We start from the raw sequence: 54,907 nt of genomic DNA on the forward strand, positions 1-54,907 counted from the left end.
AGAATTTGGACTGGCTCTGGCGAGCGTGGCACTCGGAGCGGCTGCGATGGGGGCTTCGCTATTTGCACGCAAAACTGTTGCTAGAGATTCCAGCGACGCAAAACAGATGAGGGGGCGCCTGCTGCAGAAGGCAGCATAGCCGTCGCGCTCGAGCTGTTTCCTCGTGGGTTACATAATCACTACTTTTGCTGTATTAGCGAATTGCTAGAGATATTGGGTCTCAGAGTAACATGCATTCTACACCACCCGCGAAATACAGGCATAAATTCGAGAAGCGATAACTTTATCTTCGACTACTGCTGCTACTCAGTAATGGCCGACGCGTCGATGACGTATTACATCACCGCAGGAATCTTCGCCTTCTTGACAGCGATCCTATTCGGAACGCGCGCCAAAAGATATAGCTCTGGATTTACTTCAGGTGCTGAAGGCGGTCACAAAGAATCGACATAGTCTAAACGTAACTTCGTTCATTTTTTAGCTCCCTGTTCTTGTATCGAATTAAGCGAGTCATCATAGTACCATAGACTAGTCCATATAACGCGTGAAATAGCAAGGATCCAGCAATAACTATTACCAGCATTCCTGTGGCTTGACTGGCAATAGTGTAGAGCTCAGAATTCTCTGCAAGTGGTACTAATATCCTATCCAATCTGGGAATAACTGCCAAAACGGTTAGCGGTAGGAACAAAACCGCCCATGCCACAATTCCTATTGAAACGCCCACTGCCAGACTCTTCGTTAACCTATGGATCGCTAAGACTGGACATACGGCTATCGTGAAGCCTCCCACCGCTCCTATTAGGGTTCCCGCAAGGATGTGTAGGAGAATACCTACGAGGGCTGAATCTACCGGACTCCCAGTTACACCGAGCGTGATTCCAATTACAGAATAGAACATTCCGCTCTGGACTCCAAAAGCGAACTCTACGACTAACAAGATTGAGGAAACTGTCCACGCTGCAATGAATCCTGACCACGCACCATTTTCAGCCGCCTTGAATGCGGGGAAGGCAAGATGCTTCATATAGATACCAATACTATTTGAAATATTTAAGCATTAGACGAGAGATTCAGTGATTTTTGTAATTGATTCACGAGCGAAGTTATCGATTTTCATTTTGTTTTTTGCATTTGATGCAAATCTTTCTAATACTTAAATAGAAGAACTACTGAGTGGTATTATGACCTTAGAAAAAGGTCAGATTCCGCGTGAGATTAACATCCACTTTCAGATTTTCGGAAAGGAATCTTGGGAAGTTGAATACGATAAATTCGGATACTGCGATATATGCAATTCAAGGATAGACGAATTCGGATATTGTGCCTGTGGTGGCGCTGCAGACTAGTTCTGAAATCTTCGCGCGATTGGCCTGTGATATCCGTTACCTGACTCCCCTACAAAATCACTACTTTTGTCGGCTGTCATCTCATGGACATACAACCGCTTTTTATCGCCTCTCACGATTTCATATGTGTGATTGATTACCGGAGTGATCGTGGCTGTCACATTGGCAGCACTATCAGTCATAGCCTATATGCTATTGAGCCCAGTCAACGTAAATTCCATGAAGCTTTCCTCCATTCGTTCAGAAATTCAAAAAGTCACTGAAGGATTTAGAGAGGACCTAAGGGAAGCAGCCGACATGTTCGTTTAGCCTATTTAGATACCTAGATTTAGTAGCAGGACTCCTAATGGCATACAACAAGGCCTCCAACGGTTCGGTCTCTGATACTGACACTTTCTCACCTATTATTACTTTGGAAACCAATTTAAGAACCACTAAAGGAGCGGGCCCGTCGGGATTCGAACCCGAGACAACCGGATTTCTTTCTTGTGTGAAAGTTAAAAGTCCGGTACTCTACCTGGCTGAGCTACGGGCCCACAGCGCACTTACGCTCACACTCGGCATAATTTAATGGTATTTGGCAGCGATGACAAGCAAGCTGCTACGGTGCGCGCTCGCTCGCTCTAGCGCCGGCGGTAACAGCATGAGCACCTAGAAATCACATACAAAAACTAACGAAACCAGTATGTTCCACTGGAAGCGCGTCCACTCCCTCGGACATAACCACCACCTTTAATTGTGCCAGTTGCGTTGGAAGCTTATGGTAGATGTAATTTACGGCCGGGGCTTTACCGACCTTGCCCGCGAAATGCCGTATTACATTAGCATCTTCAAGAAGATGATTGCTTATCGACTTTTCAAGAGCAAGCAGCCGATGTACGCTTCTGTCGACGTCAACAACATTTGCAACCTGCACTGCACCCATTGCTACTGGTGGCTCAACCGCAAGGAAGGAGAAGATATGTCGGCAGAGGACTGGAGAAAGATAATTAGGGAAAAGATAACCAAGAACCACCTATTCGTTGTGACCCTTGTAGGCGGCGAGCCCACGATGCGCCCAGATGTCATCCAGACTTTTTGCGAGGAGATGCCGCACAGGGTGTGCATAGTCACAAACGGCACGTTCCCGCTAAAGAGGTTTGATGATCTCTATTTCTACTGGGTCTCAATGGACGGTACCGAGGAGATACACGACAAGATCCGAGGTCAGGGCTCGTATGCAAAGACGAAAAAGAACATCCTCGACTACATCGCCGGCCCTCCAAGGCGGGGCAAGCCTGCCTACAAGGACATCTGGATAACGATGACGATAAACTCGCAGAACTATCACACTGTTGAAGCACTCGCAGAGGAGTGGCGAGGCAAGGCGAACAAGGTAGGTTTCCAGTTCCACACTCCGTTTGCCAAGGGTGACCCGCTTTTCATGCCCTTTGGCGACAAGAGGAGCGAGGTGGTGGACAAGATAATAGCCCTGAAGCAAAAATACCCCGACTATGTCATAAACAGCGTCAAGCAGGTATCGCTTATGAAGGGCAACTGGGGCGGAGTGGGGACGACGCCGGTGGACTGCCCGTCTTGGGCGATACTGTCGTTTGACCACATGGGCCGGCTAAAGCAGCCCTGCTGCATAGGGAGCGCAGACCCCAAGGCGCAAAAGCCCCTGTGCGAGGAGTGCGGCCTCGGCTGCTACTCCATCCTTGTGGCGCAGGGCATCGTCGGGAACTAGACCAGCGCAAGCGCCCTGACGGGCGAGCCCGTCGCGCCGGCAAGACTGAGCGGCGCGACTATGAGTGTGAACCTCTTTTTCCTGATCTTGTAAAGGTTGCAGAGATTCTCTACGGCAAGCACGCCGGCAGGCAAGAGTATGTTGTGCGCGCTGAACTTTGCATCGCGGCCAGGGTCGATGCTTGGGCCATCTATTGCTACCAAGTTGACGTTCTTTCTGACTAGATATCTAGCAGCGGCTTTAGAGAGACCGGGGTTAGCCGTCATGTAGTCCTTGCCTGTGTAATGCTTTTCCCAGCCAGTCTCAAACACGACCGCGTCGCCCGCGCGGATGTCCTCGCCTTCGATGTCAGCAACGCCGATGGTCTGCCCCGCCTTCTTGAAAACCCTCACCATTACTGCGTTGCACACGAGCCTCGACGCGGGTATGGTGTCTATCGCCTTCTTGCCCTGTGCAAAGTGCGACGGCGCGTCCATATGTGTGCCCGTATGGGTGCTCATGAACATTATTTCCGAGTCGTAGCCGTGCACGTCAAAGCTCGACCAGGGTATGAAGAAGGGCTGAGGTGAGCCGGGGAAAACCTTGATCTCAGGCGACACCTTCATCGTGAGGTCCAGTACTTTCATGGACCAGATCCGGATTAGTGATTAATAAGCAAACTACGATTTGTTTAATAACTTAGCAGACGATATACAGCCATGCCAACAGCGTACGTCCTTATCAACTGCGACCTCGGCTCGGAGGATGACATCATCCGCGAGCTGAAAAAACTGCCGGAGGCCGTGGAAGTGAGCGGCGTGTACGGCGTGTATGACATCATCGCCAAGATACGCTCCGACACTATGGACAAGCTGAGAGAGACCATCACCTGGCACGTCAGAAAGGTCAACAAGGTGCGCTCGACGCTCACGATGATTGTCATCGAGGGCCAGGGCGAAAAGGGCACTAAAGCAGGCGCCTGATCTCCGATGCCACACTTGCCGACTCTTCTTCAGTGTTGAAAAAGTGGGGCGATGCCCTTATTGCTTTCTTGCCCCCGCCGATGTCGCGCTCTGCAAGCACGATGTTGCTTTCGCTCAACTTCCTTACGATAAAGCCTGGGTCCTTTGGAACCGTGAACGTGACTATGGACGTGCGCAGTTTGTCGTCGTCGGGCCCGATCAGAGTTGCGCCGGGCACCCTTGACATTTCCTGCCTGAGCACACCTGCCACTTTCATGTTCATGTCGCGGATACTGTCGATTCCAAGGCGAAGTACGTAGCGCAATGCCGCTTCGATGCCGGCGGCGCCGGGGTAGTTGCGAAAGCCCGCCTGCAGCCTGTTTGGCATCTCGGAGTAGGCAAGTGTGCCTCCGGCAAGAGTCGCCGACTCGCCTCCGATGGAAGGCGGCCTCAACTTCTCAGATGCTTCCTTGCTGCAGTATAAGACGCCGATGCCGTTTGGCCCGCACAGCCACTTGAATCCCGGAAAGGCCATGAAGTGGCAGCCAATCTTCCTCACGTCGACGCTGACGGTGCCGGCAGACTGGGCCGCGTCGATGCAGAAAAGTGCGTTGTTCTCTCTTGCAATCCTGCCTACTTCTTCGACCGGTATGATTGCGCCAGTGTTGTACAGCGCGTGGCTCATTGCTATCAGTTTGCTGCCCCTGGCCTGTTCTTCAAGGTTGGAGATATCAAAAAAGCCATCTGCGTCGATTGCAAGCTCGCGCAGCAAAACTCCTCTTTCTTTTGCCAGCCTGAGCCACTGGAAGTAATTCGCATAGTGCTCGTGGCTCCCGCCCCTGACTACAATTGCGTCGCCCCTATTCCACTCAAGGCCGTTTGCGACCATGTTAATGCCGTCAGTCGTGCTCTGCGTCAGCACCACCTCGTCCCGGTCGCAGTTTATGAGGTGCGCGACGCGCGTTCGCACTTCGTTGAGGAGCGAGGTGGTGTATTCCGATACGCCCTGCGAGTCGGGCCCCTCTTCTGCACACTTTAACAAGTAGTTCGTGGTTGCCTTGATGACTGCCATCGGCGTCGGGGCTATTGCGCCGCTGTTCATGTAGACCATTTTTTTCGTGAGCGGAAAGTCCTGCCGGACATCAAAATCAAGGATTGTCATCGTTATATTGTACCTCCTCATCTTGATTGCAGTTGGAGCCATATAACCATGCCAGCGTGCTGAGCGCAAGGGGGCTCAACACGCTGCTCTTCAGCGACCCGTACGCCAAGCTCTGCTTCACGTCGTCGCTTGTGTCGTCGCTCAGGACCGTATACATAGACCTTGACACGGCTTTTTCGGCGTACCTTGCGGCTGGCATTGTCAACGCGAAAAGCGTCGACGTCTACCTTCCGTCAGAAGGGCGCTTTATGGCGATGTTCCAGGAAGTGGTGGCGCATATGCCCCGCTACTCTCTTGTCATACTGGACTCGATAAACAGCTTCTACGCCGTGTACTACAGCCACTACAGGAGGCATGAGAAGCGCGCCGGGGGTAGCATCAACCACCTCCTCTCGGTCCTGCTGATGCTGCTGGTCCGGCAGGGCGTGACCCACGGCATCCCGGTGCTTGCGACTAGCATGCTGCGCTTCCGCAAGGAGGGCGGGTGGAAACAGTCGCCGGCAAGCCGCCGGCTCTTGCAGAAAAAGAGTGCCTGCAGAATGGAGGTAGAGCGCGCAGGCAACGAAATAGTGCTAAAGGTGTTGGAACACGACGCTATCCAGGCCGGGGCGTCCTACACGGTCACACCTTTATGTTGACAAGGATGTAACCTATCAGCATCGCTATGCCTATGATGCCAAAGCCGCCTGCAAGAAATGCGTTCTGGGTCGTCGTCGCAAACACCTTGCCGGCCCTGTGCAGAAGGAGCGTGCCTGCAAAGCCTATGAACAGTATCATGGTTATCGCCACGGTCTCGCCAAGGGTCTGGACGTTCCTGGCCGGCAGTATGAAAGCCCTCGCGCCGGCACCCTCTATAGCGGCGTTGACCGCGCCGGAGGCAAGCACGAAGAAGGTGATGAGGTATGCCCCTTCAACGATAAACACGACCTTGGAGCTGCTGGAAAGCATCATTATTGCAAAGCTTAAACCCCAGTCTCTAAATAAACTTTGCAATGGGATGTTTAGCCTGCGGCCGGCAAGCACAAGACAGGTACTGCCCTTATCACGCAAAGGCGCTGCAGAACCTGCAGGCGCACTACCAAGCGTGGGTGCGCGCCTACGGTGACATTCCGTGGGAGAAATTTCTGGAAAGACTTTTAGAAATGCAGCAAACGGGGCAATGGGTCAAAGAAGTGATAAAGACGGAATTGAAAAAGTAGTGGGCAGGACAATCACATGTCCATTCCACCCATTCCACCCATGCCGCCAGCACCGCCGCCCGGCGGCATCGGCGGGCCGCCGCCTCCAGACTTGCTCGAGGCGATGACGTCGTCGATTCTCAGGATCATACACGCGACTTCAGTCGCAGACTTGATTATCTGCTCCTTGACCGCAAGCGGCTCTACCACGTTGAGCTTGGACATGTCGGCCACCCTTGCGTTGCGCGCGTCCACACCCGTCCACTTTGCCCCCTTGGTCTGCTTTGAGCGCAATTCGGTCAGAGTGTCTATCGGGTCCATTCCTGCATTCTCGGCAAGCGCAAGCGGTATGACTTCAAGCGCCTCCGCGAACTTTTCGGCCGCCAGCTGCTCCCTGCCTGAGAGCGTGTTCGCCCACTCCCTCAACTTGCTTGCTGCGTAGGCCTCCGGCGCGCCACCGCCTGCCACTATGGCCGGCTTTTCAAGCACGTCCTTTGACACCATGAGCGCATCGTGGACCGACCTGTCGGCCTCGTCGACCACCCTCTGCGAGCCTCCGCGGATGAGAATCGTCACTGACTTGGGGTGCTTGCACCCTTCGACAAATACCCACTTGTCGGTTTCTACCTTTCTTTCTTCAACAAGCTCTGCAAAGCCGAGGTCCTTTTCGCTCAGGTCATCCAGGCTGTTCACAATTCTGGCGCCTGTGGCGCGGGCCATCTTGCCCATGTCGCTCTCCTTCACCCTGCGAACGGCAAGCACGCCTGCCTTGGCCAGATAGTGCTGCGAAATGTCGTCCATGCCCTTCTGGCACACCACGACGTTCGCGCCCGCATCCACTATCTTGTCAACCATCGACTTTAGCATCTTGTTCTCCTCTTCGAGGAACATCTTCATCTGGTCGGGCGAGCTGATGTTTATCTTGGCATCAAACTCGGTCTTTTCAATTTCAAGCGCAGAGTTTATCAGCGCAATCTTGGCCTTCTCTATCTTCTTTGGCATGCCACTGTGCACGACTTCCTTGTCAAGCACTATACCCTTGATGAGCTTTGTGTCCTTGATGGAGCCGCCCGCTTTCTTTTCGACCTTGACGTCGTCGACATCCATCTTGTAGCCAGAGTCTGTCTTGTCGGCGACTGCAAGCGCCGCGCTTACAACAAGCTTGGCAAGATCCTCGGACTCGCGTGACACCATCTTGGTCTGCATAGCTGTCATGGCGACCCTCACGAGCTCGTCCTTCTCGCTGCCCTCTATCCTTTGCGCTATGCTGTTCAGAACTTCGATGGTCTTGGCCGCGCTCTTGCGGTAGCCGTCCACTATGATGGTCGGGTGGACATCCTTGTTTATCAGCTCCTCTGCCTTCTCTATGAGCGCGCCGGCCAAGACAACGACCGAAGTCGTGCCGTCACCAACCTCGTTGTCAGTCGCCTTACTTATCTCGACCATCATCTTGGCCGCGGGGTGCTGCACGTCTATCTCCTTCAGAATGGTGGCACCGTCGTTTGTAATCGTCACATCGCCAAGAGTATCCACGAGCATCTTGTCCATGCCCCTTGGTCCAAGCGATGTCCTCACTATCTCGGCTATCAGCTTTGCAGCTGAGAAGTTATTCTTTTGGGCGTCTCGGCCCTTCGTCTGCGACGCTCCTTCCCTCAGTATCAGGACCGGCATTCCGCCGGCGCTTCCTTGCTGTATTGACATTTCTCATATTCCTCCTAAAAGCGGTGAAATACTTTGGCCCTTCCGGGATATTTTAAACTTGCCCCGTTTCTTTGGCCAGCCTTATTCGGGCTATGCCGTTAAGGTAATTAATATACTCTACTTTGGGGTTTTTTGCGCCTTCCGGGAGCCTTGCTGACATCTCGTAGCGGTTTGTCCCCCTCGCCTCTATCCTGACCGAGTTCGTGGCAGAGTCGTATTGGACGGATATCTCAGACGCGTCCCGCACGCCCCTTATCTCGGCTATTATCTCGTAGTACCCCGGGCCTTCAATGACTTCTGGTGGAACCTCGCTTACTAGGTCCTCTATCTTAGGCCTCATCTTTCTTCCCGGAGGCACGTACGTCTTGCCGGTGCCGGCAAGTTTTGCAAGGCCCGGCATTACAAAGCTCCGTGCAACAAGACCCGTAGCGGCGCCGGCCACAAAGCCCCCGATGTGCGCCATGTACGCGACGCCGCCTGACTGTCCGATTAACGCAAAGAGCAGCTGCAGTATGAACCAGAACGGTATGTAGGCGATGACGGGTATGCGTATCGTGTAGATGAAAAACGCGGCGATTATCGTGAACACTTTTGCGCGGGGGAACATCACCAGATAAGCGCCGAGTATCCCGGAAATCGCGCCTGACGCGCCGACAGCGGGTACCGAGCTGTCGCCGGTGGACATGGCGTAAAAGCTGTGCGCAAATGCCGCAGCGGCGCCCCAGCCGAGATATATGAGGATGTATTTGACGCGGCCGAACTTGTCTTCGATGTTGTCGCCAAACACCCACAGGAACACCATGTTGCCTATAATGTGGGCAATGCCTGCGTGCATGAATATCGATGTTATTATGTTAAAGCCGCTTGCCGGCCAGTTTGCAAACAGCGCGTCCGGGACAGTGCCGTACGTAAAGAACAGCTCTGCAACTGCGCGCTCGTTTGTGAAAAAGCTGGTCACGATTGCTTCCCAGATGAACACGGCCACGTTGATAGCTATCAACGTGTAGTTCAGGTAGGGCCTACCGTGGACCCGCTCCGTGTCATCGTGTATTGGAAACATGCCGCCGGCTAGCTCTACAGCAATTCTACTGGAAATAAGTCTTTAGCTGAAGCCGAAAGGGTTCGTGTTGGGCATGTCCCCGCCCTTCTCGCTGTGGGCCTTTCTCACGTGTCGCTTCATGCGTTCCTTGTCGTCAAACTTCATGTTGCAGTATTCGCACTTGAATGAGCCGTCCTCGCTCTTTTTCTTGCCGAAAAGTCCCACGCAGGAACAATGGACCTGCTCTCAAATTAAAGTTGCGCTTATTCCATGACTATCATGGTCAGCGTCGACTTTACTCCGTTGAGCTTGCGCAGTTTCCACGTGACTGCCTCCTTCACCTTCTCCATCGTTTCAGCCTCGACCATCGCCACGATGTCGTACACGCCGTACACCTGGTACACTTCTTTTACGCCGTCCATCTTTTTCAGCTCGCCAACAAGCGAGTCTTCGCTTCCAAGCTCGGCGTTCATCAATACGAAGGCTTTAGGCATGTCGGTTAATCCTCTCCGGCGTATAAAAACTTGGTGTACTTTTCCCTGGCTATACTTCGTGCTTCAGCTTGCCCTCGTCAAACGGGTCGGCCATCTTCCACCGGTGGTCGAAAAAGTCGGAGCACCACTCCAAGAATTCCGAGGTCTCGCCGTAGAACATGACGTTCAGATCCGGCTCGCCCTTCTGGTTCGGGAACATGACGCACCCCTGCTTCTCGTTGAAAATAGCCATCACCTTGACCTCTGCAAGCATCCTGCGCTCCACGAGGCCCTTGCTGATGAGGTTGCGCCACCCGACCTTTTGCAGGAGCTGCGTCCTGCCCTTTGGCACGACCGCGTTTGCAGAAAATATGTAGGAAAATCTTACGCCTTTTTCCACCCTGCCAAATATCGTCTCGATGAGGTCCAGGGGCACCTGTGCCATTATCTCCCTGATGAACTCACCCGAGTTGCTGTAGAGGCTCTTCCAGCGCTGAAGTATGGCCATAACGCCGTGCACAGTCTCACAGCCACCGAGTGCGCCGAGCCTCTGCACGAATTTCAAGGGCAGGTCGCCCAGACTGTGGTCGGCAAAGAACTCTTTGTTCTTGTACAGGAAATCGTAACTTGGAACCAGCGACACAACGGTCCTGCCGTACGACGTGAGCACCAGCTCGCCTTCCCTGCCCTTGTAGACGAGCCCCGACTCTATCAGGCGGGTCATGTTCCTGTGCGCCTCTTGCATCGTTGCGTCAAGTTCAGACGCAAGCTGTGACAAGCGGCAGTCCTTTTCGCCGAGCCTTGCCAGCATCGAGAGGCGGAGGTCTCCTGCGAGCTCGAAGAATAGCGACCCAACGCCTTCTGCCGGCTGCTCTGACATGACCAACTAACTGACTCTACAAGCCACATCTTTAAAAATCTGTCAAGGACAGGAACGATTATAATTTGGATAAACTCACACGCTGGGCGTAATGGGCGATAAAAAGTATATATCCGCGCTCGTCACGGGCGGCGAGGCAAACGCAGGTCCACCGCTCGGGCCGGCTCTGGGCCCGATGGGCGTGAACGTGCTCCAAGTAGTTAATACAATTAATGAGAAGACCAAGGATTTCCCCGGCATGAAGGTGCCGGTAAAGGTGGAGGTCGACACCGAGACCAAAAAGTTCACTATCGAAGTCGGCATCCCCCCCACTGCGGCGTTGGTGGCCAAGGAGGCAGGCATCGCCAAGGGCTCCGGGACTGCCGGAAAGGACTTTGCAGGTGACCTCACGATGTCATCTGCCGCCAAGATAGCCCGGATGAAGATGGAAGGATCGTACGCCAAAGACGTCAAGGGCGCGACGAAGGAAGTCATCGGCTCGTGCGTCAGCATGGGAGTCAAGGTAGAAGGCAAGCCCGCAAAGGAAGCGTACGCCGACGTCAACTCGGGCAAGCACGACGAGCTGTTCAAGTGATTTTCTAGCCTCTGCGGGTCGAAATCATAATAACCAAGAATGGCACTCCGGTACCTTGTAATATTTGATTCGTATACTGCCGGTTATCCTCGCCGCGGTGCTAGCAGTCTCGCTCGCCGCGCCGGCTTATTCCCTCCCAGTGAACCCCGGCGCCGTGTCCTCAGGCGCCGCAGAGTCTAGGCCACTGACTTCGCTTCCCCCAACGCAGCTCCCCGCGCTTGACACGGTCGATATCTTTGGCCACATGGTGCCAAGGAGCGCCATACGCTCTGACTTTGGGCACGTCAACCTTGGCAACGATCTCTTGCGCTACAACGGCAGCCCCGGCAGAACGCTGGTGTTTGGAAAAGGCAATCTGGCGTCCGTTGCGGGCAGCGCCCACGTTGTCGGTCTCGGGCAGAGTGGCGGCTCCTTCCTTGGTGTTGCACATTCTCAAAACCCACTCCCTTCAGGCACGGGGTTTACGTATGCGCCGGACCTAAGGCTCGGCTTTGACTCGACCATAATGGACATACTTGACAACTACACCGGGCCGGTCGACCCCGGCAGGTTCTCCGGCTCGTCCATAATCGGGGCCGACATGGCAGCGGCAGACTATGGCGCGACTGGCAAAGGCGTGGTAGTGGCACTAGTCGACACGGGGACCGACTTTTCAAACGAGGATATGCGGCACGCGGTAGCTAGGGACGCAAACGGCATACCGATCATGCTCGACGCCGACGGCCAAGGTCTTGTGCTCACAAAGGCCAAGTACATCGCCAAGATAGACGAGCGGAGGGGCAGGATAGCGAACTACACCACGACCTCCAACCCGCAGCTACCTGAAAACGTCACGTCCTATGCCTACGTCAACGGGGACGGCGTCTACCTGAAAACGAGCCAGGGAACGATACCTGTCTTCAACTCTCTCTACCCCCTATTCGGGCCCCCAGTGCTTGAGGGGATCGCAAACGTCGATTGGAAGATAGGCAACAGCCCGACTGACTACATCAGGTCCAAAAGCGGCTTGTACAGAATGGGGGTCGCGTACCAGGTCAGCTTCCAGTTTGGCGCGATAACCCAGGTGTTAGTGCCTGTGCTCCTGGTAGACGCAAACGAGCCGGGGGTCTATGACACTATAGTCCCGGATATGTCCTACGCCTGGTACACATTTACACGCACAATAGCCGGGGCCTACTCGCAAACAAACTACCTGATACCTGAACCCTCGTTCGACTTTACCGACGAGACGCCCATCAAGCTGGGCGACGGGAATGAGCACCTCGTATACGACTACAACAAAGATGGCTCGCCCGACTTTTCTGCCGGCACAGCAGGGGCCCGGGTGCTTGACATTTGGCGCGTGACTGACAACAAGACCCAGCTGCAGCTCGCAGACAGGGACGGCTACGGTGGCGTCGCTCTGGCCAAGCTGCTGGAGCCGATTGACCCTGCAGGCGGCTATTTCGGGCTGATGTACGATTTCGCCGGCCATGGCACGAGCACGGCCGCGACGATCGCGTCGATGGGCAAAGGGCAGTATGCAATCTACAACAACTCGACCAGGTACGCGCTTGCGGGCATGGCGCCTGACGCCAAGATACTACCCATAAAGGCGTTGTGGGCCGGCGACGCCATTTTCGGCTGGTTGTACGCCTCGGGCTTTGACCTAGTAGACGGCAAGTGGCGCTACACAGCCGAGCACAAGGCGGACATCATCAGCAACAGCTGGGGCGTGTCAAACTTTCCGCTGCTAAAGTACGGTCCCGGCTACGACGTGCTGAGCATGTTCTCGTCGCTCCTAGCAGTTCCACGCTTCCTGGCTGCAGACTATCCGGGCACAATTATGATAAACAGCGCCGGCAACAACGGGCTGGGTTACGGGAGCGTGGGAACGCCCAACGTCTCTCCTTTCAACATAGCCGTCGGCGCAACCAGCAACAACGTGCATCTACAATACGGCGCCTTTGCCAACATAACGCGCTTTGGCTCGTCCGCGGCGTCGTTTGACGAAATAGCCGAGTTTTCAAGCAGGGGGCCGGGCCTCTTCGGCGATCCCAAGCCCGAGCTCGTGGCGGTGGGCTCGTACGGGTTCACGCCCACTTCTGTAACAGTCAAGGTATTTGAAGCCCAGCCCGACGACCCCAACAACGAGGGCGCGTTCACGTTGTTTGGCGGGACCAGCATGGCCGCCCCGATGGCCGCGGGGGCCGCGGCGCTTGTAATTTCAGACCTCCGTGAGAGGGGCGAGGCTGCAGATCCGTTCAGGGTCAAGAGCATACTGATGTCGTCTGCAAAGGATCTGAAGAACGACCCGTTCGTGCAGGGCGCCGGCAGGGTGGATGCGCTTGCTGCAATCCAGCTTGCCAGAGGAAGCCCCGGCAAGTTCTTGGCCTACACAGACAGCACGCCCAAAAACATACTTGCTGCGCTGGCACCGGCCATCCAGTCTTACAATAGCACCCTTGGCATCATAGACTCGGGCTACGCGCAGCAAGCGGGCGCGCTGGATGCTCTTGCGCCCGGGCTTGCCGAGTCGCGTTGGTTTGCCGGGCAGATAGTGCAGGGCCAGTCTGCCTCGGCCGACATTATCGTCGAGAACCCCTCGAAGAATGAGATCCAGGTCCAGGTTTCAAGCACGGTTGAAAAGCTGGTGGCCAGATACCAGGTCCACAACGCGACAAGGCTCTTTGAGGTCGACCCGACGCACAAAGAAAAGCAGTACGGGTTTGCCCCGAACTACCACAACCTGACAGAGATAATGGGAGGCAATATTCCTGATTCCGACTTGATGGTTGCCAGGGTGAACTTTCCGTTCACAAGCTTTTTGAACTCGACAGAGCTGTTCGGTGACCACCTGCGCATCGCGTCGCTTTACAGCTATGACTGGCGCGACGCGGACGGCAATAACCAAGTTGCGTTCGGCGAGGTATCCATGATAACCCGTGGCGGCTCGTGGGGGACCACACAGGAGCTCAGGGTGGGCGACCCGGCGTCCAAGTTCAAGGGCACGCCGGTGCTCGGCGTCTACCCTGTCCCGACCGTTTTCTCGTTCTGGCGGGGCGATAGGCTAATGAACTCCACTTCGATGGACTACACTCTCACGGTCGAGTTTTACAAGCGCCAAACAAATCCTGCCATCCAGCTTGACACTATACTCGGGGACCAAGCGTTTCTGACAGTGCCGGCGCAGGGGAAGGCCAAGGTGGGCGCCACAATCAGGACAAGCGACGACACGCTGACTGGCAACTATTACGGCGAGATATCAGTGTCAAGCAGCGGCTTTAAGCACAAAGTTCTGATGCCAGTCAGCTATATCGTGACGACAAAGCCGGTGTCAAAGGACACGCAGGTAGTGATTGTACCCGGCGGCGGACAGGGAGGGCCGGAAATTGAACGCGACTTGGGCCTTAGACCAAACGGCTACGTCGGCGGGCTCTCGGACATGACTTCCCGGTATTCTGCAGGAGACTGGCGCTCATACTACTTTAACGTGCAGGACCCAACGATAACCTCAATGAACCTGAAGGTGTCGTGGCCGCACAACTCGACAAGCGTCAACGCGATGGCGTTTGGGCCCGACGGCAGGATGGTCGCCTCAAGCGTGCCCTCAGGCGTGTTCCAGGAGTTCGCCGGCTGGCCGAGCAACGACTGGCTCGGGACATCGCCGGTGAGCGAGGGTGGGTTCTTTTTCTTTAGCCAGAACGCGGGCAACAAAACTACCGTGCTTTCAGTCCCGGTAAACGGCACAGGCACCTATGCGGTGCTGATGCACAACACTCTGTTCCACGGCGAGAGCCTCTACGAGCCGCTGGTGGTCGAAGCGAAATTCTCGACGCTGCTCCCTGATGACAGGCCGCCCAAGATAAGTGCGGACCTGCCCCGGTTTTCGACGGGCAAGCTGAAGGTGCCGGTGCAAATCGATGACCAGAACCCTGCAGGCCTGTCGTATTCAATCGACGGCTCGGCGCCGGTGGGCGTGGGCACCCGGTCGGCCACGAAGAAGGCATTTGTGATAAACGCCGACACCTCGGGGCTTGCCGAGGGGCCGCACAGCATAACGATAGAGTCTGCCGACACAGTGGGCCACTCGTCGGCGCTTTTGCGCCAGTTCATAGTCGACAAGTCGCCCCCCACTGCAGACATTGCAGTGCGCCTTGAAAACGGAACCGAAACGACTGTCAAGCAAATCGCAATGGTGTCCGGAAACGCAACCCTGCTGTGGAACGTGACTGACGCAAACGGCGTCAAAGAGCCTGTTACGGTGACCCTGCCGGACTCGAGGCCCGCCAAGCACGCGGCGTCCTCGCTTGTGCAGTTTGACTCGTCCGCGCTTGCGGACGGCGAGTACGTGTTCGTGTTAGCGTCAGGCGACTTGCCGGGTAACAGGATGGCAAGGACCGTACAGCTCGTGGTGGACAACACGCCACCGGATACAGCAGTAAGGGTGGGAGGAGGCGACCAGAGGGGCACAGTCACAATAGCACTTGCCGTGTCAGACGAGCACCCCACGAGCGCGATGCTTGAGGTGGGCAACATGGCCGTGGATGTGACCGGCATTAAGGAATACCTGCTTGACACCACTTTCCTGCCGGACGGCCGGCACGAAGTCAGACTGACGGCAGTTGACGCGGTGGGAAACACATCGGTAGCCAGCACGACTCTTGCGGTGGCAAACGTCACGCCTGTGATACAGACCGCGGCGGTACTCGGCACTGCAGGCGGCATTGCGGCCGGCGCAGCCGTGGCATGGTTTGTCTTGAAGCGCAGGAACTAGGCAAAGAAATCTTAAATAGCGAGGCGGTTAAATTTCCATTTGCATGAGTGAGAAACAGGCCTCAAACCCGAACCTTGTAGAGCTTGCCGAAAAGAACTTTGATGAGGTGGTAAACGGCGCCAAGCCCACCCTCGTGGACTTTTGGGCCACCTGGTGCGGCCCGTGCCAGTTCATGCTGCCCATATTCGACAAGCTGGCCAAGAAGTACGGGGACAAGGTCACCTTTGGCAGGCTCAACGTTGACGACAACCAGAGCGTTGCCATGCGGTACGACGTCTACGCGATCCCCACGTTTGTAATCTTCATGAACGGCAAGGCGGTAGACAGGGCGGTCGGAGCAGTCGGGGAAAAGGGCCTCGAAGGGCTGCTGCAAAAATACCAGTGATCAGAGGTACCCGAACGCCGGGTCCTCTTTCCTCTTTAGCCCCAACACGAAATTTAGCGTGTCTTTTTCGTCTTCGTTCAGCCGGTGGATGAACTTCTCCACAATCTGCTTGGCCTGCCTGCTGTTGAGGTCGGTGTAAAACACGTCGCCCTCGTTTATCTGCCGTCCAATAGTGGGTTCCTTGATCGATACGGCGACCTGCATGCCCGCCTTGGCCTCTTCCATAGACTTGCCGCTGTCCTGTATCTGGTGCACAGTCCCGACCTTCTTGCCCTCCTCGTTTATCACCTGCACCTTCTGCCGGAGCCTGCCCACCTGGATCTCGGCCCCAAACACGGCAGGGTCGTTGTGCCTAAACACAAAGCCTTTCATAAACTGGAACTTGCACACGGGCGGCAGCTCGTTGAACAGTATTGACTCTTCGTGCTCTTTTTGATACGCGACCCAGTCAACGTATCCGCGCACCAGGTTGTAGATGATCCGCTCGTTAAAGATCTTGACGCCCCTGTTCTGCGCCTCGTCCTCGGCGTCGTCGAGCACCTTGACGTTAAAGCCGAGCACGACGCCGTGGTACCTGTCAGACTCTTTGACTGCGGCAGCTTCTACCACGTCGCGCCTTGTGATGCTGCCGATATCTGCCGTCCTTATCGGGACGTTGTCTTTTTTTAGGAGGTCGATTACGGCTTCAAGCGAGCCTATAGTGTCGCACTTTAGCACGACGCCGGTGGTCTCCATGTTGCTGATGATGGCGTTTTTCACCTCACCTTCGACAAGCGATTTCAGGTGCTCGACTTCTTCCTTGTTGTCCTTTCTTACGACATAGAGTGGGCTACCTGCAAGAACACCTTCAAGGTCGGGAGACGTTATCTTCAAGCCGGCGGCGGCTTTAACCTCGCTTACGGGCTTGAACTTGTCCCGGGGATCGCGCATCTCGTCAAGCGGCTTTGGCAGGAGTAGTGCCTTTATCCTTGTCACCACCGCGCTGTCCCTCTTTGCCACAACTATGCTGTCGCCCTGCCTGAGCGTCCCGTCGAGCAGTATGATGTTTGCAGAGGGGCCGAGCCCCGGCTCCTCTTTTATCTCGAGCACTATGCCCCTCGTGCCCTCTGTGTGCCTCTCCAGCCTCTTTGCCATGTACTGCTGCGTTAGGCCCACTAGCACGGCAAGGAGCTCCGGTATTCCTACGCCGGTCTTGGCGCTGACCGGCACTATTGCAACTTCTTTTGTAAAGTCTTTGACGCGCCAGAACGCTTCGGACGGGAATCCAAGGCGGGAAAGCGAGCCCACGACGGTGTACAGTTTTTCGTCAAGCATTGTCTGGATGCCTGCCTCCTGCTTCTTCACCTCTTCAGAGATAAAGCGCGAATGCGCGCGCCAGCCTGATACCCTGTCCACCTTGTTCAGCGCGACCACAAACGGCACTTTCCGCTTCTTCAGTATCTCGATGCTCTCCAGCGTCTGCGCCTCGACGCCCTTGTTGACGTCCGTGACGAGTATTGCAATGTCTGCCGCCGATCCGCCCCTTGCACGCAGGTTTGCAAAAACCTCATGGCCCGGGGTGTCGATGACAAGCAAGCCGGGGATTGGCGTCTCGGCGCTGGCAAGTTTGGCAAACAGAGGGCCGGTGACCTCCTTTATAGTTTCAATCGGGAAAAAGCTGGCGCCTATGTGCTGCGTGATTCCGCCCACCTCGCGGGCCTGGACGGCAGTTCCGCGTATCCTGTCCAGTAGGGACGTCTTGCCCGAGTCTACGTGGCCTAGAACAACTACTACCGGCTGCCTGAGTTCCAAGGGTCGCTAGCTAGCTGAAAATGACCCGCGACTCTTTTATGAAGCTTTCAGAGGAGTCCGACGCGTGTATGATGTTGTCGGTAAATCCGAGGCCAAAGTCCCCCCGTATCGTTCCCGGGGCAGCCTCGAACGACTTGGTAGAGCCTATCATTATCCTGGTCGTCGCCACAGCGTTGTTGCCTTCAAGTATGCACGCGACGACGGGCCCAGAGCTTATGAACGATACGAGCTCGCCAAAGAACGGCTTGTCCTTGTGGACGGAGTAGAACTCCCGTGCCTTCTCTTTCGTGAAATTGTAGTATTTCAGATTCTTTATCACAAATCCCTTTTCCTCAAAGCGCGCAAGGACCTTGCCCGTCTGGCCGCGCCTAAATCCGTCTGGCTTGACAACAATCAGCGTTTGCTCGACTGCCATTCCGCAATCACTTCTTTGTGCGCAGGCCGCCCTTGGCGTACTTTGTCGTCCACTTTAGCTTTCTTGGGTCGCGCTTTAGCACGCGCAGGTTCTTCTTGCATTTGCTCGAGCATGTCCACTGCACCTGGCCGTCATTTTTGACAAGCATGACGCCGTGTCCCGCTGTTATGTGTGTGCCGCAGAAAAAGCAGTTTCTAAGAGATGATGCGGTCTTGCTCATCTAGATCACCTAATCTTGCGGGCCTCTCGCTCCGTCTCTCTCAGCATCAGGACGTCCTTCATCCTGACCGCGCCCTTGACGTTGCGCGTGAGAATGCGGCCCCTATCCTTGCCCTCAAGGACCTTTACCCTTACCTGAATGACCTCGCCGGCAATCCCTGTCCTGCCTACTATCTGAATAACTTCGGCGGGAACGACCTTTTCTTCAGCTGCCTTGCTCATCTGGAACCAGCCTCAACTATTCCTTCTTGCCCCTCAGGCCAGCTATCGAGGTGACTACCTGCTCGACGATGTGCTGGGCCTCTCCTGCCTCCACAATCGTGGCCGCGGCCGAGCCGACGTCTATTCCAAGCGACATTCCTAATTGCTGCTTGCTTGGCACAAAAATGTAAGGCGCGTTCCTCTCTTCGCAGAGTATTGGAAGGTGCGCAACGACCTCCGGCGGCTCGACGTCCTCTGCAATGACCACAAGCTTGGCAATGCCCCGCTCGATGGCCTTTGTAGTCTCGTTTGTACCCTTGCGTACTTTGCCGCTCTGCTTTGCAACGCGAACTGCCTCGTAGGCCGCGTTAGCGAGGTCCTTTGAAACTTCAAATTTGACGAAATATGGTTTACTCATTTTCTCACCCTATGGGATCATCCGATTGAATTTCTAGTGATTAGGAAGCGTATTAAAAACGTTTCAAATCACTCATGCTGGCCCTGACTATCCTGCTATACTCGTCCACCTTGGAGTCAAGGAGCGACTTGTCAGTCGATTCTGCATACATGCGTATCAAAGGCTCCGTCCCTGACGGCCTGACCATCAGCCACGTCTCGTCGTCTATCCATATTTTCGCGCCGTCCATCGTTTCAATCTTCTTGGGGCTGCCGTGCTCGACGCAAGCTTTCATAACCTTGCTGACCACTTCGCGGGAGCTCAGTGAAAACTTGGTCTTTATCTTGAACGTCCTCGGTAGCATTTCCACCAGATTTGAAAATGACTCGCCGGCTGACGCAAGCATGTTAAGAACGAGTGCGGTCGTCATCGAGCCATCCCTGACTTCGTTCAGAGGGCCATACATGAATCCGCCGTTTTCTTCGAGCCCGAGCGGGGCCTTTCTGTTTACCATTTCCCTTGACACCTCGACGCTTCCCACTTTTGTGTACGCCACCTTCAGACCTACTTCCTCGGCCACTTTGGAGAGTACCATCGAGGTGTTGACTGGGCACACAATCTCTGCGCAGGGGTGCCTTTGCGCAAGCAGGTTTTTTATCAAAAGAGCGCCGGTCACGTCGCCCCAGTAGATGCTGCCGTTATTGTCGCAGAATATGCTCCTGTCACCGTCGCCGTCAAAAGCGACGCCAAAGTCAGCCTTGCCCGAGCGCACAGCTTCGGAAAGGACGCCAAGGTTGTCCGGCGTGGGCTCTGACTCGCGGCCGGGAAAGTCGCTATCGATGTTGCCGTTTATCGCGATGACCCTGCACCCTAGCTTTTGTGCTATCGCGGGAGCGCACAGTGCCTGCACGCCATTGCCCAAGTCCATCGCCAACGTGAATCGCTTTGACTGTATCTTTTCGGCGTCAACAAGCGACAGAACCTTCTCAGTGTAAGAAGGAATGACGTTTTCATCCGCGTATTCTCTGCCGTGCCCGTCAGTCGTCGCAAAACGTTTTTCGTAGTAAATGTCCTCAACCTTCAGCTCGTCCTCCCTTGAAATCTCGACGCCGTCAGGCGCCGTCAGCTTGAGTCCGTTGTACTCTGGCGGGTTGTGCGACGCGGTTATCATGATGCCGCCGTTATAACGGCCGCTTTTTGCGGCAAGCTGCAGGCAAGGCGTCGGCATCAGGCCGGCATAGCCGACATCAAGGCCGGCAGAGTTGAGCGTCGAGCGTACCAGCACTGACACAGCGGGGCTTGACCTGCGCCCGTCGTAGCCCACAACTAATGGCCCCTTGCCATAGTACGTGGCCATAGCGTAGGTGAGATCGATAACCAGATCGTTTGTGAGGTCCTTGCCGTAGACCCCCCTGACCCCGTTTGTGCCAAAAAGCCTCTGTCTTTGCATTTCAAAACTGTTACAATGTAACAATAGATAAATTTGGCTGCTGACCGGTGCTGTTGATGCGGGGGTCGCCAAGCCCGGTCAACGGCGCAGGGCTTAGAAATGGCAACTAACTGCCACTGCAACCCTGTTCCTTAGGGATTCGTGGGTTCAAATCCCACCCCCCGCACTATTTCTCAATGGCCAGACGAGACTGCAGAGAGAGAAATCCCTGTGCTTGATGGTTGTAACCGCGTCGTCATTTGCAGTGGCGGTGACCTTGTCAAAGTCAAATTTGTCCCCGTCAGGTGATGCCTGCCTTTATCACGAAATCGGCTATGTTTGTTAGCATAGTTGCGCTTCCTGCCGGCACCGCCTACCTGATGCCATCCTGATCCTCTTAGCGGCCCACAGACTACCGGGCGCGCCCATCAAAGAAAAACAAACGTTGCTCACCTTGCCACCTGCGTGAGCAGAGTTGCCACTACGAGCAGGGGCAGGGCGACCCTTGCGACGGATACTAGGCCGGCAGGAACCCTAACGCGGCTGTACAGGTTCACCTGCTCTGTTAGGATTTTCTTGTCCAAGAACCACGTCGCGGCTATGGCAAATATCGCGCTAGTCACCGGCAGGCCGTAAGTGGTTACCGCAGCATCGACGACGTCAAGCACTACCGCGCCCGCTACGTTGAGATCCATCGCGCTGTAGCTTAGCGCCGACGGCAGGCCGGCTGCAAACGACGCGATTCCAATTATGGCCGACGCCTTGCGCCTGCCAAGTCCTAGCGTATCCTCGAGCGCCGAGACAGGCAGCTGGAACATCGAGACCGAGGATGCTATACCTGCTAGGAACAACATGACAAAGAATAGGGGCGCTATGACGGTCCCGAACTCTATTGCCGAGAACACTTGCGGCATCACCTTGAATACCAGTGTGGTTCCCTCGACTGGGTTTGCCCCCTGCGAAAACACGAACGAGAAGACCATCAGGCCGGACACAAGCGCGACTGCAGTGTCCGCGCCGATGATTACAAGCGACGACGACAGAACCGAGCGCCTGTGATCGATATAACTGCCGTAGGTCAGGAGCACGCCCATGCCTATTGAAAGCGAAAAGAACGCTTGGCCAAACGCTGCTGACCACACTTGGGGGTCTGAAAACGAGGTCGCGTCCGGAGTGAGGTAGAACGCGACGCCTCTGTCGGCACCGGGCAGAGTCAAGCCTATCGTGGTGAGGGGCGCCATTATGGCAACAAAGAGCAGTATGCCGTACTTACTCACCCTCTCTATCCCCCTGCTGACGCCGGTCCTGATTACCAAGTAGTTGATGGCGGCAACTGCTGCAAACGATAGGAGCGGGTACCCCGACTGCGAGTACTCTTCAAACGATACGGCCGTGCCCGTCACATACATTACAAAATATGACAGTATCCAACCAAGGATCGCCATGTAGTAGCTCAGTATGCTAAAGGTGACTGCGACCATCAACGCGCCGACCCATGCAAAGCGCTTCCTGATGTTTCTCAGGGCCGAGATGATCGAAGTCTGGTAGTAACTTCCGAGCACAAGCTCGAGTACCATGAACGAGAGGCCAAACGTAAAGACAACGACGAGGTATATTGCTAGAAAGGCCCCGCCGCCGTTCTCCCCGGTTACGGAGGGAAACCGCCAAATGTTGCCGATGCCGACGGCCGAGCCTATTGCGGCAAAGATAAATCCGCCATACGAGCCCCACCTCTCGCGGCCGGAGACCTGCACGGAAGCGCTATGCGGACACTGCTATTAAGTAAGTGGTATGCGTTCAACGCAATCTACTTACTTGGTGCGTCTGTAGTCCAGCGCCATCTTGACGAACTGTTTGTGCATTCTGACGTCGCCGGCAAGTTCGGGGTGGAATGACGTGCCGATGATGTTCTTCTGCTTCACGGCCACTATCTTGCTGGCATGAGTGGCAATGACCTCGACGTCCTTGCCTGCCTCGCTCACGGCCGGCGCCCTAATAAATACGCCCTTGAACGCGCCTTTGCCCAGCATGTCTATCTTCAAGTCAGCCTCAAACGAGTCGTTCTGCCTTCCAAACGCGTTGCGCTCTATCACGATGTCCAAGTTGCCTGTGGTCTTTTGCTTGGTCTCTCCAACCGCGTGGTCGTATACCTTCTTTGAAAGCATTATCATGCCAGCGCAAGTGCCGAGCACGGGCATCCCGTCGGCTATGCGCTTTTTCAAGATAGGAAGCGAGCGCTGTATTGCGGCAAGCGCAGTCTGGACCGTGCTTTCGCCGCCGGGCAATATCAGGCCGTCAACCTTCTCCATTTCTTCGGGGTAGCGCACGAGCTCCACCTTGCCGTTTATCTTCATTTCCTCAACCGCCTGCTCTGCCGCGGCGACGTTCTCTTCAATGTCTCCCTGAAAACCCAGGACTCCTATCGTCAGCTGATGCTTCTTCTTCTTCAAGCCGACTGTCCCCTTTCCTGCATCTTCAGCTCTAGGTTCTTGGTGTCGAGTCCCAGGAGCGACTTTTTCTCGTCGACCATCTTTTGAGCTTCCCTCACTATCTTGGCGTCGTCGTAAAACGTGGTCGCAAGCACCACTGCGCGTGCGCGCTGCGCCGGGTCCTCTGACTTGAATATTCCAGAGCCCACGAAAACGCCGTCGCACCCAAGCCTCATAAGAAAAGCTGCGTCAGCCGGAGTAGTTATGCCTCCTGCCGCGAAATTGACAACAGGCAACCTGCCAAGGCGCGCGGTTTCCTCTGCTATTGCAAAAGAGACCTTTAACTCGCGGGCCGCCTTCATCAGCTCTTGCCTGTCGTTATCTTGATAATGCGATCTAATCCTCCTGATGTCGTTGTTGACCATGCGGATGTGCGTCACGGCTTCAGCGACGTTGCCGGTCCCCGGCTCGCCCTTTGTGCGTATCATCGCGGCGCCTTCCTCTATCCTCCTGAGTGCCTCTCCAAGGTTCTTGGCGCCGTTGACAAAAGGCGTGGTGAAATCCCACTTCCAGATGTGGCGCTCCTCATCTGCCGGCGTTAGCACCTCGCTCTCGTCTATCATGTCGGCGCCGGTTATCTCTAGCACGCGCGCCTCGTCAGTGTGGCCTATCCTGCATTTGGCCATAATCGGAATAGTCACGGCGTCCATTATCTCTTCAATGACCTTGATGCTTGCAGTCCTGGCGACGCCTCCTGCCTTGCGCACGTCATAGGGAAGCTTGTCCAGAACCATGACCGCTACCGCTCCAGCTTCTTCGGCTATGTGGGCCTGCTCGACGTTTGTCACGTCCATGACAACGCCGTGTTTTTGCATGTGGGCAAAGCCCCGCTTGAGAAGCGTGGTCCCGCGAACCGTCTTTACCTGCTCGTCCACCTTGACGCCCTTTGCGCGCGGCTCGCTGGAAACAAGAGATATAGTCATTTACAGCCAGTCTGCGCCGAAACGCTCTATATAGATATTGTCTCAGGGCCTGTCCATGACGGCGTCAAGCTGAGAGCCGATGTTTGTGATTATGGGCGGTATGACACCCTCATGCACATCCGGGTCGACCCAGTTGAACGTTTTCTGGCCCTCGTCGTTGCGTACGCGGAGCGTATATTTCGTGAACTCGGTCGCGTCGTCTGATTGCGGATAGTTTGTCACAGGTATCTGCATGAATCCCGTTTCGAGTATGTACGCCCTGATCCTGCTCAATTCTTCGCTTGAAAGAGAGAGCCGCCTTTCCTGGCCACCTATCTGCGTGTAGGTGGCAGAGCCGTCTTCTGCGATGCTCAGCAGTTCAGCGCTCTGCGTCGCAAGACCGGCATCAGTGCTTGCAAGATGCTGCCGGCTGTACTCAATGCTCAGGTCAGACTGCGGCCCCCGGTTCAGGTTTGGGAGCGCAATAAGCGCCGCCATCACGGCGACGACTGCTACAAGGACCAGGACAAACTTTCTAGCCAACCGCCTCTCTGCGGCGGCCGGTCGTTATTAAAGGATAAGGAAAAAGAGATATTGGACAAAACCGCCGGTTCTCGTGCAGATGGTAGCGATAGAGACAACGCCTGCGCTCGCCAAGAAGGTGTACGATAAGCTTGGAGCAAACATTGCCGAGTACAGAAAGCTGGTAAAGAGACCACTGACGCTTTCTGAAAAAATCCTGGTCGGTCACCTTGATGGCCAGGTTCACGAGCCTGAAAGGGGCAAGAGTTACGTTTTCCTGAACCCGGACAGGGTCGCGCTCCAGGACGTGACGGGGCAGATGACAATCCTGCAGTTCATGCAGGCGGGATTGAAGCGGGTGAAGCTGCCGACCACGGTGCACTGCGACCACCTGATACAGGCCAAGGTGGACAGCGCGACTGACACGCGCTTTGCACTCGTGCAGAACAATGAAGTTTATCAATTTCTAGAGTCTGCGTGCCGCAAGTACAGCATCGGGTTCTGGAAGCCGGGCGCCGGCATCATCCACCAGGTCGTTCTTGAGAACTATGCTTTCCCCGGAGGCCTCATGATAGGCACCGACTCGCACACCCCGAACGCCGGCGGACTTGGCATGGTCGCAATCGGCGTTGGGGGCCTCGACGCGGCGGAGGTGATGGCCGGCATGCCCTGGGAACTGTTGTATGCGAAAAGGATAGGCGTCTACCTGAAGGGCGAGCTGAGCGGCTGGGCCGCGCCAAAGGACATTATACTGTACGTTGCTGCCAAGCTGACTGTGTCCGGCGGCACGAATGCCATCATCGAATATTTCGGCCCCGGCGCAAGGTCTATAAGCTGTACCGGCAAGGCCACGATAACAAACATGGGCGCAGAAATCGGTGCCACCTGCTCGGTGTTTGCCTACGACGAGCGAATGGACGCCTACCTGCGTGCGACCGGCAGGCCAGAGCTTGCGGACCTTGCAAACATGCACAAAGAACTGTTGACGGAAGACCCCGAGGTGGAAAAGGACGCCGCCAGATACTTTGACCAGCTCATTGAGATTAACCTCTCGTCGTTGGAGCCTCACATAGTCGGCCCTCACACGCCCGACCTCGCAAGGCCGGTATCGAAAATGGCCGAGGACGTGGGCAAGAACAATTACCTTGACATCATTTCAGTGGCGCTCATCGGAAGCTGCACCAACTCTTCGTACGAGGACATGTCACGCGCGGCCGACATCGCAGAGCAAGCCAAAAAGCACGGCATAAAGACAAAAGTGCCGCTCCAAGTTACACCCGGCTCGGAAATGATCCGCGCTACCATAGAGCGGGACGGGCAGATGCAAATACTGAAGGAAATCGGTGCAAACGTGCTAGCAAACGCCTGCGGCCCGTGCATCGGCCAGTGGAGCAGGCCAGAGCTGAAAAAGGGCGAGCCCAACACTATTGTCACTTCATACAACCGCAACTTCCCAGGCAGGAACGACGGGAGGCGGGAGACCATGAACTTTATCGGCAGCCCCGAGCTTGTTATCGCGCTTGCGCTTGGCGGCAGGCTCTCATTCAACCCTTTGAAAGATGAATTGACGGCGCCTGACGGCAAAAAGTTCAGACTGCAGCCTCCAAAGCCCGCGCCTGAAGTGCCAAAGGCCGGCTTTGCAGAGGCAAGGGACGTGTACGTGCCGCCCGCTGAAAACCCTGACAGCATTGAAGTGGTTATAGACCCTGCAAGCGACCGGCTCCAAAAGCTTGCGCCTTTTGCAAAGTGGAACGGCAAGGACGTTGAACAATTACCTGTGCTTGCAAAGACAAAGGGCAAGACGACGACAGACCATATCTCGCCGGCAGGAGCCTGGTTGATGTACCGCGGTCATCTAGACAGAATAAGCGACAACTTGCTTCTTGGCGCGGTGAACGCGTTCCGCGACGGCCAGGTTGGAAACGGCAAGAACCAGCTTACGGGACAGGTCGAGCCTTACCCGCACGTGGCTCGCGACTACAAGACAAAGGGCCTACGCTGGGTCATAGTGGGCGACAGCAACTACGGGGAAGGGTCAAGCCGCGAGCACGCGGCCATGACTCCGCGCTACCTAGGCTGCGCGGCGGTAATAGCAAGGTCGTTTGCAAGGATACACGAGACGAACCTGAAAAAGCAGGGCGTCCTCGCGCTCACATTTGAAAACCCGGCCGACTATGACAAGATAAAAGAAGAGGACGACCGGCTGAGCATCGCCGGCCTTGCAGAGATGCAGCAGGGCAAGCCCCTGAAATGCGTCATACAGCACGCCGACGGCACCTCCGATGAAATATCGTTGACACACTCGTACAATCAGGCGCAGATCGGCTGGTTCAAGGCAGGATCCGCGCTAAACCTGATGCGCTCTCAGTAAAAAGTATAAAAACTTTGGATGCGGTGAGCTAGCAGATGGCAAGCGACGAGGTCGTCCTGTGCGACTACTGCGGCAACAGTATCGAGTCGTGCATGTGTGTCTGCCCCTATTGCGGGCAGAAGGACTCGTGCGAGTGCTGCATACTGGACGCCGCGACTGGCGGCGGTTGACTGTTTTCCTTTTTCAATTTGTAAACTATTAAAAGCAAGAAATGGGGACCAGAAATAATAGTCATGATCACAAACTCTCTATCCTGGGTCATCGGCGGCGGGCAGGGGTCCGGGGTGGATTCTGCCGCAAACATATTCTCCAGGGCGTGCGCGGTTGGCGGCCTGCACGTGTTTGGCAAACGCGAATACTATTCAAACATCAAGGGCGAGCATAGCTACTTTACCGTACGAATCGCAGAGAAGCCGATAAGGTCATCCGTAGACGAGATCAACGTGCTTGTGTCGTTTGACGCCGAGACCGTGTTCAGGCACTTTAACAAGGTGACGAAAGGGGGCGCGATATTCTACGACGCCAATGCTTCCGAGACCAAGGTCGACGAAGTGCCGACCCTCGACGACCCGGCTGCAAGGCGGATAAAAACAATGCTTGAAAAGGGCGGGCTTGGCACGACGGTCAACGATGCGCTCGAGTTTGCGAAAAAGAACGGTGCCGTCCTGTACTCAATGCCCTACTTCAAGCTGCTCGAGGAGTTTGCGTCCAATATGAACAACCCGTCGCTCAGCAAGCTCACCCGCATGACAAACGTTATGGCGCTTTCCGCGTCGATGGCGCTCCTTGATTTTGACACCGACTCGCTTGCAAAGGCCATACGCTACATCTTCAAGGCAAAGGAGAGCGTGGCTGAGATGAACGTCAAGGCCGCGTCGCACATCTACGGATATGCCAAGCAAAAACTGGACCCTGCGGGGTTCGAGTACCGCTTGAAGATTCGTCCTGCAGACAGCAACATGATGATAGTGCTTGGCAACCAGTCGTCGGCGATGGGCAAGATGGTCGCAGGCTGCAGATTCCAGACATACTACCCCATCACCCCCGCGTCAGACGACAGCGAGTACCTGGAATCACATGAGATACTCGACATTTACGACTCGGGCAAAAAGGGCTCGACTGTTGTCATGCAGACAGAAGACGAGATAGCCGCGATAACGATGGCAATTGGCGGAGCGCTCTCGGGGGCGAGGTCCGCGACCGCGACTTCGGGCCCAGGCTTTTCGCTCATGGCAGAGGCGCTCGGCTGGGCCGGCATTAACGAGGTCCCGGTCGTAGTATCACTGTACCAGCGCGCAGGGCCGTCGACGGGTCTGCCGACGAGGCACGAGCAGGGCGACTTGCAGTTTGCGATAAATGCTGGCCATGGCGAATTCCCGAGGATCGTGTTTGCGTCAGGCGACATCGAGGAGAGCTTTTACGACAGCATCAAGGTGTTCAACTTTGCCGACAAGTACCAGATGCCTGTCATTCACCTGCTGGACAAGGCCATTGCAAACAGCGTGATGACCTGCAAGGTTTTCGATCCAGCAAGAGTCAAGATAGAGCGGGGCGCGCTTGCCACGAAGATAACGGAGAAAGACAAGGGGGTGGCCGGCAGTTACCTGCGCTTCAAGCTGACAGACAATCCGATAACCACGAGAATTCCCCTTGGCACAGAAGACGCGATATTCTGGAACACGGGCGACGAGCACACGGAAGAAGGCCATATCACCGAAGACCCCGAGATGAGGGTGCGCATGGTGGACAAGCGAATGGACAAGCTCGAGCTCGCCCTGAAGGAAATCCCAGACGATGACAAGGCGGTGATGTTTGGCGATCCAAAGGCCGACGTCGCGATAATAAGCTGGGGCTCGACCAAGGGCGCTATACTGGACGCTATGGAGATGCTCGAGGCGGAGGGCAAGAAGGTGCGCTTTGTGCAGGTGCGATTGTTAAATCCGTTCCCTACCGAACTGGTGAAGTCTATGCTTGCAGGCGCCAAGGCCGTTGCCGACATCGAAATGAACTACCTCGGCCAGCTAGGCGCGCTTGTCAGCCAACATGTCGGCCGCGCGCCCGACTACAAAGTCGTCAAGTACAACGGCAGGCCGATGTCGCTTGAGGAAGTTTATAACGCCGTGATGCAAATAATTTCCGGAGATGCTGCAAGGAGACAGGTGCTGAAAGGTGGCACTTAAACCAGCTGACTACAAGACAGAGGTGCACAACGATTGGTGCGCAGGCTGCGTACTGCCTGACACTACCATACACTGCAACCCTTCTGCGAAACAGATTCAAGATGTTAGAGTGGGCGAACGGGTGCTTGGCAGGGACGGCAAGTTCCATAAGGTAACTGAAATAATAAGCCACATTCACAGGGGCAGGATGTTTAGGATAGTGACAAAGTGTTTCGGGGAAACCTTTGCAACTCCCGAACATCCGATTCTCGTAGTAAAGCGCGCAGACCGGAACAAGAAGCTACACAACACCAGTTACGACGCCGTGTGGAAGAGGGCTGACGAGGTCGAGGAAAAGGACTACCTCATCTATCCCATACAGAAGGAGCAGGAGGACAGGGACCACATTGATGTCGATTACCACATGCGTAAGAAAGACACGGTGAGCAAAGAACTGCCGCCGAGAATACCTTTGGATGCAGGCTTTCTGCGGTTGATCGGTTACTATATTGCAGAAGGATGCGTGCACGACCGCGAGATAGGCTTTGCGTTTCACGTCGATGAAGTTGAATTCCTAGACGATGTAAAAGAAACCATGATGCGGGTGTTTGGCCTGAAAGGGTCTCTTCGCACAAAGGGGAAGGGAATTACAGTGACTTTCTATTCTGCTCCGCTTGGCAGGCTGTTCTTGGAATGGTTTGGCAACGGGGCTTACAACAAGAAAATACCGCATTTTGCGATGTTGCTTCCAGTCGAAAAACAGGCAGAGCTGATAGAAGGGCTATGGAGGGGCGACGGCTGGGTCAACACCCAACAGCTGCGCGCAAACTTCAAGACAACCTCAAACACGCTCTGCGAGCAGGTAAAGACTCTCCTACTAAGGCAGTGGATAGTGCCTGTGATTTCCGTGACAAAAGCAAGCGGAATACACAAAAAATCGTTCTCTGTTCAGGTAGTGAATGACCGCGACTTTGCTGTTCTGTGTAGGGTCTTGGGCAGGGAGTACGAGTCAGGTCCGCATGTTGGCAAATCGCCTTCCTCGCTTCTAGGTCCTGACTATGTCCTGCTACCTATCAAGAAGATCGAGAGTTTCGATTACAGCGGGCCCGTGCACAACCTCGAAGTAGACGATGTCAACTCGTATGTTAGCGAGAACGCCATACTACACAACTGTGGCGATTTCGGGATACTTAACGCCATACAGATGGCACTTGCCGACATGCAGATCCCGCCGCACAAGGCGACGATATTCTCCGGAATAGGCTGCTCGGGCAAGACGCCTCACTTCATAAAGACGTACGGCATTCACACGCTTCACGGCCGCGTACTGCCATTTGCGCAGGGAGCGAAACTTGCAAACCCTGACCTTCAGGTTATCGCGGTTGGCGGCGACGGCGACGGGCTTGGCATTGGTGCTGGCCACTTTGTTAGCGCCGGCAGGCGCAACGTGGACATGACCTACATCATATTCAACAATGCCGTTTATGGGCTGACAAAGGGACAGGCGGCGCCGACTTTGAAACTTGGCATGAAAACGAAATCATTGCCGCAGCCAAACATGAACAACTCTGTAAACCCCATTGCGCTTGCCTTAGTCTCCGGCTTTACATTCATTGCACGGGGGTATTCGTATGACGTCAGGCACCTCAAGGATATCATCAGAAAGGCAGTCGAGCACAAGGGACTGGCGTTTGTAGACGTGCTACAGCCGTGCCCGACTTACAATGACATCAACACTAAAGAGTGGTTCCAGGGCGCGGACCTAGTCGATCCTACCACAAAGAGGGCGATGCCGCGCATTTACAAGATGGAGGATCAGGGGTACGACGGCATAGTGCGTGACCCGTTAGAAATGAACGACAAGATGGCCAAGGTGATAGAAAAGTCAAACGAGTGGGGCGACAAGATACCCATCGGCGTGTTTTACCAGAACGAGCACATCTCCACGTACCAGGAAAGGATTGCTGCCAGGATTGAAAATTACCGCGAAGAGCCGCCAGCGCGCCAGCAGATAGCCGACGCAAGCGGCAAGACTGTGACGAACATCGAGCGACTGCTGAATGATCTCAAGGTAGACAAGTAAGTAAGCGGGCCCGGAGGTTTACGGAAGGATTTCCTCTCATGTCCCTTCTGGGGATTCGGATTGCGGCTGATCCGCAGATCAACCCGATCAAGGGAGCCGCCACGAAGCCAGAGAGAACGGGAGAGTGATCACCATATAATCTAATCAACAATCACCGAATATGCTGTTACTGTAAACTCCTCCATCAACTTCAAGCCGAATCACGATTGTATATACACCTTCATTGTACTCGCTTATTGCAGGCTGAATTTCGAACTGAATATCAATAGACTTACCCGCAAATCCTGTACGCCCACGCCAGCTAATCAACCGCTGCGAATATTGCTATAGACCTAATATCTAATTGTAGAGTATACAATTATTGTCACTAAAACGTAGCAAAGTTATTGTTACTCATTTTCCACAGATCTAGCGTTTTATTGAAGAAAACTACTCGAATCTACTCGTCAAAACTCGCTTTTATCATGCCATCAACGCATATACGTCACGTTGGAGGTGACAATATCTCTGCTAACAAAGTGTGACAATAAATATGCCACTCCACATCTAATAGTTGCTCTTCAATGCTTTTTCTATCTCATAAAGAGCTCTAGTAATGTAATCATCTGTCAAGTATGATGGTATGTGCAACTTTTTGGTGTGCGGAAGCATTGCGTTGATAACTAACAGAATCTTTAGCTGACGGTCAGGATCACGTTCATACTTACACTTCTCAATAAGGCTCTCTATGTCGCCAAGTGTGCCGGCATCCAGTTCCAACGAGTTAGAAGAGTCGTGGCTGAAGAATAAGTTGATTGTGTGATACTTAACTACATGCAAGTAACGGATGAGCTTCAACTGCCGTTTACATGTCCCTCATCTCTTTTCTATCACTCATTACCATTACTCCCTGTACCCTCACGCCCCGCCAATGTGCATTGCGGCAAAAATTCTACTCGTTAAGAAAGCGACCAGAGTTATGTAAGAACAAAAGAGTACATGCGGTTGAAGCAACTAGTACTCCTCATCTTTATCCTACTATCATTGTGTGCTTCAAAGAATGAACGACAGTCGATCATAGAAGTTTCATTGTCACCAAGATAATCAAGTATCCTTCAATAGTTGCTAGCTATGGCTTCGCTAGTCGTAAGCACACGAGCATATTGCTTGGCAAGCGAGAGGGAACGACTAACCGTCTTAGGCCTCCGCTCTTTTCTCAGAAAAGCTTCAAATCCCAAGAAATCCACATCATTCTCTACCTGTAGGGAAATTTTCGCTATTAGTAGAGAACTACAAAAAGATGCTGTTGCGGCTTCCTCTACATGAGAAGAGCGGGCCCGGAGGGCTTCGATCCCACGACCTGCGGTTCCGAAGACCGCCGCGATATCCTGGCTACGCTACGGGCCCTTTCTTGCAATAAGGGGAGCCACTATATCAAGCCTGATCGAAATAGTAATCAAGCCCAAAGCCCAATTACCCGTGTGCTGGGCATACGGCAGCTTTTCTGCGACCACGGCGAGTCGTTTGCTTACCGCAAGTACGACGACTACGAGTTCACCGAGTACTGCCGCTGCAAGAGTTGCGGCAAGGTGCTCAAGTCGTTTGCCGGCTTTGACGAGGATATGAGGGGATGAACCGGTACCTAACTATGCTGATACTCATCTGGTGGACCGGCGCAGGAATAGCGACTGTCGCCATTTTCGTGCCTATATATGACAACTATCTTGTCGTGAGCGGGATAGGCTGGGCCATCCTGGTGGTGGCAACAGGACTCATATTTGTTGAAATGAGGCGGATAAAGGCAGAAGACAAAAAGAAGGAAGAACTGAAGGGCTAGCTTGCTAGCTAGCTATCCCTTTCCGCCCTGCTCTTCGATTACGACGAGTGTGACCGTCGACGTGATCCCCGGAATCTTGCGGATCTTGTTCGTGATCACGTGGTTCATCGCCTCCGTGTTTTCCGACTTGACCTTGACAAAGATGTCGTGGACGCCGTAGGTGCCCCTTACCTCCTTTACGTCCGGGAATTTCGATATCTCGGCGATTAACTTTTCCTCGGAGCCCAGCGTGCAGTTCACGAGTATGTAGGCTGTTGGCATATGGGGGAATGGCGGAATAAAGTATTTAGGCTTTCCTACCTCTTGGTCACGTCGCGCCTGTCAGGGGCGATGTAGTGCTCGGTTAGCTTTTGGCTGTAGCAGGCGCCGCAAAGGTCGCCTTCGATGTTCCACTCAGGCATGGACCTGTATCTAAACGTCATCTCGTTGCCACACGCCCCGCACTTGCTAGATGTCTTGGCCATCAGCTGACATTCCACATTGCCTTCCAAGATAAAAGTCATTCCAAACGATTGCAGTGCATTGCATTGCAGGCGGGTTGCCGGGCCTAAAAGGAATTAATATAGGTACAGAAATACGCTTGGATATGGGCAGACCCGGAGTCATCGCTTTTCCCGTCCTGCTTGTACTTGGCGCAATAACAGGCTACCTCGCATATGACTGGATGGTGGTCAAGGCGACGCCAGTTGAGGGCGTATACGACAACTCTCCATACCGCAAAGAGCTAGCGCAGGAGCCACAGAAGGAGGATACCGCGTCTGCGGCAAACGAATCAGAATCGTCCGTGGTGACCATAACTATCCTGAAAGGGTCGTCGGTGCAGGGCTCGCCCGACTATGATCCCGACTCCTCGACAGTCCCGCTCGACGCCACGATAAGGTGGGTCAACGACGACTCGACGCTGCACACCGCGACTTCAGGCACAGGGTTTTCAGACGAAGATTACGGCTCGGTTTTTGACACGAAATTTCTGGCCCACGGAAAGGAATACAGCATCGCCGCTTCGGACATAGGGGCCGGTGAATACACATACTTTTGCCAGGCCCACCCGTTTATGGTAGGCACGCTGGCCATCGAGTAACCCACCAAATCACACCGGCAAAGGTTGTGAATATTCCAAATATAACGACGTTAAGTCTAAATACCTACAAAGCAGAAGAAAAAGGAACATGGCATTTCTGGAGATAAAGGACTTGCGCGTTAGCATCGATGGCAAGGAGATACTTTCGGGCCTCAACCTCAACATAGACAAGGGCGAGGTGCACGCCATCATGGGACCAAACGGCTCGGGCAAGAGCACGCTTGCAAACGCTGTCATGGGCAACCCCAAGTACCACCTCGACTCTGGTGAAATCAGGGTCAAGGGCGAGCTTATCAACACCATGCCGACCGACCTCCGGGCAAGGAAGGGGATTTTCCTTGGATTCCAGTACCCGATTGAAATATCTGGCGTCGGCTATTCGCACTTTTTGCGGAACGCCTACAACCAGCTGAACAAGTCTCTTGCAGAAGAGCAGAACCGCGAGGTCTTCCTGACTGTAAGAGAGTTCCACGAGTACGTGAAAAAGAATCTGGCCGAAGTGGGGCTAGATCCGTCGTTCCTCGGCCGCTACCTCAATGAAGGTTTTTCAGGCGGAGAAAAGAAGCGCTCAGAGGTAATGCAGATGCTCGTTCTAAAGCCCAACATCGCCATACTGGACGAGCCTGACTCGGGGCTTGACATCGACTCCGTAAAGGCAGTTGCAGAGGCGATAAACCACCTGATAGACACCGGAGCCGGCGTTCTTGTCATCACCCACTACGCTCGCATCCTGCGATACCTGAAAAAACTCGACTACGTCCACGTCGTCGCCAAGGGCAAGGTGATAAAGTCGGGCGGCAAAGAGCTGTCCGAGGAACTGGAAACCAAGGGCTACGGCTGGCTGGGCCTCGAAGACAAGTAAGTAAGTAAGTAAGAAGTGATGGCTTGCTTGAACGAGTGAGTAAGTAATCGGTTATGTTGCAATGCTCTGCAAGTGACATCCGGCTGCCCGGTGCCTAGTTTTAAATATGGAAAGGGCGCCATCTTTCCAACATGTCGGAAGACAAAAAGAAGCCGCCGGCCCAGGTCTTTCTCAACTTTTCGTTTTTCAAGGTCGACCCCAAGTGGCGCTGGCTCAACGAGATAGGCCGCGACGAGGCAGCAAAAGAGTTCGCAAGCTTGGTCGAGGTCGCAAACACCAAGATGAAGGTGCGCACCTACTCGACGCTCGGGCTTCGCGCGGACGCCGACTTTATGATATGGATGATCTCCGACAACGTGGAAAAGATGCAGGTCATGGCGTCCAAGATATACAGCACCGTTTTTGGTAAGTACATAGAGTCCTCACACGTGTTCCTGTCGGCAAGCAGACCGTCTGTCTATGCAAACAAGACGACGCCTGGATTCATGACCGACGAGCCTCCGATGAAATACGTTGTCGTTTACCCGTTTATCAAGTCTAGGGAGTGGTACCTCATGCCGTTTGAGGAGCGCAAGCAGATGATGGAAGAGCACATCGCAGTCGGCAGGAAATACCCACAGGTGCGCCTGAACACCACGTACTCGTTTGGCATAGGCGACCAGGACTTCATGCTTGCCTTTGAGACGCCGGACCTTGTCGTGTTTCAGGAACTGATAATGCGGCTGCGCGAGACCCAGGTAAGCAAGTACATCGTGCGCGACACGCCAATGATCCCATGCGTTCACAAGAACATCGAGGACATTGTCAAGAGCCTAGGGTGATCTGGTGCAGGCACTGAAAGAGTGGGCAGTCGTTTGCAGGGCGCTGGAGGAGGGACGCCAGGCCGTGCTTTTGCGCAAGGGCGGGATACTCGAATACCGCCAGGGCTTTGAAGTAAAGAAGCACGACAAGTTTCTGCTGTTTCCCACGTACGAGCACCAGTCTACAGAGCACCTTCAAGCAGACTATGCGGGCAGGCTTGCAACGGTGCTGAAAGAGCAGCCGCCAAACAATGTTAGCATCATGTCAAGCTATGCAGAGGCAAGGCGCGTCGCCGAGATAAAGGACCCTTCTAAACTCCGCAAGCTTGAAAGATACCATGTCTGGAACGAAAGCTATGTTAATGCGAGGATGGCCTATAACCCCAAGAAGCCAATGAGTGTGATACTTGTCCGGGTATACAACCTGCCAAGCCCGATCCGCGTTGACACAAGGCAAGAGTGGGCCGGATGTAAGTCCTGGATACCGCTTGACATCGACGCTACAGGCAGGCATGCGCTTGACGACTGTGCGTTTGCAAAAATAGAGTCTGAAGTGATGGAGGTATTGGCATGAAATACCGAAGGCTCGGCAAGAGCGACATCAAGGTAAGCGAGATAGGCTTTGGAGCCTGGACCATTGCTCTTGACTGGTGGGGCAAGAAAATCAGCGACGACGAGGCAATAAAGATGCTGAAAAAGGCATACGATCTTGGCATCAATTTCTATGAAATGGCAGACATGTACGGCAAGGGCAGGAGCGAGAAGCTTGTCGGCCAGACCTTCAAGGACATGCGTAATGAAGTCGTGTATTCCACAAAGTGGGGCTATGACATGTACGACGCCGAGCAGATAGGCCACAACGAACTGCCGCAAAAACATGACCCGGAATTCTTGCAGTTTGCGCTAAAGCAGAGCCTTGAACGATTGCAATCAGATTACATCGACGTGTACAGTCTGCACAACCCCAAGATGGACGCGATGCAGAACGATGAGCTGTTTGGCGCGCTTGATGACCTCGTGAAAAAGGGCACGTTAAGGAGCCACGGAGTCGCTCTCGGTCCTGCAATCGGCTGGAAGGAAGAGGGCATATTCTCGATAGAGAACCGCAACATCACGTGCCTGCAGACGGTCTACAACGTACTCGAGCAGGAGCCCGGCCGCGACCTGATGTCGTCTGCCAAGGAAAACGACGTGGGCATAATGGTGCGCGTCCCTGACGCATCGGGGCTGTTGACAGGCAAGGTAAAAGCCGACACCAAGTTTGACAAGAATGACCACCGCTCATTCCGCAAGGAGGAATTCATCAGGGAAGCGATGCAGAAAATAGACAATATGCGGCCGATTGCCGATGGCAAGGGCTGGAACATTACAGAGCTTGCGATAAAGTTCATCCTGTCGCAGCCGCAGATTTCTGTCGTGCTTCCAACAATGGTGAGCGTGGAGGAGCTGGAAATGTTCGCGTCCATTTCTGACGGCAACTACCTCTCGCCTACCGAGTCTGCCAGGCTGACAGAGATGTACGAGAACAACTTTTACGTCAAGCCCATCGCCGGCTAGACGAAGTACTTTACCCTCTCTTTCTTGAACTCCCGGGAGCTAAAGAGGATCCTATAGTCAGAGACGCTGATTACCTGCGACATCTCTATTGCCATCTTTTCCGCTGCAGCGAGCGACCTTGCGTGCAGCATCGAAAACACGTTGTACTTCCAGTCGGGGTAGACGGGCCTCCTGTAGCAGTGGCTAACCTGCGGAAACGCAGCGAGCTTGAACCCAACGGCGTCAACCACGTCCGGGGACACGTTCCACACCACCATGCCGTTTGCGACAAAGCCCGCATCGCGGTGGCGCAGTATGGCTGCGTACCGGCGCATCAGGCCATTATTCTCATATTCTCTCGCCTTGGCAAACAACTCCTGCGTCATTATCCCAAGGTTTTCTGCCATCTCTTTGAACGGTTCGGAAATGACAGGAAGATCCTTTTGCAATTCGCGGACAAACTCTTTATCGCGCTCGGTTATCTCGAGCCTTTCAGGGTTGAGCTCTTTGACCTCTTCTGTGGGCTTGGGCTTTTCCGCATCCTCGTTTACCATGTCAAGCTTGACGCCTATCTTGTACATCTTTAGCGTCGGGAGCAGGCGGTATTTCACCACGCCGTCAAGAGCGGACATCCTATCCAGTTCAACTTTCATGTCCGCATCAGGAGGGACTGCCAGCGTAAACCACATGTTGTACTCGTGGTTGCGCTCGTAGTTGTGGCTGACTCCGGGGTGCTGGTTCACCTTTTCCGCAACGGCGTCCAGCTTGTCGGGTTTAACTGCAAAGGCAATGAGCGCACTCCTGTAGCCGAGGCGCCTCGTGTCAAAAATCGCGTTTATCTGCCTTACCAGGCCCATGCTGCGCAAGCCTGTTATCCTGCGCATTGCCTCGTCCTCTGACATGCCGTGCTTCTTGCCAAGCTCGAGGTACGGCCTGTCTGCGAGCGGAAAGACCCACTGGATGTCGTTGAGAAGTTTTCTGTCGGTCTCGTCCAGCTGCTGGTTTGCCTGCATCTGTGCACCTGAAAATGATGGTTGATCTATTAAAAACCTACCTACAGCGCTCCAAGTGTTAAAGAAAGAATTCGTGACGCTCGGCTTGTATGGCAAAGTAGGTAAATAAGTCTGCCAAATAGTCTAAATATTATTTCAGAGTCAACCCTTTGATGGGCACAGTCATAATGCAACTTGTCTGCGACACCTGCAAGAAGGTTCTTCTTGAAAAGGAGGGCGAAGAGCACCTGCTGAACGAGCGGTTCCCAATAACACCCGAGGAGTCCCAGATTTTGGACAAGGAGCACCGTGGGCACGAATGCCACATCGAAGCTGTTCAAAAACTAGAGTAGCGCCGTCGATAATGATTGATTGACCGTAACTGCCCTAGAGGCCCAAGCCAAACGAGTCTGCGACTTCGGCAAACTGCTGGTACCTGCGCAGGTATTCCTTGCCCTGCTGGGTGATGACGTATATCCTTTGCCCGTCTAGGGACTGCTCGCTCATGAGCCCTGCCTGCACCAGCTTGCCTGCCACCGAGGCAAGCCTGCCATAGGAAAGGTTGGCCTTTCTCAAAAGCGAGGTGAGGTTGACGCCACCCATGCCCGATTCGTCTGTTATCCGCAGAACATCGCCCAAGATTTTGACGCTGTTCCGGTACGTAGTCATTCTGAATTGACAGCCTCCGGCCCATAATAAGCATTATGTAGTGAGGTTCTAAACCTTGCAACTGTGACATTTATAACTGAAATGCACAATTCCTGTAACCTTGAGCAGCAAGCCCACAACTTGGTTTAGGAACTTTATGGGCATCGGTTACCGCTACCACGACGTTTACATGAACGTCTTTCCGCTCTTTCCCAACAGGATGGCCGCTTACAAGCTGTGGAAAAAGACAATCGATTGGTGGCCCGACGTCGACATAAAGATCTCGTTCGTGGAGGAGGGCGACGACTACTGGTTCATACTGTACGGTGGGTCGAAATACTCCGGCGACAACACCGGTTTTGTAAAAAAAGTGCCCATATCGGAAAACTACAAGCGCTTCAAAGAGGGGTACGAGAAAAAGGCAATGTTGCGCTTCGGGGTATACAAGGAGAACACCGACCCGAAAAAGAAGGACAAGGATGGCGTGATGAAAAAGTTCGAGCTCGAGGTATTAAAGAAGACAAAATCGGTGTACAACATCTCATTTATACAGGCGTCGGAGCTTGACCCTGGGAGCGTCGAGTGGCAGTGCATACAGGCAAACCCGCAGTAAAGTTTTCCTGCGTGGAAGGATGCTCTGACTGCTGCATCTATCGCGACTATTACCCAACAAAAGAATTCGGCAAGATTGGCGTGTTGTTGCTGCCGGAAGAAAAGCATAGAATAGAAAATCTGGCGGAGCAAAAGGGCATCTCCGCGAAAATCGTTCCGCGCCTAGCAGTCGGCGTTGATGCACCTGAAAAAATCATCGCGTACCAAATGATGGGGAAAAACGACGGCGATTTCTGCCCGTTCCTTGACGTGGAAAAGCAGTCGCCCCACGGCGGGTACGCGTGCTCAATATACAAGGACAGGCCGCTTGCGTGCGCCGCCTACCCTGTGATTGACGCAGGCAGGGTGGCGACGCTTGACCCGCACTGCCAGTTCTGCAAGAAGCACTCTACAACCGCAAGCCTTGACGGAATCCAGGGCGAGCTGGAATCGCTTTCCAAGATAAAGGCGCAGGTCAGGGCCGGCGCCATGCGCGTGTGGCGCTACGCCACTGCAACAGGAAAGGAGTCAGTGTACCAGGAAGGCTGGGTCCTAGAGACTTGACTTTGTGTAAAGCGTCTCGTTCCCCCTCCTCACCCTTGTTATCCTACTTGCAGGAATGACTGAGAAATTCTCTGACATCCTCACAAACTCGTCTAGTGGAACTTCGACGATGCTTTCAAAGTCGCGGTAACTGACAAAATAAAGCGAGTAGTCGTCGGCATGGAGCGCCCTGCTGAAAATTTCTTCGAGTCTGCCTTTTTTCGTCAAGGCTTGTACTTCATCAGGCCGCCGGCCTCTACTATCTTGGCGATGAGCTCGGGGAAAGGCTTCATAGGGTACTGCTCGTTCTTGGTCACGTTCGTTATTTTGTTTTGCGCGATGTCTATCTCCAGCTCGTCCCTGTCAGCGATTTTCTTTACCGTCTCTCTGTCTATCTCTATGGGGAGCAGGTAGCCGCCGTCGACCGCGTTGCGGTAGAATATCCTTGCAAACGTAGGGGCAAGTATCGCCCTGATGCCTGTCAGCGAGAGCGCTATCGGGGCATGTTCCCTGCTAGAGCCGCAGCCAAAGTTGCTGCCTGTGACAAGAAAGTCGCCTTCCTGCACCTTCTCCGGGAACCTGGGGTCAAGGCCTTCGAGCGCGTGCTTTGCCAGTTCCTTGTGGTCGTGTATCTTCAGGTACGGGCCGGGAATGATGACATCCGTGTCGATGTTGTCCCTGTCGTACTTGTGCACCGTGCCCCTCAACGTCTTGTTCATCTATCTCACATCCCTCGGGTCAGTTATCCTGCCAGTTAATGCCGACGCTGCAACTACCAGTGGCGATGCAAGGTAAGTCTGCGACTCGACGTGGCCCATCCTGCCAGGGAAGTTGCGGTTGGTGGTGCTGATGCATACTTCGCCCTTGCCAAGCACGCCCATGTGCGCACCGCAGCAAGCTCCACACGTCGGCGGCCCCACAACTGCGCCGGATTCCATGAATATCTGTATCAGCCCCTCATTCATTGCCTTCATGTAGATAGACTGCGCTGCGGGCAGGACCTCGGTCCTTATCTTGACCTTCTTGCCCCTCATTATGTTGGCTGCAGCCCTCAGGTCCTCAAGTTTTGCGCCAGTGCATGAGCCGATGTATGCCTTGTCAAGCGCCGTCCCTTGCAACTCGCGCGCGGCAGAGATGTTGCCGGGAGAAAACGGCTTGGCAACAGTCGGCTCCATCTTGGTTGTTTCTATCGTGAAAATCTCTGCGAACTGAGCGCCCTCGTCGCCTTGCACAGGCGCGTAACGGGCGTCCGTGCGCTCGCGCAGGTACTCGTACGTCGTCTCGTCGGGCTCTATGATGCCATTCTTGGCGCCGGCCTCCGTCGTCATGTTCGTGAGCGTCAGGCGCTCTTCCATCGAAAGTTCCTTGACAACGTTGCCTGCAAACTGCATCGTCCGGTAGTTCGCGCCATCGGTGCCTATCTCGCCTATTATCTTCAGTATGATGTCCTTTGCCATGATGTGGGCCGGCTTGTCTCCCTCTATCTTGAACAGCATGGTCTCTGGAACTTTGAACCATATCTGCCCGTTCATGAGCACGTATGCCACGTCGGTGTGGCCAAAGCCGGCTGCAAAGGTACCCAATGCTCCCGTGGTGTTGGTGTGCGAGTCCCCTCCGACATATACCTCGCCGGGGAGCACCATCGCCTCCTCGTGAGATAGCGTATGGCAGATGCCGTACTGCCCCAGGCCGTACTTGAAATGCTTCTTTACTCCGTACTGCTTTGTAAAGTTGGAAAGCGCGATGACGTTTTCTGCCGATACCCTGTCTGCCGCCGGCACAAAATGATCTTCAGTGACCCACACCCTGTCTGGGTCCCATATTTTTTCAAATTTCAGTCCCTTCTTCTCCCACTCGGCAAATACCTTGATTACGCCAGGCCCCGACACGTCGTGCATCATGACCTTGTCTACTTTAGCGAAAACCACGTCGCCGGGCGACAGGTTTTGCCGGCCGGACGCGCGGGCGAGTATTTTTTCGGTAATCGTCATCGCCAAAACGGTATCGGTTGGAATTAGTCGCACGACGGATTAAAACCTTTGGCGGGTTGCATGAAAGCAAGAAAGAAAGATTAAACCCGTTGCGAATATCGTCACTGATTGGAGATATCTGCGATTTCCGTCCCGGCAAGGCTGGGCATGTTCGACCTCTTTGGGGCACTGCAAGGATTCGGATACCGCGACGGCGACATACTGGTTGTTTCAAGTAAGTTCGTGGCGATGTCAGAAGGGAGGGTTGTGAAACTCGACACGGTCAGGCCAGGCGCAAAGGCAAAGAAACTTGCAAGAAAATTCAAAATGGACGCCAAGCTTGCCGAAATGGTGCTGCAGGAGGCCGACCTGATAGTCGGGGGCATCCCCGGCTTTGCCCTTGCTATACGCCGGGGCATGATGGCGCCCAACGCCGGCATTGACAAGTCAAACGTACCGGCGGGGCACGTCATTCTGTATCCGAAAAACCCGTTTGCAAGCGCGGAAAAGCTGCGGCGCAGGTTCCAGGACAAAGGAATAAAGCTGGGCATCGTCTTCGCTGACAGCCGGCTGATGCCCACGCGCAGAGGAACGACCGGCATTGCTATAGCGTGCGCCGGCTTTGAGCCGGTGGAAGATGACCGGGGCAAGAAGGACCTATTTGGCAACACACTCCGGGTCACATTCCGGGCGGTGGCAGACAGCCTGGCCACGGTCGGCGTGGCGTTGATGGGCGAGTCGGCAGAATCCACGCCGGCTGCCGTCGTTCGCGGCTTTCAAGTCACGTGGACCGAGAGGCGGCTTTCGTGGCGCGACATGGCAGTGTCCGCAAAAAGGGACATCTACTTCAGAGGCACAAGGTTGCTATGAATGAGGTGCATTTGCACAGAGCTTTTATAGCGCGTCGATAGATCCTAGTTTAACGCCCATATGTCGGAATTCCTTACAGCTTACCCGCGTACCAGCATCGCTAGGGGCTTCCGCGCCTTTATCAAGCGCGAAGAAGTGGAGCTGGACCACCTCAGCCTAATGGTCAAGACCAAGAAGGACGAGATTGTCAAAGCACTACTTTCCGAGGGCTTCAAGACCACCCGGCTAGAGAACAAGAAGCCAAACCAGATTGGATGTGGCCTTGCAAAAAGGCTTTCCAAGCCGTGGGAGATGCACGTAAGGCTGTTTGACATGCAGCAGGGCCTGATTGCCATTCAGGCGGAAGTCGAGATATCGCGCAGATACATCCAGCACATCCGTTCTGTTCGCGCGCCCGTTATTTACGAGGTGGAACAGATCCTGAAAAAGCACCAGATCGAGTACAAGATCTGGAACGCCAAGATCCGCGATTACATCACTCGCGTCATCGACAACCATGAAATAAAACTGGCTGCGCCATCATTTCCCGCAATATCCTGGAAGCACATGATAGGCTACGTCACGGCGCTCTCTGTTGTGTATCTGTTAAAGTTCGTCGGCGTATTCTAGCTAGCAAACAAACGCTTTAAAGTATTCGAATGGGTAATTCTGCAATCCTTGTCAGCCGCCTTCCGCTACTACAGCATCTCGCCCTGGGAGATAGAGACGCTCTACGACACGCTGAAGCGCTCGTTTGAGGTTGATGACGAGGAGGTGCAGCCGGACGACCCTCAGTACGTGAGCATGGTCGAGATAAGTTTCCCTGTTTTGTACGGCGAGTCGTTCTTCCAGGAATTCTCGATGGACAGCTGGCACAAGGTAAAGGAAGTGCTGAAGAACATGAAGCGTAGGCGGGGGAGGAGAGGTGTGAAAACGTACGTCAGGTTCGCCGGCTTTGGCGATACCACCATCCCAGTAGTGTTCCCGTTGCTGTCAAAGGGTGACAGGCAGTACGAGATGGGCATCGAAAAATTAGAGTATCTGGTGGACGTCGTGCCACTGCAATTAAGAACGGTGCCGGCAAGCGCGGAAGAGGTTTTGTATTCATACGACGAGGCGACGTTCAAGTGGAGCCCGGCGATCGCGCTGGTGCGGGGTATCAACTACTCGTACAAGAACGACGAGTGGCTGCCGCCGAAAAAGTGATCAGTCAGCAAGTCAGTCAATCCAGCTGGTTGACTACGCCGGACTCGTGCAGGCCCTTTGAAAGCTCTTTGTACTTCTTGTCGATATAGCTGAGCGACTCCTCCAGTTTCTTGGACTTGCCGTACTTGAAACGCACAAGCTGGCGGTGCCGCCAGTGGTGCCCTCCGTCCGGCATCGCCAAGGTGGTGAAATAGTCAGGGCCCTTCAGTCCGTCGGGGAGCTTTATGCCGTGCGGGAAAATGTATTCGACTGAAAACCACTCGTCTCCGTCCAGGTAGTCGTTGCCGGTAACGACATCGAAGTACAGATGCAACATGTTGTCAAGGGTCAGCCCGTCGTCAGAGATGTTCGGGTGTTTGACCCGGGACTTGCGATAGTCCATCTTCAGGAGCTGGGGCTCAAAGTACGCCTTTATGATGGCGCGCCGGAAGAGCTCGTTTGCCTCCTTTAGGTTCAAAGATACTATATTCGTGCATAGCCATTTTATAATCTTTTTAAGGCAAAGGCTGAAAAATTGCAACGGTACCGCATGCTCCGGCATGAGGGTGGCTATTGAGCGAGCCTGCATAACCCTATTACCGGAGCACGGCTGCGGGTGATGAGAAAAAACGGTGGGGGGGGAGGGGCGAGGCGCAGATATCATGGGATTGGTGACGATGTCCGTATGGATGACGAGGAGTAATTGTTTGATTAATATAATGTGGATCACAATTGCATGGCGGGCGGGGGTCGCCTAGCCTGGTAGGGCGTGGGATTGCTAATCCCATGTCCGAAAGGACACGTGGGTTCGAATCCCACTCCCCGCGCTGTATTCGAGGAGTTATTCAGGGAATAAGCGACACATTATCAAGAAAACAGGCAAGAATACAGCTCCAATACGATGTCATAGAGCGTGTACATAGGGTACGAAGACAGGAACTTTTACCCACTCCTCCGCCGGCGTTCACGAATCCCACCTACGGTATTTTGTACATCGATTTTGGTAAGCTTTTCAGCAGAGACATTTCTTATCTGTAGCGCTAGCGCGTGGGAAAAGTAAAAGAACTACGTGTGGCCAATAATCAGGAAGTAGAATGAGCGCGACTCCACAATCATTCAATCCAGAACAATTCAAAGCACTGCAGCGACAAATGTGGGATAACGTAGCTAAAGGCTGGGAGACTTGGTGGCAAACCATTGAGCGTGGGGCACAAAAAGTCAGTGACAAGTTGGTCGAGCTGGCAGAAATTAAGCCAGGTGACAGGGTTTTGGACATAGCAACTGGAATTGGAGAGCCAGCAGTCACGGCTGCAAAGCGGGTCAAGCCAGGCGGCAAGGTGGTGGCTACTGACATCTCACCTCAAATGATAGCAATTGCAAAGTCAAGAGCTAAATCTCTTGGTTTGGACAACGTAATGGAATTTGGAATAACCGACGCTGAGAAGTTGGACTTTCCGAAATCATCCTTTAACGCAGTTCTTTCTAGATGGGGTTTGATGTTCCTTCCAAACCTTCCCGTTGCCTTGACAACAATTAGGCAGCTCCTCGTACCAGGAGGAAGGTTCGCGGCTGCAGTATGGTCTGCTCCAACCAAAGTTCCGATGCTTGATCTGGCTTTTTCTACTGTCAGAAAAGAAATCAATGCTCCTACACCGCCGGTCGGCACTCCGGGACCTTTTGCCCTAGCCGACTCTGAGGCTCTGAAACGGTCATTCAGTCAAGCGGGGTTCAGTGATATTCGAGTTCAAACAATTTACATTACGATTGGTTTTGATTCAGCAGAAGGATATACAAGGTTCCAACAGCAAATAACTGCACCTATCCACGCCATGCTAGCCAGTCAAGCTGACGAAAAAAAGAAGCAAGTTTGGGAAGCAGTAACGGCTGCAGTCGGTCAATATGCTGATTCTCATGGCAGAGTGAATTTGGATAATGAAGTGATTTGCATCGTAGGCAAATCGTAGTATCCCTTTCTGTAGAGATTCGGCTCGATTAATTTTAAGCATCATGTAACATAATTACCATGCCCACAGTTCGGGCCTGTACACAGGATAAAACCAAATAGGAAGTCAAGTGTATACGATGATACAATGGAAAAAGTTCTTTCTCGACAAAAAAGATCCTCGAATGCCACCGGAAAAGACGAATCCCATTCCCCGCGCTCTACTTTTGGCTCATACCAAGTAAGTATGCATATCATCAATTTCATGAGCTGCAAGACAAACGCTGCCTAATTCAAAGCGTTTATAGTCTTCAATTTGCGTTCTATCATAATGGCAACAAAAATTTTTGTGAATTTGCCAGTAAAAGATCTCAAAAAGACAATAGAGTTCTTTACCAAACTTGATTTTACATTCAACTCTCAATTTACCGATGAGAATGCGACATGCATGATTGTTGGTGGGGATATATTCGTTATGCTCTTAGTTGACAAATTTTTCAAAACCTTTACTAAAAAGGAAATTTGTGATACTGCAAAAAGTACGGAAGTGATAGTAGCATTATCCGCCGAAAGCAGAGAAAAAGTAGATCAGATGATAGACAAGGCGATAAAAGCCGGAGGCAGAGAATCTAGAGCGCCACAAGACCACGGATGGATGTACGGACGTAGTTTTCAGGATATTGATGGACACCTCTGGGAAATAATATACATGGACGAAGGTGCAGTAAGAAAAGAATGAAGAGGATCTCTGATATGGGCTTTGCAACTGAAGAACACGGATCTACTCACTCTATTTCAAGGTAAGATGCATTGACTTGTCGATCTGGCACACGTTTAGTACCTGCCTTGATACGCTATTTCTATGCCCTTCACATCAAAGGATCGGACAGAATTAAACCACGCCACCAATGCAATGGTTATCGTATCTCAATGGGCTCTTGTAGGATAGAGGGCTCGTCTCGTGGTACTATTACCTCGATGAGAGGTGCACCTCACGCGTAGAGGGCGATTCAAATATGTTGTCCAGATACCTGCCGACGAAATACTTAAGACCATTCGATAGAATACAATCATTGCATGACTTATTATGATAGGCAGACCTATGTGACACTGGTCATCCCGCAAAAATTCTTGGATATTCTGAAAACACATGTGGAGACAGGTAAGCAGGGAGCCAATACATCTGGTTTAAGACTTCTGATTTCGGCCGGTTGTATGGAATTTCCTATATCATCAAAGTAGAATCTCGGATTCGGGCTGTCTGCTTGTCCACCAGCCCATCAATTCATTCCTTTCTTCCTTTCTTCCTTCCCTCCCCAATTTCATACCCTCAAACACTACCGGCTCTCATGTATGCAAAGAATATTCTGATCCGTGTCCTTGAACCAGGCAGCCCTGACCGACCCCTGAGTAGCTATTCCATTCTTCGTCTTTATGCCCGGCATGTCATACTCTTCAAAAGTAATCCCCTTTTCCTTCAGGTTCTTTACGACTGATTCTATGTTACCTACTTCGAAGGTAGCGACGGTATGGTCAGCCTTGGTCTGTCCTCTCTCATAGAGCTCGATCAAAGTACCTTTCCCGGCACTCAGAAGTGCCATTCCTTGCATATTTGCAGGCAGAAGTTTCAGCCCAAGCGTCCCAACATAGAACTTCTTGGCTTTTTCGATGTTTGTAACTGGAATAGTTGGCCTAACTGCCGAGTTTGCTAGCACAGGCCATAGACTGGATCCGCATATTTACGGTTTGCTATCGGTAGGCTCGTAGAAACCATCTGAAAACCCCAGATGCTGCTCGATTTCAGAACCAAATAATGGTGTTTATCACCATCAAAATGCTGTCGTTCTTGCACGTCAATTGTCTATCTAAATGAACGAATTGCAACATGGTTTTTACTGAGCCTATCGGTATCCAGTTTGGAGGGATAGGTGCTGTCAAGTCTTGCCGTACTGGTCGCGCCTGAACTATCAGGGTGGATAGTGGATTGAATTATCAAGGAGGATTCGGTTGCCTGCTAGCAAGCTGTTAGTATTCCTTCCAGTACTTGAACCAAGGCAAGCGCTGCCCCGCCGCACTTCCCAAATCCCGAATAGGCCATGAGATTGGCTCCCATAAGACATGAGATTCCAACTGACTCGCACGAACGCCATTGAGACAACAAACCGCGCCATCAGTTCATGAGAGCTATTGCATCGGGCATGGTTTAGGAAATAAAACTCTCTCATTTTTTCCGACAACCCTTAAATTAAATCAGGGTTAAGCGATCGTCGACATGAATAAGAGGAGTATCCCTAAAAGAAACTATCTTTTTGTCGTTCTATTTGGAACTCTGGGAACAGTGTTGTTGATGACCTCTCTGTCGTCATCGCAGGAGGTTTTTGCAGCCAACCTTGAGTGGGACGGCGGTGGTGATGGAACTAAATGGTCGGACTGCAAGAACTGGAGCGCAGACGATTGTCCGAATAACGCCGACGACATAACCATTGCTGGCTCGGAGGTCGTATTGGATGTTGATTTTGCCATCGGTGCTGGTGGAAGTCTTACAATTGAATTTGGAAGCGTCCTTGTAATCGATGCGAGCATCATGACTAACCAAGGTACCATTCACAACAATGGGGGAATTGGCAATTTTGGTACCATTGACAACCAGGGTGGTACGATTAACAATTTTGGCGGCATCGGAAACATCGGTACCATTAACAATAAGGGTACCATTAACATCAACCCGGGCGGCAGCATCAACAATGACTCTATCATTAACAACGACGGCATGATTAACGACTCTGGTAGCATCGGAAACATCGGTACCATTAACAATAAGGGTACCATTAACATCAACCCGGGCGGCAGCATTAACAACGACGGCATGATTAACAACGAGGGTGGTACGATTAGCAATTTTGGAGGAATTTTCAACAACGGTACCATCAACAACAACGGTACCATTAACAACAACGGCGGAATCAGCAACACAGGCATCATTGACAATAAATGCGGCGGCATCTTCAACGATAATGGCATAATACTGGGGAGCGCCGTTGCACACGAACCCTGCGTCGCAGAAGTAGGCACAATAATCGACGATATCTATGAGATGAATCTGCCCAATGGTGTTCAAAATAGTCTAATATCTCCTCTAAAGCAAGCACGAGACCTTCTTGATGACAAAAATCCAGGCAACGACAAGGCTGCCTGCGGCAAGCTGACTGCATTTATCTCTATAGTTAATTCGAAAGAGAGCAGGCATCAGTTGACGTCAGACAAGGCGATAGACCTTAGGGAGCTCGCCACACAAGTCAAAGCAGATCTGGGCTGCTAGTCAATGGGAGGATAGACGATAGAGAAAACCCAGACGCTCTTGCTCGGGCATGAAAGCGAGCCATTATTAGTGCCGATCATGCGCCAATAATGGAGTTTTTTTAGGGTCTGAAATCCTCCTTTAGGTACTTTCTCATGTAGATTTAAAGATAGGTTTAAATCATTGCTGTTTCTATACAGCAGTTAATGAAAACCAAGGCCGAACAAAAAGACATCCTGATTGAGGAGGAAGAAGAAGAGATTTGTGCACAGGTGAATGCAGAGACTAGGAACGAGACTCCCAAGTCCAGGCATGAAATCTTGCAAGAACTCCAGGGGTTTGGCATCAACGTCGGCGCGCTAGAGTCAATGTCTATTGAGGCCCTTGAAGAGCTCCTGATAGGTGTTCGAGCCATGGTCAGTGCGCACGCGAATCAAAACAAGCGCGGAAGGCCAAAGAGTAACAGCGGGTTAATACCCATATTTTCGAATTCAGATAAAAAGATCCTTCATCGTCTGATGGACTCGACCGGGAACGTATCTTCCTTGGTCCTTTCTCGCGAGCTTGACATTCCTCTGACTACTGTCCAGAGGAGGAAGAATAGACTTGAAGCAAACCTGATAGACATTAACTATTCTCTCAATGTGGAAAAGGTTGGATGGAGGATGGCAACATTGTTTGTCTCCACGTCAGAAGGTAAGATCGATATTGTAGGGAAGCGTATCTTGGAAACGGATGACATGGTGTCTTCGGTTACACGAATGATAGGAGAAAATACAATTGATATGAAGGTAGATGTGGTATTTAAGACAAATAAGGAATTACTATCGCTGATAGACCGTGTCAAGTCGATGGAAGGAATAAAGAATGTCTTCTGGAGCGAATCGATGGGCCTGATAGGCAAGAGTGGTAAATGTTATCACAAGATAATCGACTCGCTAGGCGCTGACGAGTGAGAGCAGGCGTCGCACACTCGCTGATTCATAGGGTCACGGCTTTGGGGAAGGGGAGAGGCGTTTCGGGATGGCCTCAAATTCTCCGTAATCTTTCTTTAGCCATACGGATGATTCCCATGCCGCCAGAGACGTAAAGATGTCCTTTGGCAGACTGTCTACTCTCCCTAGACTCGGCGGTGCGTACGAGTCGTTACACTCTTCTCAACCAACCAACCAACCTCAGGGCCGTCAGCAAATGGACTTTCCTCAATACATCGGGCGTTGAAGAAAGCAATATCAAGCCTTATCGCTTGACAGTGGGTGTTTTTGAAAGTACCCTTGGAAAAATTTCATCATGAAGGTGCCGACGTGGTCGCCAAATATCGCCCCCAACAGTGACTGCAAATGGCCAGCAGAATACCATTCATCTGATTCGAACCTCAAACCCTTGTCTTGCAAGTCCTCAGTCAGTGACTCCCTGATGGCTCGTCCTAGGATGGGCGTCATCCGTTCAAGACCTCTGCGCACGTCTTCAGCTGCTATGAACATGTGCTCAACATCGGTCCTGAGCACAAACTCGTTTATCTCCTTGAGGTCCTGGATTGTCGTGGTGTTCTCGATAAGCTCCACGAGCATCTTTGGCTCGAATGGTTTCTGTATCAATTCCACGACTTGGTGCAGGTTCTTGACCGACTCACGGAGTGTATCCTTGACGTGTGCGGAAGCAAAAACGACCCGCTGATCCGGATTTATTCTCAATATCCTTTCTGCCGTCTCAAGCCCATTGAGTTTTGGCATTTCATAATCCAGCACCACAACATCAAAGGCGTGGTAAGGCTCTTGGCCTTCCTGTGCCGGTTTGCCGGCAGCGCGTTCGTACGCCTGCAGGCATTCCTGGCCATCGTAGGTAATAGTAACCCCATGACCTCTGGATTCTAGGGCAACGTGGTAGATGCGGGCCATATCCTTTTCATCCTCGGCAATCAGGATATTCATCGTAGAGAATTGATCCCGCTTGCCTAAATATAAGGTTCCCTCGAATCAGGGGAAACCTGAGAATCTCAAACTGTGAATTCAACCTCCTACCCGCCTCCTACCTTCCCCTTCTCACTCATTTCTGCAGGATATCCATCCCGCTCGTTGAAAGGTGGGGACCGAAAATGGCAACGAGGAGAGCAAAAAAAGCTTGGTTCGTGCCATCTAATGGCTATATCGTTCCAATGTACTGCGCACTTTCGAACAATTTCCTTTCATAGTAAATAGTTCTAGTATGGTTGAAAAGAAATGTCCAATAGAACTAGGACTGAAATCATCGCTGATATGCTAGAAGGAATGCTCGCTCCGGTAACGATTACTAGAATAATGTACAAGTCAAGGCTCAGTTTCTCGCAGCTGAAGGAATATCGGGAGTATCTGCTGTACAAAGGCCTAGCCAAGCAAGAAAATGAACTGTGGGTTATCACTTCGAAAGGACGTGCTTTTCTTGAGGCGTACAACAATGCTATGAAAATCCTGGAAGAACCGATGGTCATGAACCTGTATGAGAGTGCCTTGGACCTAGCCTGAGAGACGCACAAAAAATCTAGTTGTTAGAGAACTTTCACAAAATAGGCACTAGCGCCTGAGTGAGTGCGTAACCCTACTATTTTGGGCTACATCCTTTTTTGCAACTTTTCGGCGAGACTAGATACATGAAGAAGCACGGCAAGTTTCCTCGGGTCTACTGGATAAAAGTGCCTGTCTGCCCAAAGAGGGTATCTTGTGGATAGACTGGCAGATGCCGATTGCATTAACTTCTACATTGAACCTGCTGCCTTTTCCAGATATGGTATTACCTTCTGAGAAAGGATACGCTCTATGTTCGGGTCGCTGGTAGGTTCCATACCTAAAAGAAGGAAATGATTGTCATCTAGCACGACCGTTACCAGTGATGAGTCATCATAATGTGCAACATAGTGCCTGACCCGGCCGAGATTGTTTTCCCAAGACTTGTGCAAGCCCCATATGATTCCAGTATGGAATGAATACTTTTCCATTTCAGTGTCGTTGAGATGCGACAGAGAATCCGAGTTCGGAGCTTTTTCCTTTTCGTATGAATTGCTATTGTCCCCGCCGATTACAGGCTGATGATAATTCCTGCCCTTTACACTGTTCCTGCGGTTTGACGCAAGTGCCATAAGGTACCCCGACTTTTCTCCTATTGCACAAAATTGAATTGCGCCGTCTAGCGAGAGCATCTCATTGCAGGTGTCAGTAATCTTGCTGTCGCGATTCAGGGCGGTGCTTTTATCATGTAGCATTTCCAATCAACTCCATTCCACCCTCCCTTTCCTTCGTTCCCTCGCTTCCCTCGATTTTTCTGCTCCTCTCATGGTAATAATGGTTATGGTGAAGTTTCACCGGCAATTGCTGCATTTTCTACGATTCACCGACGCTGATTCTGTATAAAAGCACCAAGTTCAGATTTACCTTAATTTTGCCCAGCAATGCTGAGCAAAATACTCTATCTTGCCGCAAGAATACCACTCTGTGACAACTGGCTCCGACAAATTGACCACGTTTTCTATATACTCCTCGCCCGAAAAGTGCACTGTATCGTGCTAGAAAACAAGTGGAGACCAAGAATGGGATCAGTGGTTTGACCCTGAACAACTTGCTGTACGAGTCTGCAATGGAGGTACTGGAAGGACTGGGCGAAGAGACCATGCAGGCCATATTGTGGCAGATGAGTACACAAGGCGTCAGCTGTGCCCCAGATACATTTGACCTTCACATCTTTGCAGTTGGTATGCGCGACTTGTTTGGCCACGGAGCCGAGTCCATTCTTGAAGAGATCTATCAGAATATCGTTTGCAGGCTGGAAACGTTCGAGCAAACATTGTCTTACAATGGCTTTGGCAACGTTGGTGGCGGCAGTACCGACTGTATGAGCACTAGTGCGTTGCAAAAGATTCAGAGCATCATTGGAATCACCGATGGACAGAGGGGGAGAAAACAATGAACAACAACATGCCTAGTGCCAAGCAGGAACAGGAGAAAGCCTCAGCTCGGGGATGATTGTGAATTTGACCCGCACAGAGACTTCCAATTCGCTTTCTCCTGACCACGTCAGAAAAGAATTGCGAATGATGCTTTTAGCATCTATCGGCACGATGAACCTATTCGTTCTGCTCGTCGCAGAAAGCCAGAGGGCAATAATCTCACACTGGCTCGTACTTGTCTGTGCCGCGGCTGTAGTGGCAGTTTCGGTGGTAATCATGTACAGGCAGAAATTCAAGGGTCTTTACGGGAGGACCTACGGGGCCATAGCAATAGGCCTGCTGCTCTGGTTTTCAGCCGAAGTGGTAAGCGCGTGCGAGCAGTATCTCATCACCAATTCATTGACTGCGGCAAGGGGGCCAATTGCCTCTGGTTCTGCTAATTTCCAGCCCTCGATGGCAGACGCTATATGGCTTGCCGGGTATGGATTCTTTGCGTATTTTCTGTTTAGAATCATGATTCACTATTCAAAGTCAATCAAGCCCCAGATGCTTATTCTTATTGCCGCAGCAACAGCAATATCTGCACTCGTTCTAGCACAGTCGATAGCCTATTACTATAACTTGTACGGACCTTCTTCTTCGTCCGGAGCAAGTGCTGTCATCAGCGAAAAAACCATCTCACTTTTCCTAAAGATCGAATATCCCATCCTGGACCTGCTCCTGATTGTGCCAGCGCTTGTGATACTGTCAGGAGTAAAGGACGGGAGACTCACGTCGACGCCGTGGCTTCTCTTGTCTGCCGCTGTGCTGATACTGGCCGTGGGCGACATTGGCAACATTTACCTGTCTGTACTGGGGGTTGCGCAGAACCACTGGATGTGGAACATGCTTGCGACTGCAGGCTACCTTTGCATTGCCACTTCGCTTTTCTGGTACAACCGGTTCTTCATATTTGACGTGAAAAGGACTGTTCGAATATGGCAAGAAAGCAACCGTTAGCTTGATGATGCGGCTAGAATAGTGATTCTTGTCATAATCCTGCAGGGTTCAAGAACGACTAAACCAGGAAAGGAAAAACTGTTTATCTAATCAAGAAGCAGTAAATCACAAGGCAGAATCCTCTTGATCTTCAGCGTGAACTTGGCGAAATTGCTTAGCGATTGTCATATAAGCCTGGCAGAGGCAGAGAGCTTGAAGCCCCCGCCTGCTGTCAAGGTGACATGATAGAGGTTTACTATCGTTCATCCTATAGACTTGGCAGTAGATATGCATAATGTCCGAAATGAATGGGTGATGTGACTATCGAGAGGTCACCAACCCTTCAAGAATGAACCCGGTTTTGTGAGTTCAGTTTCCGACAATTCAGTTGCTCAACCAGAGGCATAACGAAACATCGAACGTGGTTCTAAAGAGGGCGGTCCAAATACGATTTTCATGTCAACCAAGGGATGTTGCATCAAAAAAAATTTTCTGTTGCTAGGGAAAAAGATGTTATTTATGGTAGGATTAATGGACCGAGTAAGTAAACTGGTCTGCACTCAGCCGATTGATGGGTTGATGTCTTCTAATGGTGAAGGGGGGCTAGTCTGGACCCATAAGGACCGGCCCGACCCGGACTGGAATGATCTGGACTGGATGCACAATCGTAGTACCATTTCTTGTATTAACCTACTACAAAAGGATCGTTTATTCTCAATTTGGTGTAATTACTTGACCAATTCATACATTTGCCTGCG

At 52.8% G+C, this 54,907-nt stretch carries 63 protein-coding genes, 4 tRNA genes and 1 pseudogene; 35 read left to right on the forward strand and 33 right to left on the reverse strand.

What is annotated here, in order from left to right:
* Positions 1-454 precede the first annotated feature (454 nt).
* Positions 455-1,027: a hypothetical protein gene (locus tag VGA14_RS07045; protein ID WP_331003051.1), complete on the reverse strand. Its 573-nt coding sequence runs from the start codon at positions 1,025-1,027 to the stop codon at positions 455-457.
* A gap of 157 nt (positions 1,028-1,184) precedes the next feature.
* Between VGA14_RS07045 and VGA14_RS07050 the strand changes: the two genes are divergently transcribed.
* Positions 1,185-1,349, forward strand: a complete 165-nt coding sequence (locus VGA14_RS07050) for a hypothetical protein (protein WP_331003052.1) — start codon at positions 1,185-1,187, stop codon at positions 1,347-1,349.
* Between the two features lie 443 nt (positions 1,350-1,792).
* Here VGA14_RS07050 and VGA14_RS07055 read toward each other — a convergent pair.
* A tRNA-Lys gene (locus VGA14_RS07055) sits at positions 1,793-1,885 on the reverse strand.
* 224 nt (positions 1,886-2,109) lie between these two features.
* Between VGA14_RS07055 and VGA14_RS07060 the strand changes: the two genes are divergently transcribed.
* Positions 2,110-3,075, forward strand: coding sequence for a radical SAM protein (locus VGA14_RS07060; protein ID WP_331003053.1), 966 nt, complete (start codon positions 2,110-2,112; stop codon positions 3,073-3,075).
* On the opposite strand, the gene VGA14_RS07065 is transcribed toward VGA14_RS07060, so the two are convergent.
* Complete coding sequence (locus VGA14_RS07065; protein WP_331003054.1) at positions 3,072-3,701, reverse strand: cyclase family protein; 630 nt, start codon at positions 3,699-3,701, stop codon at positions 3,072-3,074. The two genes, VGA14_RS07060 and VGA14_RS07065, sit on opposite strands and share 4 nt — an antisense overlap.
* A 72-nt stretch (positions 3,702-3,773) precedes the next feature.
* On the opposite strand from VGA14_RS07065, the gene VGA14_RS07070 reads away from it, so the two are divergent.
* Positions 3,774-4,037: an Lrp/AsnC ligand binding domain-containing protein gene (locus VGA14_RS07070; protein WP_331003055.1), complete on the forward strand. Its 264-nt coding sequence runs from the start codon at positions 3,774-3,776 to the stop codon at positions 4,035-4,037.
* On the opposite strand, the gene VGA14_RS07075 is transcribed toward VGA14_RS07070, so the two are convergent.
* Positions 4,021-5,220, reverse strand: a complete 1,200-nt coding sequence (locus tag VGA14_RS07075; RefSeq protein ID WP_331003056.1) for an aminotransferase class V-fold PLP-dependent enzyme — start codon at positions 5,218-5,220, stop codon at positions 4,021-4,023. The genes VGA14_RS07070 and VGA14_RS07075 overlap by 17 nt on opposite strands.
* On the opposite strand from VGA14_RS07075, the gene VGA14_RS07080 reads away from it, so the two are divergent.
* Positions 5,211-5,816 carry a hypothetical protein gene (locus VGA14_RS07080; RefSeq protein WP_331003057.1) on the forward strand — a complete coding sequence of 202 codons (606 nt, stop codon included), beginning with the start codon at positions 5,211-5,213 and terminating at the stop codon, positions 5,814-5,816. The two genes, VGA14_RS07075 and VGA14_RS07080, sit on opposite strands and share 10 nt — an antisense overlap.
* Here VGA14_RS07080 and VGA14_RS07085 read toward each other — a convergent pair.
* Positions 5,800-6,129 (reverse strand): hypothetical protein, encoded by a 330-nt coding sequence (locus VGA14_RS07085; protein WP_331003058.1) that lies wholly within the window; start codon positions 6,127-6,129, stop codon positions 5,800-5,802. The two genes, VGA14_RS07080 and VGA14_RS07085, sit on opposite strands and share 17 nt — an antisense overlap.
* 41 nt (positions 6,130-6,170) lie before the next feature.
* On the opposite strand from VGA14_RS07085, the gene VGA14_RS07090 reads away from it, so the two are divergent.
* Positions 6,171-6,377, forward strand: coding sequence for a hypothetical protein (locus tag VGA14_RS07090; protein WP_331003059.1), 207 nt, complete (start codon positions 6,171-6,173; stop codon positions 6,375-6,377).
* Between the two features lie 12 nt (positions 6,378-6,389).
* Here VGA14_RS07090 and thsB read toward each other — a convergent pair whose 3' ends face one another.
* From thsB to VGA14_RS07115, 5 genes are read right to left on the reverse strand one after another with little or no spacing between them, the layout of a single operon-like run.
* Complete coding sequence (gene thsB, locus VGA14_RS07095) at positions 6,390-8,057, reverse strand: thermosome subunit beta (protein WP_331003060.1); 1,668 nt, start codon at positions 8,055-8,057, stop codon at positions 6,390-6,392.
* 52 nt (positions 8,058-8,109) lie between these two features.
* Positions 8,110-9,117 (reverse strand): rhomboid family intramembrane serine protease, encoded by a 1,008-nt coding sequence (locus VGA14_RS07100; protein WP_331003061.1) that lies wholly within the window; start codon positions 9,115-9,117, stop codon positions 8,110-8,112.
* Positions 9,118-9,159: 42 nt separating this feature from the next.
* Positions 9,160-9,321, reverse strand: a complete 162-nt coding sequence (locus VGA14_RS07105; RefSeq protein WP_331003062.1) for a C2H2-type zinc finger protein — start codon at positions 9,319-9,321, stop codon at positions 9,160-9,162.
* Positions 9,322-9,359: 38 nt separating this feature from the next.
* Complete coding sequence (locus VGA14_RS07110; RefSeq protein WP_331003063.1) at positions 9,360-9,590, reverse strand: Lrp/AsnC ligand binding domain-containing protein; 231 nt, start codon at positions 9,588-9,590, stop codon at positions 9,360-9,362.
* 49 nt (positions 9,591-9,639) lie between these two features.
* The gene (locus VGA14_RS07115) at positions 9,640-10,449 is read right to left on the reverse strand and encodes a transcriptional regulator (protein ID WP_331003113.1); all 810 of its coding nucleotides are present in this window, start codon (positions 10,447-10,449) and stop codon (positions 9,640-9,642) included.
* A gap of 91 nt (positions 10,450-10,540) precedes the next feature.
* On the opposite strand from VGA14_RS07115, the gene VGA14_RS07120 reads away from it, so the two are divergent.
* The 3 genes from VGA14_RS07120 (at position 10,541) to trxA (ending at position 16,164) form a co-directional block, all read left to right on the forward strand.
* On the forward strand, positions 10,541-11,023 hold the full coding sequence (locus VGA14_RS07120; protein WP_331003064.1) for a 50S ribosomal protein L11: 483 nt from the start codon (positions 10,541-10,543) through the stop codon (positions 11,021-11,023).
* 64 nt (positions 11,024-11,087) lie between these two features.
* The gene (locus tag VGA14_RS07125; protein ID WP_331003065.1) at positions 11,088-15,779 is read left to right on the forward strand and encodes a S8 family serine peptidase; all 4,692 of its coding nucleotides are present in this window, start codon (positions 11,088-11,090) and stop codon (positions 15,777-15,779) included.
* Between the two features lie 43 nt (positions 15,780-15,822).
* Positions 15,823-16,164, forward strand: a complete 342-nt coding sequence (gene trxA / locus VGA14_RS07130; protein WP_331003066.1) for a thioredoxin — start codon at positions 15,823-15,825, stop codon at positions 16,162-16,164.
* On the opposite strand, the gene infB is transcribed toward trxA, so the two are convergent.
* Genes infB through glmM form a run of 6 tightly spaced genes read right to left on the reverse strand, consistent with a single transcriptional unit; the run spans position 16,165 to position 20,637 of the window.
* Positions 16,165-17,955, reverse strand: a complete 1,791-nt coding sequence (infB, locus tag VGA14_RS07135) for a translation initiation factor IF-2 (RefSeq protein ID WP_331003067.1) — start codon at positions 17,953-17,955, stop codon at positions 16,165-16,167. It lies immediately after the preceding gene.
* A gap of 10 nt (positions 17,956-17,965) precedes the next feature.
* Positions 17,966-18,370, reverse strand: coding sequence for a nucleoside-diphosphate kinase (ndk, locus tag VGA14_RS07140; protein WP_331003068.1), 405 nt, complete (start codon positions 18,368-18,370; stop codon positions 17,966-17,968).
* Between the two features lie 7 nt (positions 18,371-18,377).
* Positions 18,378-18,590, reverse strand: a complete 213-nt coding sequence (locus VGA14_RS07145) for a 50S ribosomal protein L24e (RefSeq protein ID WP_331003069.1) — start codon at positions 18,588-18,590, stop codon at positions 18,378-18,380.
* Between the two features lie 5 nt (positions 18,591-18,595).
* A complete protein-coding gene (locus VGA14_RS07150; RefSeq protein ID WP_292638416.1) occupies positions 18,596-18,811 on the reverse strand; it encodes a 30S ribosomal protein S28e in 216 nt (71 codons plus the stop codon).
* Between the two features lie 16 nt (positions 18,812-18,827).
* Positions 18,828-19,208, reverse strand: a complete 381-nt coding sequence (gene rpl7ae / locus VGA14_RS07155) for a 50S ribosomal protein L7Ae (protein ID WP_331003070.1) — start codon at positions 19,206-19,208, stop codon at positions 18,828-18,830.
* A gap of 52 nt (positions 19,209-19,260) precedes the next feature.
* Positions 19,261-20,637 carry a phosphoglucosamine mutase gene (glmM, locus tag VGA14_RS07160; protein ID WP_331003071.1) on the reverse strand — a complete coding sequence of 459 codons (1,377 nt, stop codon included), beginning with the start codon at positions 20,635-20,637 and terminating at the stop codon, positions 19,261-19,263.
* Positions 20,638-20,695: 58 nt separating this feature from the next.
* Between glmM and VGA14_RS07165 the strand changes: the two genes are divergently transcribed.
* Positions 20,696-20,803 (forward strand) — tRNA-Leu (locus VGA14_RS07165).
* 262 nt (positions 20,804-21,065) lie between these two features.
* Here VGA14_RS07165 and VGA14_RS07170 read toward each other — a convergent pair.
* Genes VGA14_RS07170 through VGA14_RS07185 form a run of 4 tightly spaced genes read right to left on the reverse strand, consistent with a single transcriptional unit; the run spans position 21,066 to position 24,550 of the window.
* Complete coding sequence (locus tag VGA14_RS07170; RefSeq protein WP_331003072.1) at positions 21,066-22,370, reverse strand: sodium-dependent transporter; 1,305 nt, start codon at positions 22,368-22,370, stop codon at positions 21,066-21,068.
* 57 nt (positions 22,371-22,427) lie between these two features.
* Positions 22,428-23,066: a pyridoxal 5'-phosphate synthase glutaminase subunit PdxT gene (gene pdxT / locus VGA14_RS07175; protein WP_331003073.1), complete on the reverse strand. Its 639-nt coding sequence runs from the start codon at positions 23,064-23,066 to the stop codon at positions 22,428-22,430.
* Positions 23,063-24,028: a pyridoxal 5'-phosphate synthase lyase subunit PdxS gene (pdxS, locus tag VGA14_RS07180; RefSeq protein ID WP_331003074.1), complete on the reverse strand. Its 966-nt coding sequence runs from the start codon at positions 24,026-24,028 to the stop codon at positions 23,063-23,065. Before pdxS ends, pdxT begins: the two co-directional genes overlap by 4 nt.
* 42 nt (positions 24,029-24,070) lie before the next feature.
* Complete coding sequence (locus VGA14_RS07185) at positions 24,071-24,550, reverse strand: hypothetical protein (protein ID WP_331003075.1); 480 nt, start codon at positions 24,548-24,550, stop codon at positions 24,071-24,073.
* A gap of 79 nt (positions 24,551-24,629) precedes the next feature.
* Between VGA14_RS07185 and VGA14_RS07190 the strand changes: the two genes are divergently transcribed.
* The 5 genes and pseudogenes from VGA14_RS07190 (at position 24,630) to VGA14_RS09605 (ending at position 31,142) form a co-directional block, all read left to right on the forward strand.
* A complete protein-coding gene (locus VGA14_RS07190; protein ID WP_331003114.1) occupies positions 24,630-26,900 on the forward strand; it encodes an aconitate hydratase in 2,271 nt (756 codons plus the stop codon).
* A gap of 35 nt (positions 26,901-26,935) precedes the next feature.
* Positions 26,936-27,070: a hypothetical protein gene (locus tag VGA14_RS07195; RefSeq protein WP_331003076.1), complete on the forward strand. Its 135-nt coding sequence runs from the start codon at positions 26,936-26,938 to the stop codon at positions 27,068-27,070.
* A gap of 63 nt (positions 27,071-27,133) precedes the next feature.
* The gene (locus VGA14_RS07200) at positions 27,134-29,080 is read left to right on the forward strand and encodes a 2-oxoacid:ferredoxin oxidoreductase subunit alpha (RefSeq protein ID WP_331003077.1); all 1,947 of its coding nucleotides are present in this window, start codon (positions 27,134-27,136) and stop codon (positions 29,078-29,080) included.
* A gap of 121 nt (positions 29,081-29,201) precedes the next feature.
* A pseudogene (locus VGA14_RS09600) lies at positions 29,202-30,218 on the forward strand (LAGLIDADG family homing endonuclease); the annotation flags it as partial.
* A complete protein-coding gene (locus VGA14_RS09605) occupies positions 30,219-31,142 on the forward strand; it encodes a 2-oxoacid:ferredoxin oxidoreductase subunit beta (RefSeq protein ID WP_349257152.1) in 924 nt (307 codons plus the stop codon).
* Between the two features lie 546 nt (positions 31,143-31,688).
* On the opposite strand, the gene VGA14_RS07210 is transcribed toward VGA14_RS09605, so the two are convergent.
* Positions 31,689-31,901 carry a hypothetical protein gene (locus VGA14_RS07210; protein ID WP_331003079.1) on the reverse strand — a complete coding sequence of 71 codons (213 nt, stop codon included), beginning with the start codon at positions 31,899-31,901 and terminating at the stop codon, positions 31,689-31,691.
* A gap of 552 nt (positions 31,902-32,453) precedes the next feature.
* Positions 32,454-32,528 (reverse strand) — tRNA-Arg (locus VGA14_RS07215).
* Positions 32,529-32,602: 74 nt separating this feature from the next.
* On the opposite strand from VGA14_RS07215, the gene VGA14_RS07220 reads away from it, so the two are divergent.
* Positions 32,603-32,755 (forward strand): hypothetical protein, encoded by a 153-nt coding sequence (locus tag VGA14_RS07220; protein WP_331003080.1) that lies wholly within the window; start codon positions 32,603-32,605, stop codon positions 32,753-32,755.
* A complete protein-coding gene (locus tag VGA14_RS07225) occupies positions 32,752-32,958 on the forward strand; it encodes a hypothetical protein (RefSeq protein ID WP_331003081.1) in 207 nt (68 codons plus the stop codon). The genes VGA14_RS07220 and VGA14_RS07225 overlap by 4 nt, the downstream gene beginning before the upstream one ends.
* Positions 32,959-32,970: 12 nt before the next feature.
* On the opposite strand, the gene VGA14_RS07230 is transcribed toward VGA14_RS07225, so the two are convergent.
* A complete protein-coding gene (locus tag VGA14_RS07230) occupies positions 32,971-33,219 on the reverse strand; it encodes an Lrp/AsnC ligand binding domain-containing protein (protein WP_331003082.1) in 249 nt (82 codons plus the stop codon).
* Between the two features lie 35 nt (positions 33,220-33,254).
* Positions 33,255-33,422 (reverse strand): hypothetical protein, encoded by a 168-nt coding sequence (locus VGA14_RS07235; RefSeq protein WP_331003083.1) that lies wholly within the window; start codon positions 33,420-33,422, stop codon positions 33,255-33,257.
* A gap of 122 nt (positions 33,423-33,544) precedes the next feature.
* Between VGA14_RS07235 and VGA14_RS07240 the strand changes: the two genes are divergently transcribed.
* The 5 genes from VGA14_RS07240 (at position 33,545) to VGA14_RS07260 (ending at position 37,258) form a co-directional block, all read left to right on the forward strand.
* Entirely contained in the window at positions 33,545-34,039 is a 495-nt protein-coding gene (locus tag VGA14_RS07240; RefSeq protein WP_331003084.1) for a cupredoxin domain-containing protein, read from the forward strand.
* An 88-nt stretch (positions 34,040-34,127) separates the two neighbouring features.
* The gene (gene sufC, locus VGA14_RS07245) at positions 34,128-34,901 is read left to right on the forward strand and encodes a Fe-S cluster assembly ATPase SufC (RefSeq protein WP_331003085.1); all 774 of its coding nucleotides are present in this window, start codon (positions 34,128-34,130) and stop codon (positions 34,899-34,901) included.
* A 131-nt stretch (positions 34,902-35,032) separates the two neighbouring features.
* On the forward strand, positions 35,033-35,722 hold the full coding sequence (locus VGA14_RS07250) for a chlorite dismutase family protein (RefSeq protein WP_331003086.1): 690 nt from the start codon (positions 35,033-35,035) through the stop codon (positions 35,720-35,722).
* Positions 35,723-35,726: 4 nt separating this feature from the next.
* Positions 35,727-36,275: a DUF1802 family protein gene (locus VGA14_RS07255; RefSeq protein WP_331003087.1), complete on the forward strand. Its 549-nt coding sequence runs from the start codon at positions 35,727-35,729 to the stop codon at positions 36,273-36,275.
* Positions 36,272-37,258: an aldo/keto reductase gene (locus VGA14_RS07260; RefSeq protein ID WP_331003088.1), complete on the forward strand. Its 987-nt coding sequence runs from the start codon at positions 36,272-36,274 to the stop codon at positions 37,256-37,258. Before VGA14_RS07255 ends, VGA14_RS07260 begins: the two co-directional genes overlap by 4 nt.
* Here the strand turns inward: VGA14_RS07260 and VGA14_RS07265 are convergent.
* Positions 37,255-38,250: an Lrp/AsnC family transcriptional regulator gene (locus tag VGA14_RS07265; protein ID WP_331003089.1), complete on the reverse strand. Its 996-nt coding sequence runs from the start codon at positions 38,248-38,250 to the stop codon at positions 37,255-37,257. The two genes, VGA14_RS07260 and VGA14_RS07265, sit on opposite strands and share 4 nt — an antisense overlap.
* Before the next feature lie 152 nt (positions 38,251-38,402).
* Here VGA14_RS07265 and VGA14_RS07270 point away from each other — a divergent pair, with 152 nt between their 5' ends.
* Positions 38,403-38,582 (forward strand): hypothetical protein, encoded by a 180-nt coding sequence (locus VGA14_RS07270; RefSeq protein WP_331003090.1) that lies wholly within the window; start codon positions 38,403-38,405, stop codon positions 38,580-38,582.
* A 34-nt stretch (positions 38,583-38,616) separates the two neighbouring features.
* Here the strand turns inward: VGA14_RS07270 and VGA14_RS07275 are convergent, their stop codons facing one another.
* Positions 38,617-38,898 (reverse strand): winged helix-turn-helix domain-containing protein, encoded by a 282-nt coding sequence (locus tag VGA14_RS07275; protein WP_331003091.1) that lies wholly within the window; start codon positions 38,896-38,898, stop codon positions 38,617-38,619.
* A 100-nt stretch (positions 38,899-38,998) separates the two neighbouring features.
* Between VGA14_RS07275 and VGA14_RS07280 the strand changes: the two genes are divergently transcribed.
* Positions 38,999-39,490 (forward strand): hypothetical protein, encoded by a 492-nt coding sequence (locus VGA14_RS07280; protein ID WP_331003092.1) that lies wholly within the window; start codon positions 38,999-39,001, stop codon positions 39,488-39,490.
* A complete protein-coding gene (locus tag VGA14_RS07285) occupies positions 39,460-40,032 on the forward strand; it encodes a YkgJ family cysteine cluster protein (protein WP_331003093.1) in 573 nt (190 codons plus the stop codon). Before VGA14_RS07280 ends, VGA14_RS07285 begins: the two co-directional genes overlap by 31 nt.
* Here the strand turns inward: VGA14_RS07285 and VGA14_RS07290 are convergent.
* From VGA14_RS07290 to VGA14_RS07300, 3 genes are read right to left on the reverse strand one after another with little or no spacing between them, the layout of a single operon-like run.
* A complete protein-coding gene (locus VGA14_RS07290; protein ID WP_331003094.1) occupies positions 40,021-40,239 on the reverse strand; it encodes a DUF504 domain-containing protein in 219 nt (72 codons plus the stop codon). The genes VGA14_RS07285 and VGA14_RS07290 overlap by 12 nt on opposite strands.
* Positions 40,236-40,730, reverse strand: a complete 495-nt coding sequence (gene leuD / locus VGA14_RS07295) for a 3-isopropylmalate dehydratase small subunit (RefSeq protein ID WP_331003095.1) — start codon at positions 40,728-40,730, stop codon at positions 40,236-40,238. Before leuD ends, VGA14_RS07290 begins: the two co-directional genes overlap by 4 nt.
* Complete coding sequence (locus tag VGA14_RS07300; protein ID WP_331003096.1) at positions 40,731-42,002, reverse strand: 3-isopropylmalate dehydratase large subunit; 1,272 nt, start codon at positions 42,000-42,002, stop codon at positions 40,731-40,733. It lies immediately after the preceding gene.
* A gap of 108 nt (positions 42,003-42,110) precedes the next feature.
* Between VGA14_RS07300 and cofE the strand changes: the two genes are divergently transcribed.
* From cofE to VGA14_RS07315, 3 genes are read left to right on the forward strand one after another with little or no spacing between them, the layout of a single operon-like run.
* A complete protein-coding gene (cofE, locus tag VGA14_RS07305; RefSeq protein WP_331003097.1) occupies positions 42,111-42,851 on the forward strand; it encodes a coenzyme F420-0:L-glutamate ligase in 741 nt (246 codons plus the stop codon).
* A 60-nt stretch (positions 42,852-42,911) separates the two neighbouring features.
* Positions 42,912-43,460: a hypothetical protein gene (locus VGA14_RS07310; protein ID WP_331003098.1), complete on the forward strand. Its 549-nt coding sequence runs from the start codon at positions 42,912-42,914 to the stop codon at positions 43,458-43,460.
* A 48-nt stretch (positions 43,461-43,508) separates the two neighbouring features.
* A complete protein-coding gene (locus VGA14_RS07315) occupies positions 43,509-44,036 on the forward strand; it encodes a hypothetical protein (RefSeq protein WP_331003099.1) in 528 nt (175 codons plus the stop codon).
* A gap of 16 nt (positions 44,037-44,052) precedes the next feature.
* Here VGA14_RS07315 and VGA14_RS07320 read toward each other — a convergent pair whose 3' ends face one another.
* Positions 44,053-44,493, reverse strand: coding sequence for a hypothetical protein (locus VGA14_RS07320; RefSeq protein WP_331003100.1), 441 nt, complete (start codon positions 44,491-44,493; stop codon positions 44,053-44,055).
* A gap of 265 nt (positions 44,494-44,758) precedes the next feature.
* Here VGA14_RS07320 and VGA14_RS07325 point away from each other — a divergent pair.
* The 3 genes from VGA14_RS07325 to VGA14_RS07335 all read left to right on the forward strand — a co-directional run bounded on the left by VGA14_RS07325 (position 44,759) and on the right by VGA14_RS07335 (position 46,696).
* Positions 44,759-44,842: transfer RNA gene (locus VGA14_RS07325), tRNA-Ser, on the forward strand.
* Between the two features lie 267 nt (positions 44,843-45,109).
* Positions 45,110-45,979, forward strand: a complete 870-nt coding sequence (locus VGA14_RS07330; protein ID WP_331003101.1) for a class I SAM-dependent methyltransferase — start codon at positions 45,110-45,112, stop codon at positions 45,977-45,979.
* 309 nt (positions 45,980-46,288) lie between these two features.
* The gene (locus tag VGA14_RS07335; protein WP_331003102.1) at positions 46,289-46,696 is read left to right on the forward strand and encodes a VOC family protein; all 408 of its coding nucleotides are present in this window, start codon (positions 46,289-46,291) and stop codon (positions 46,694-46,696) included.
* Between the two features lie 598 nt (positions 46,697-47,294).
* Here the strand turns inward: VGA14_RS07335 and VGA14_RS07340 are convergent.
* Entirely contained in the window at positions 47,295-47,672 is a 378-nt protein-coding gene (locus VGA14_RS07340) for a VOC family protein (protein WP_331003103.1), read from the reverse strand.
* A 557-nt stretch (positions 47,673-48,229) separates the two neighbouring features.
* Between VGA14_RS07340 and VGA14_RS07345 the strand changes: the two genes are divergently transcribed.
* Positions 48,230-49,276, forward strand: a complete 1,047-nt coding sequence (locus VGA14_RS07345; protein ID WP_331003104.1) for a hypothetical protein — start codon at positions 48,230-48,232, stop codon at positions 49,274-49,276.
* Positions 49,277-49,461: 185 nt separating this feature from the next.
* Entirely contained in the window at positions 49,462-50,211 is a 750-nt protein-coding gene (locus VGA14_RS07350) for an Lrp/AsnC family transcriptional regulator (RefSeq protein WP_331003105.1), read from the forward strand.
* A 276-nt stretch (positions 50,212-50,487) separates the two neighbouring features.
* Here VGA14_RS07350 and VGA14_RS07355 read toward each other — a convergent pair whose 3' ends face one another.
* Positions 50,488-51,186, reverse strand: a complete 699-nt coding sequence (locus VGA14_RS07355) for a response regulator (RefSeq protein WP_331003106.1) — start codon at positions 51,184-51,186, stop codon at positions 50,488-50,490.
* Between the two features lie 288 nt (positions 51,187-51,474).
* On the opposite strand from VGA14_RS07355, the gene VGA14_RS07360 reads away from it, so the two are divergent.
* On the forward strand, positions 51,475-51,756 hold the full coding sequence (locus VGA14_RS07360) for a winged helix-turn-helix domain-containing protein (protein WP_331003107.1): 282 nt from the start codon (positions 51,475-51,477) through the stop codon (positions 51,754-51,756).
* A gap of 230 nt (positions 51,757-51,986) precedes the next feature.
* On the opposite strand, the gene VGA14_RS07365 is transcribed toward VGA14_RS07360, so the two are convergent.
* Entirely contained in the window at positions 51,987-52,496 is a 510-nt protein-coding gene (locus tag VGA14_RS07365; protein WP_331003108.1) for a hypothetical protein, read from the reverse strand.
* 305 nt (positions 52,497-52,801) lie between these two features.
* Between VGA14_RS07365 and VGA14_RS07370 the strand changes: the two genes are divergently transcribed.
* Together VGA14_RS07370 and VGA14_RS07375 are read left to right on the forward strand one after the other, a co-directional pair.
* Positions 52,802-53,191 (forward strand): hypothetical protein, encoded by a 390-nt coding sequence (locus VGA14_RS07370; RefSeq protein WP_331003109.1) that lies wholly within the window; start codon positions 52,802-52,804, stop codon positions 53,189-53,191.
* 64 nt (positions 53,192-53,255) lie between these two features.
* Positions 53,256-54,170 carry a hypothetical protein gene (locus VGA14_RS07375; RefSeq protein WP_331003110.1) on the forward strand — a complete coding sequence of 305 codons (915 nt, stop codon included), beginning with the start codon at positions 53,256-53,258 and terminating at the stop codon, positions 54,168-54,170.
* The last annotated feature ends 737 nt before the right edge of the window (positions 54,171-54,907 follow it).

The organism is Nitrososphaera sp., from assembly GCF_036397675.1.
Taxonomy (GTDB): Archaea; Thermoproteota; Nitrososphaeria; order Nitrososphaerales; family Nitrososphaeraceae; genus Nitrososphaera.

What these genes read in the sequence shown, in the direction of transcription:
- VGA14_RS07045 (WP_331003051.1), bottom strand. Translation starts at nt 1,027, where the DNA reads ATGAAGCATCTTGCCTTCCCCGCATTCAAGGCGGCTGAAAATGGTGCG.
- VGA14_RS07050 (WP_331003052.1), top strand. Translation starts at nt 1,185, where the DNA reads ATGACCTTAGAAAAAGGTCAGATTCCGCGTGAGATTAACATCCACTTT.
- VGA14_RS07060 (WP_331003053.1), top strand. Translation starts at nt 2,110, where the DNA reads ATGGTAGATGTAATTTACGGCCGGGGCTTTACCGACCTTGCCCGCGAA.
- VGA14_RS07065 (WP_331003054.1), bottom strand. Translation starts at nt 3,701, where the DNA reads ATGAAAGTACTGGACCTCACGATGAAGGTGTCGCCTGAGATCAAGGTT.
- VGA14_RS07070 (WP_331003055.1), top strand. Translation starts at nt 3,774, where the DNA reads ATGCCAACAGCGTACGTCCTTATCAACTGCGACCTCGGCTCGGAGGAT.
- VGA14_RS07075 (WP_331003056.1), bottom strand. Translation starts at nt 5,220, where the DNA reads ATGGCTCCAACTGCAATCAAGATGAGGAGGTACAATATAACGATGACA.
- VGA14_RS07085 (WP_331003058.1), bottom strand. Translation starts at nt 6,129, where the DNA reads ATGATGCTTTCCAGCAGCTCCAAGGTCGTGTTTATCGTTGAAGGGGCA.
- VGA14_RS07090 (WP_331003059.1), top strand. Translation starts at nt 6,171, where the DNA reads ATGGGATGTTTAGCCTGCGGCCGGCAAGCACAAGACAGGTACTGCCCT.
- thsB (WP_331003060.1), bottom strand. Translation starts at nt 8,057, where the DNA reads ATGTCAATACAGCAAGGAAGCGCCGGCGGAATGCCGGTCCTGATACTG.
- VGA14_RS07100 (WP_331003061.1), bottom strand. Translation starts at nt 9,117, where the DNA reads ATGTTTCCAATACACGATGACACGGAGCGGGTCCACGGTAGGCCCTAC.
- VGA14_RS07110 (WP_331003063.1), bottom strand. Translation starts at nt 9,590, where the DNA reads ATGCCTAAAGCCTTCGTATTGATGAACGCCGAGCTTGGAAGCGAAGAC.
- VGA14_RS07115 (WP_331003113.1), bottom strand. Translation starts at nt 10,449, where the DNA reads ATGTCAGAGCAGCCGGCAGAAGGCGTTGGGTCGCTATTCTTCGAGCTC.
- VGA14_RS07120 (WP_331003064.1), top strand. Translation starts at nt 10,541, where the DNA reads ATGGGCGATAAAAAGTATATATCCGCGCTCGTCACGGGCGGCGAGGCA.
- trxA (WP_331003066.1), top strand. Translation starts at nt 15,823, where the DNA reads ATGAGTGAGAAACAGGCCTCAAACCCGAACCTTGTAGAGCTTGCCGAA.
- ndk (WP_331003068.1), bottom strand. Translation starts at nt 18,370, where the DNA reads ATGGCAGTCGAGCAAACGCTGATTGTTGTCAAGCCAGACGGATTTAGG.
- VGA14_RS07145 (WP_331003069.1), bottom strand. Translation starts at nt 18,590, where the DNA reads ATGAGCAAGACCGCATCATCTCTTAGAAACTGCTTTTTCTGCGGCACA.
- VGA14_RS07150 (WP_292638416.1), bottom strand. Translation starts at nt 18,811, where the DNA reads ATGAGCAAGGCAGCTGAAGAAAAGGTCGTTCCCGCCGAAGTTATTCAG.
- rpl7ae (WP_331003070.1), bottom strand. Translation starts at nt 19,208, where the DNA reads ATGAGTAAACCATATTTCGTCAAATTTGAAGTTTCAAAGGACCTCGCT.
- glmM (WP_331003071.1), bottom strand. Translation starts at nt 20,637, where the DNA reads ATGCAAAGACAGAGGCTTTTTGGCACAAACGGGGTCAGGGGGGTCTAC.
- pdxS (WP_331003074.1), bottom strand. Translation starts at nt 24,028, where the DNA reads ATGACTATATCTCTTGTTTCCAGCGAGCCGCGCGCAAAGGGCGTCAAG.
- VGA14_RS07190 (WP_331003114.1), top strand. Translation starts at nt 24,630, where the DNA reads ATGGTAGCGATAGAGACAACGCCTGCGCTCGCCAAGAAGGTGTACGAT.
- VGA14_RS07195 (WP_331003076.1), top strand. Translation starts at nt 26,936, where the DNA reads ATGGCAAGCGACGAGGTCGTCCTGTGCGACTACTGCGGCAACAGTATC.
- VGA14_RS07200 (WP_331003077.1), top strand. Translation starts at nt 27,134, where the DNA reads ATGATCACAAACTCTCTATCCTGGGTCATCGGCGGCGGGCAGGGGTCC.
- VGA14_RS07225 (WP_331003081.1), top strand. Translation starts at nt 32,752, where the DNA reads ATGAACCGGTACCTAACTATGCTGATACTCATCTGGTGGACCGGCGCA.
- VGA14_RS07230 (WP_331003082.1), bottom strand. Translation starts at nt 33,219, where the DNA reads ATGCCAACAGCCTACATACTCGTGAACTGCACGCTGGGCTCCGAGGAA.
- VGA14_RS07235 (WP_331003083.1), bottom strand. Translation starts at nt 33,422, where the DNA reads ATGGCCAAGACATCTAGCAAGTGCGGGGCGTGTGGCAACGAGATGACG.
- VGA14_RS07240 (WP_331003084.1), top strand. Translation starts at nt 33,545, where the DNA reads ATGGGCAGACCCGGAGTCATCGCTTTTCCCGTCCTGCTTGTACTTGGC.
- sufC (WP_331003085.1), top strand. Translation starts at nt 34,128, where the DNA reads ATGGCATTTCTGGAGATAAAGGACTTGCGCGTTAGCATCGATGGCAAG.
- VGA14_RS07250 (WP_331003086.1), top strand. Translation starts at nt 35,033, where the DNA reads ATGTCGGAAGACAAAAAGAAGCCGCCGGCCCAGGTCTTTCTCAACTTT.
- VGA14_RS07260 (WP_331003088.1), top strand. Translation starts at nt 36,272, where the DNA reads ATGAAATACCGAAGGCTCGGCAAGAGCGACATCAAGGTAAGCGAGATA.
- VGA14_RS07265 (WP_331003089.1), bottom strand. Translation starts at nt 38,250, where the DNA reads ATGCAGGCAAACCAGCAGCTGGACGAGACCGACAGAAAACTTCTCAAC.
- VGA14_RS07270 (WP_331003090.1), top strand. Translation starts at nt 38,403, where the DNA reads ATGGGCACAGTCATAATGCAACTTGTCTGCGACACCTGCAAGAAGGTT.
- VGA14_RS07275 (WP_331003091.1), bottom strand. Translation starts at nt 38,898, where the DNA reads ATGACTACGTACCGGAACAGCGTCAAAATCTTGGGCGATGTTCTGCGG.
- leuD (WP_331003095.1), bottom strand. Translation starts at nt 40,730, where the DNA reads ATGAACAAGACGTTGAGGGGCACGGTGCACAAGTACGACAGGGACAAC.
- VGA14_RS07300 (WP_331003096.1), bottom strand. Translation starts at nt 42,002, where the DNA reads ATGACGATTACCGAAAAAATACTCGCCCGCGCGTCCGGCCGGCAAAAC.
- VGA14_RS07310 (WP_331003098.1), top strand. Translation starts at nt 42,912, where the DNA reads ATGTCGGAATTCCTTACAGCTTACCCGCGTACCAGCATCGCTAGGGGC.
- VGA14_RS07330 (WP_331003101.1), top strand. Translation starts at nt 45,110, where the DNA reads ATGAGCGCGACTCCACAATCATTCAATCCAGAACAATTCAAAGCACTG.
- VGA14_RS07335 (WP_331003102.1), top strand. Translation starts at nt 46,289, where the DNA reads ATGGCAACAAAAATTTTTGTGAATTTGCCAGTAAAAGATCTCAAAAAG.
- VGA14_RS07345 (WP_331003104.1), top strand. Translation starts at nt 48,230, where the DNA reads ATGAATAAGAGGAGTATCCCTAAAAGAAACTATCTTTTTGTCGTTCTA.
- VGA14_RS07350 (WP_331003105.1), top strand. Translation starts at nt 49,462, where the DNA reads ATGAAAACCAAGGCCGAACAAAAAGACATCCTGATTGAGGAGGAAGAA.
- VGA14_RS07355 (WP_331003106.1), bottom strand. Translation starts at nt 51,186, where the DNA reads ATGAATATCCTGATTGCCGAGGATGAAAAGGATATGGCCCGCATCTAC.
- VGA14_RS07360 (WP_331003107.1), top strand. Translation starts at nt 51,475, where the DNA reads ATGTCCAATAGAACTAGGACTGAAATCATCGCTGATATGCTAGAAGGA.